General features: G+C 64.1%; 53 protein-coding genes (1 of these 53 only partly in view). 30 read left to right on the forward strand and 23 right to left on the reverse strand.

Going from position 1 to position 56,930, the window contains the following annotated elements; translation table 11 throughout:
* Positions 1-23 precede the first annotated feature (23 nt).
* From KI794_RS07440 to lnt, 7 genes are all read left to right on the forward strand, one after another.
* Entirely contained in the window at positions 24-1,085 is a 1,062-nt protein-coding gene (locus KI794_RS07440; RefSeq protein ID WP_255809747.1) for a tRNA (adenine-N1)-methyltransferase, read from the forward strand.
* Between the two features lie 68 nt (positions 1,086-1,153).
* Positions 1,154-2,092, forward strand: coding sequence for a peptidylprolyl isomerase (locus KI794_RS07445; RefSeq protein WP_119279523.1), 939 nt, complete (start codon positions 1,154-1,156; stop codon positions 2,090-2,092).
* 13 nt (positions 2,093-2,105) lie between these two features.
* Positions 2,106-3,170: a helix-turn-helix transcriptional regulator gene (locus KI794_RS07450; RefSeq protein WP_119279525.1), complete on the forward strand. Its 1,065-nt coding sequence runs from the start codon at positions 2,106-2,108 to the stop codon at positions 3,168-3,170.
* Entirely contained in the window at positions 3,170-4,192 is a 1,023-nt protein-coding gene (locus KI794_RS07455; RefSeq protein WP_119279527.1) for a helix-turn-helix transcriptional regulator, read from the forward strand. Before KI794_RS07450 ends, KI794_RS07455 begins: the two co-directional genes overlap by 1 nt.
* Before the next feature lie 38 nt (positions 4,193-4,230).
* Positions 4,231-5,109 (forward strand): twin-arginine translocase subunit TatC, encoded by an 879-nt coding sequence (gene tatC / locus KI794_RS07460; protein ID WP_255809654.1) that lies wholly within the window; start codon positions 4,231-4,233, stop codon positions 5,107-5,109.
* A 23-nt stretch (positions 5,110-5,132) separates the two neighbouring features.
* Positions 5,133-7,412 carry a DEAD/DEAH box helicase gene (locus KI794_RS07465; protein ID WP_370647885.1) on the forward strand — a complete coding sequence of 760 codons (2,280 nt, stop codon included), beginning with the start codon at positions 5,133-5,135 and terminating at the stop codon, positions 7,410-7,412.
* Positions 7,409-9,070 (forward strand): apolipoprotein N-acyltransferase, encoded by a 1,662-nt coding sequence (gene lnt, locus KI794_RS07470; RefSeq protein WP_255809656.1) that lies wholly within the window; start codon positions 7,409-7,411, stop codon positions 9,068-9,070. Before KI794_RS07465 ends, lnt begins: the two co-directional genes overlap by 4 nt.
* A gap of 10 nt (positions 9,071-9,080) precedes the next feature.
* Here the strand turns inward: lnt and KI794_RS07475 are convergent, their stop codons facing one another.
* Positions 9,081-9,443 (reverse strand): RNA polymerase-binding protein RbpA, encoded by a 363-nt coding sequence (locus KI794_RS07475; protein WP_119279533.1) that lies wholly within the window; start codon positions 9,441-9,443, stop codon positions 9,081-9,083.
* Positions 9,444-9,689: 246 nt separating this feature from the next.
* On the opposite strand from KI794_RS07475, the gene KI794_RS07480 reads away from it, so the two are divergent.
* The 5 genes from KI794_RS07480 (at position 9,690) to KI794_RS07500 (ending at position 19,276) form a co-directional block, all read left to right on the forward strand.
* Positions 9,690-10,466 carry an SDR family oxidoreductase gene (locus KI794_RS07480; protein WP_119279545.1) on the forward strand — a complete coding sequence of 259 codons (777 nt, stop codon included), beginning with the start codon at positions 9,690-9,692 and terminating at the stop codon, positions 10,464-10,466.
* Between the two features lie 382 nt (positions 10,467-10,848).
* A complete protein-coding gene (gltB, locus tag KI794_RS07485; protein WP_255809657.1) occupies positions 10,849-15,468 on the forward strand; it encodes a glutamate synthase large subunit in 4,620 nt (1,539 codons plus the stop codon).
* Positions 15,461-16,924, forward strand: coding sequence for a glutamate synthase subunit beta (locus KI794_RS07490; RefSeq protein WP_119279549.1), 1,464 nt, complete (start codon positions 15,461-15,463; stop codon positions 16,922-16,924). The genes gltB and KI794_RS07490 overlap by 8 nt, the downstream gene beginning before the upstream one ends.
* 86 nt (positions 16,925-17,010) lie before the next feature.
* Positions 17,011-17,655 carry an NAD(P)-dependent oxidoreductase gene (locus KI794_RS07495; RefSeq protein ID WP_119279550.1) on the forward strand — a complete coding sequence of 215 codons (645 nt, stop codon included), beginning with the start codon at positions 17,011-17,013 and terminating at the stop codon, positions 17,653-17,655.
* Positions 17,656-17,683: 28 nt separating this feature from the next.
* A complete protein-coding gene (locus KI794_RS07500) occupies positions 17,684-19,276 on the forward strand; it encodes a DUF7059 domain-containing protein (protein ID WP_255809658.1) in 1,593 nt (530 codons plus the stop codon).
* Positions 19,277-19,289: 13 nt separating this feature from the next.
* On the opposite strand, the gene KI794_RS07505 is transcribed toward KI794_RS07500, so the two are convergent.
* A complete protein-coding gene (locus KI794_RS07505; RefSeq protein ID WP_255809659.1) occupies positions 19,290-20,042 on the reverse strand; it encodes a sulfite exporter TauE/SafE family protein in 753 nt (250 codons plus the stop codon).
* A 189-nt stretch (positions 20,043-20,231) separates the two neighbouring features.
* Here KI794_RS07505 and hisD point away from each other — a divergent pair, with 189 nt between their 5' ends.
* From hisD to KI794_RS07520, 3 genes are read left to right on the forward strand one after another with little or no spacing between them, the layout of a single operon-like run.
* Complete coding sequence (gene hisD, locus KI794_RS07510; protein WP_255809748.1) at positions 20,232-21,545, forward strand: histidinol dehydrogenase; 1,314 nt, start codon at positions 20,232-20,234, stop codon at positions 21,543-21,545.
* Complete coding sequence (gene nrdR, locus KI794_RS07515; protein WP_119279558.1) at positions 21,545-22,045, forward strand: transcriptional regulator NrdR; 501 nt, start codon at positions 21,545-21,547, stop codon at positions 22,043-22,045. The genes hisD and nrdR overlap by 1 nt, the downstream gene beginning before the upstream one ends.
* On the forward strand, positions 22,045-23,130 hold the full coding sequence (locus tag KI794_RS07520; RefSeq protein ID WP_119279561.1) for a quinone-dependent dihydroorotate dehydrogenase: 1,086 nt from the start codon (positions 22,045-22,047) through the stop codon (positions 23,128-23,130). The genes nrdR and KI794_RS07520 overlap by 1 nt, the downstream gene beginning before the upstream one ends.
* A gap of 113 nt (positions 23,131-23,243) precedes the next feature.
* Here the strand turns inward: KI794_RS07520 and KI794_RS07525 are convergent, their stop codons facing one another.
* Entirely contained in the window at positions 23,244-23,819 is a 576-nt protein-coding gene (locus KI794_RS07525) for a DUF3043 domain-containing protein (protein WP_119279563.1), read from the reverse strand.
* Positions 23,820-24,037: 218 nt separating this feature from the next.
* Between KI794_RS07525 and erpA the strand changes: the two genes are divergently transcribed.
* From erpA to KI794_RS07555, 6 genes are all read left to right on the forward strand, one after another.
* Positions 24,038-24,388, forward strand: a complete 351-nt coding sequence (gene erpA, locus KI794_RS07530; protein ID WP_255809660.1) for an iron-sulfur cluster insertion protein ErpA — start codon at positions 24,038-24,040, stop codon at positions 24,386-24,388.
* Positions 24,389-24,528: 140 nt separating this feature from the next.
* Positions 24,529-25,401: an aa3-type cytochrome oxidase subunit II gene (gene ctaC, locus KI794_RS07535; RefSeq protein WP_119279567.1), complete on the forward strand. Its 873-nt coding sequence runs from the start codon at positions 24,529-24,531 to the stop codon at positions 25,399-25,401.
* A 14-nt stretch (positions 25,402-25,415) separates the two neighbouring features.
* The gene (gene ctaD, locus KI794_RS07540) at positions 25,416-27,062 is read left to right on the forward strand and encodes an aa3-type cytochrome oxidase subunit I (RefSeq protein WP_119279569.1); all 1,647 of its coding nucleotides are present in this window, start codon (positions 25,416-25,418) and stop codon (positions 27,060-27,062) included.
* An 18-nt stretch (positions 27,063-27,080) separates the two neighbouring features.
* Complete coding sequence (gene ctaF / locus KI794_RS07545) at positions 27,081-27,503, forward strand: aa3-type cytochrome oxidase subunit IV (RefSeq protein WP_119279572.1); 423 nt, start codon at positions 27,081-27,083, stop codon at positions 27,501-27,503.
* A gap of 9 nt (positions 27,504-27,512) precedes the next feature.
* On the forward strand, positions 27,513-27,956 hold the full coding sequence (locus tag KI794_RS07550; RefSeq protein WP_119279574.1) for a GNAT family N-acetyltransferase: 444 nt from the start codon (positions 27,513-27,515) through the stop codon (positions 27,954-27,956).
* A 78-nt stretch (positions 27,957-28,034) separates the two neighbouring features.
* The gene (locus tag KI794_RS07555) at positions 28,035-28,388 is read left to right on the forward strand and encodes a TetR/AcrR family transcriptional regulator (protein ID WP_255809661.1); all 354 of its coding nucleotides are present in this window, start codon (positions 28,035-28,037) and stop codon (positions 28,386-28,388) included.
* A gap of 1,095 nt (positions 28,389-29,483) precedes the next feature.
* Here KI794_RS07555 and qcrB read toward each other — a convergent pair.
* From qcrB to ctaE, 4 genes are read right to left on the reverse strand one after another with little or no spacing between them, the layout of a single operon-like run.
* Positions 29,484-31,097, reverse strand: a complete 1,614-nt coding sequence (gene qcrB / locus KI794_RS07560) for a cytochrome bc1 complex cytochrome b subunit (protein ID WP_119279578.1) — start codon at positions 31,095-31,097, stop codon at positions 29,484-29,486.
* The gene (gene qcrA, locus KI794_RS07565) at positions 31,094-32,182 is read right to left on the reverse strand and encodes a cytochrome bc1 complex Rieske iron-sulfur subunit (RefSeq protein ID WP_119279581.1); all 1,089 of its coding nucleotides are present in this window, start codon (positions 32,180-32,182) and stop codon (positions 31,094-31,096) included. The genes qcrB and qcrA overlap by 4 nt, the downstream gene beginning before the upstream one ends.
* 45 nt (positions 32,183-32,227) lie before the next feature.
* On the reverse strand, positions 32,228-33,031 hold the full coding sequence (gene qcrC, locus KI794_RS07570) for a cytochrome bc1 complex diheme cytochrome c subunit (protein ID WP_119279583.1): 804 nt from the start codon (positions 33,029-33,031) through the stop codon (positions 32,228-32,230).
* A gap of 20 nt (positions 33,032-33,051) precedes the next feature.
* Positions 33,052-33,666, reverse strand: a complete 615-nt coding sequence (gene ctaE / locus KI794_RS07575) for an aa3-type cytochrome oxidase subunit III (protein ID WP_119279585.1) — start codon at positions 33,664-33,666, stop codon at positions 33,052-33,054.
* Between the two features lie 167 nt (positions 33,667-33,833).
* Between ctaE and trpD the strand changes: the two genes are divergently transcribed.
* A complete protein-coding gene (gene trpD / locus KI794_RS07580; RefSeq protein ID WP_255809662.1) occupies positions 33,834-34,901 on the forward strand; it encodes an anthranilate phosphoribosyltransferase in 1,068 nt (355 codons plus the stop codon).
* 27 nt (positions 34,902-34,928) lie between these two features.
* Here the strand turns inward: trpD and KI794_RS07585 are convergent, their stop codons facing one another.
* Both KI794_RS07585 and KI794_RS07590 read right to left on the reverse strand, forming a co-directional pair.
* Positions 34,929-35,540, reverse strand: a complete 612-nt coding sequence (locus KI794_RS07585) for a phosphoribosylanthranilate isomerase (RefSeq protein ID WP_255809663.1) — start codon at positions 35,538-35,540, stop codon at positions 34,929-34,931.
* 95 nt (positions 35,541-35,635) lie between these two features.
* Positions 35,636-37,600 (reverse strand): BCCT family transporter, encoded by a 1,965-nt coding sequence (locus KI794_RS07590; RefSeq protein ID WP_255809664.1) that lies wholly within the window; start codon positions 37,598-37,600, stop codon positions 35,636-35,638.
* 283 nt (positions 37,601-37,883) lie between these two features.
* Here KI794_RS07590 and chrA point away from each other — a divergent pair, with 283 nt between their 5' ends.
* Positions 37,884-39,194, forward strand: a complete 1,311-nt coding sequence (gene chrA, locus KI794_RS07595; protein WP_255809665.1) for a chromate efflux transporter — start codon at positions 37,884-37,886, stop codon at positions 39,192-39,194.
* Between the two features lie 330 nt (positions 39,195-39,524).
* Here the strand turns inward: chrA and KI794_RS07600 are convergent, their stop codons facing one another.
* The 4 genes from KI794_RS07600 to KI794_RS07615 are packed head-to-tail and all read right to left on the reverse strand — an operon-like array spanning position 39,525 to position 42,660.
* Positions 39,525-40,058 carry a GNAT family N-acetyltransferase gene (locus KI794_RS07600; RefSeq protein ID WP_255809666.1) on the reverse strand — a complete coding sequence of 178 codons (534 nt, stop codon included), beginning with the start codon at positions 40,056-40,058 and terminating at the stop codon, positions 39,525-39,527.
* Positions 40,059-40,076: 18 nt separating this feature from the next.
* Complete coding sequence (locus KI794_RS07605; RefSeq protein WP_255809667.1) at positions 40,077-40,895, reverse strand: phosphatase PAP2 family protein; 819 nt, start codon at positions 40,893-40,895, stop codon at positions 40,077-40,079.
* The gene (locus KI794_RS07610) at positions 40,892-41,776 is read right to left on the reverse strand and encodes a TrmH family RNA methyltransferase (RefSeq protein ID WP_255809668.1); all 885 of its coding nucleotides are present in this window, start codon (positions 41,774-41,776) and stop codon (positions 40,892-40,894) included. The genes KI794_RS07605 and KI794_RS07610 overlap by 4 nt, the downstream gene beginning before the upstream one ends.
* A complete protein-coding gene (locus KI794_RS07615; protein WP_255809669.1) occupies positions 41,773-42,660 on the reverse strand; it encodes an alpha/beta fold hydrolase in 888 nt (295 codons plus the stop codon). The genes KI794_RS07610 and KI794_RS07615 overlap by 4 nt, the downstream gene beginning before the upstream one ends.
* A 148-nt stretch (positions 42,661-42,808) precedes the next feature.
* Between KI794_RS07615 and KI794_RS07620 the strand changes: the two genes are divergently transcribed.
* On the forward strand, positions 42,809-43,507 hold the full coding sequence (locus KI794_RS07620; RefSeq protein WP_119279600.1) for an exonuclease domain-containing protein: 699 nt from the start codon (positions 42,809-42,811) through the stop codon (positions 43,505-43,507).
* Between the two features lie 100 nt (positions 43,508-43,607).
* Here the strand turns inward: KI794_RS07620 and KI794_RS07625 are convergent, their stop codons facing one another.
* Both KI794_RS07625 and KI794_RS07630 read right to left on the reverse strand, forming a co-directional pair.
* The gene (locus KI794_RS07625; RefSeq protein ID WP_121071938.1) at positions 43,608-43,856 is read right to left on the reverse strand and encodes a type B 50S ribosomal protein L31; all 249 of its coding nucleotides are present in this window, start codon (positions 43,854-43,856) and stop codon (positions 43,608-43,610) included.
* 158 nt (positions 43,857-44,014) lie between these two features.
* Positions 44,015-44,809 (reverse strand): ABC transporter ATP-binding protein, encoded by a 795-nt coding sequence (locus KI794_RS07630; protein WP_119283757.1) that lies wholly within the window; start codon positions 44,807-44,809, stop codon positions 44,015-44,017.
* 29 nt (positions 44,810-44,838) lie between these two features.
* On the opposite strand from KI794_RS07630, the gene serB reads away from it, so the two are divergent.
* Positions 44,839-45,477, forward strand: a complete 639-nt coding sequence (serB, locus tag KI794_RS07635) for a phosphoserine phosphatase SerB (RefSeq protein WP_119283758.1) — start codon at positions 44,839-44,841, stop codon at positions 45,475-45,477.
* Between the two features lie 17 nt (positions 45,478-45,494).
* Here the strand turns inward: serB and fabG are convergent, their stop codons facing one another.
* A complete protein-coding gene (gene fabG / locus KI794_RS07640; protein WP_119283759.1) occupies positions 45,495-46,214 on the reverse strand; it encodes a 3-oxoacyl-ACP reductase FabG in 720 nt (239 codons plus the stop codon).
* A gap of 112 nt (positions 46,215-46,326) precedes the next feature.
* On the opposite strand from fabG, the gene KI794_RS07645 reads away from it, so the two are divergent.
* Genes KI794_RS07645 through KI794_RS07660 form a run of 4 tightly spaced genes read left to right on the forward strand, consistent with a single transcriptional unit; the run spans position 46,327 to position 48,766 of the window.
* On the forward strand, positions 46,327-46,737 hold the full coding sequence (locus KI794_RS07645) for a DUF3099 domain-containing protein (RefSeq protein WP_255809670.1): 411 nt from the start codon (positions 46,327-46,329) through the stop codon (positions 46,735-46,737).
* On the forward strand, positions 46,734-46,970 hold the full coding sequence (locus KI794_RS07650; RefSeq protein ID WP_255809671.1) for a hypothetical protein: 237 nt from the start codon (positions 46,734-46,736) through the stop codon (positions 46,968-46,970). Before KI794_RS07645 ends, KI794_RS07650 begins: the two co-directional genes overlap by 4 nt.
* A complete protein-coding gene (locus KI794_RS07655; RefSeq protein WP_255809672.1) occupies positions 46,963-47,820 on the forward strand; it encodes an SURF1 family cytochrome oxidase biogenesis protein in 858 nt (285 codons plus the stop codon). Before KI794_RS07650 ends, KI794_RS07655 begins: the two co-directional genes overlap by 8 nt.
* Entirely contained in the window at positions 47,813-48,766 is a 954-nt protein-coding gene (locus KI794_RS07660; protein ID WP_119283761.1) for a cutinase family protein, read from the forward strand. The genes KI794_RS07655 and KI794_RS07660 overlap by 8 nt, the downstream gene beginning before the upstream one ends.
* On the opposite strand, the gene KI794_RS07665 is transcribed toward KI794_RS07660, so the two are convergent.
* From KI794_RS07665 to sufB, 6 genes are all read right to left on the reverse strand, one after another.
* The gene (locus KI794_RS07665; RefSeq protein WP_304941403.1) at positions 48,763-50,361 is read right to left on the reverse strand and encodes an ABC-F family ATP-binding cassette domain-containing protein; all 1,599 of its coding nucleotides are present in this window, start codon (positions 50,359-50,361) and stop codon (positions 48,763-48,765) included. The genes KI794_RS07660 and KI794_RS07665 overlap by 4 nt on opposite strands.
* A 241-nt stretch (positions 50,362-50,602) precedes the next feature.
* Positions 50,603-50,989 carry a metal-sulfur cluster assembly factor gene (locus KI794_RS07670; protein ID WP_255809673.1) on the reverse strand — a complete coding sequence of 129 codons (387 nt, stop codon included), beginning with the start codon at positions 50,987-50,989 and terminating at the stop codon, positions 50,603-50,605.
* A gap of 23 nt (positions 50,990-51,012) precedes the next feature.
* A complete protein-coding gene (gene sufC, locus KI794_RS07675; protein ID WP_119283763.1) occupies positions 51,013-51,771 on the reverse strand; it encodes a Fe-S cluster assembly ATPase SufC in 759 nt (252 codons plus the stop codon).
* The gene (locus tag KI794_RS07680; RefSeq protein ID WP_119283764.1) at positions 51,768-52,100 is read right to left on the reverse strand and encodes a non-heme iron oxygenase ferredoxin subunit; all 333 of its coding nucleotides are present in this window, start codon (positions 52,098-52,100) and stop codon (positions 51,768-51,770) included. Before KI794_RS07680 ends, sufC begins: the two co-directional genes overlap by 4 nt.
* Positions 52,100-53,278, reverse strand: a complete 1,179-nt coding sequence (gene sufD, locus KI794_RS07685) for a Fe-S cluster assembly protein SufD (protein WP_255809674.1) — start codon at positions 53,276-53,278, stop codon at positions 52,100-52,102. Before sufD ends, KI794_RS07680 begins: the two co-directional genes overlap by 1 nt.
* Before the next feature lie 2 nt (positions 53,279-53,280).
* Positions 53,281-54,699, reverse strand: coding sequence for a Fe-S cluster assembly protein SufB (gene sufB / locus KI794_RS07690; protein WP_119283766.1), 1,419 nt, complete (start codon positions 54,697-54,699; stop codon positions 53,281-53,283).
* 231 nt (positions 54,700-54,930) lie between these two features.
* On the opposite strand from sufB, the gene KI794_RS07695 reads away from it, so the two are divergent.
* A complete protein-coding gene (locus KI794_RS07695) occupies positions 54,931-55,857 on the forward strand; it encodes a COX15/CtaA family protein (RefSeq protein ID WP_255809675.1) in 927 nt (308 codons plus the stop codon).
* A gap of 160 nt (positions 55,858-56,017) precedes the next feature.
* On the opposite strand, the gene KI794_RS07700 is transcribed toward KI794_RS07695, so the two are convergent.
* Positions 56,018-56,930, reverse strand: partial view of a heme o synthase gene (locus tag KI794_RS07700; RefSeq protein ID WP_255809676.1) — the 3' portion only. 20 nt of this gene lie beyond the right edge of the window; only the last 913 of its 933 coding nucleotides appear in the window; its start codon lies beyond the right edge, outside the window — the gene reads right to left on this strand; its stop codon occupies positions 56,018-56,020.

Genomic DNA, 56,930 nt, shown 5'->3' on the forward strand with positions numbered 1-56,930 from the left:
CCGGTGCCGCGGCAACCCCAGCGCTGCGTGGCCCGTTCCAGCTCGGCGATAGGGTGCAGCTCACGGGCCCCAAAGGGCGGATGAACACGATCACGCTGGAAACCGGCGGGGAGTTCCACAGTCACAAGGGCATGATCCGGCACGACGACATCGTCGGCGTACCGGACGCCTCGGTGATTTCCAACAGCAACGGTGAGGAGTACCTCGCGCTCAGGCCGCTGCTTTCCGACTTCGTGATGTCGATGCCCCGTGGGGCGGCGATCGTCTACCCCAAGGACGCTGCGCAGATCATCTCGCTCGCCGACATCTTCCCCGGAGCCCGCGTTGTCGAAGCCGGCGTCGGCTCGGGCGCGCTCTCGCTCCACCTGCTGCGCGCTGTCGGACCGGAGGGCGAAGTGCACTCGTTCGAGCGGCGCGAAGAGTTCGCAGACATCGCCCGCGCGAACGCACGCGCCTACGTAGGGGCGGATCCCGCGAACTGGACTGTGCGCGTCGGCGACCTGCAGGAGGCGCTGCCAAGCGCCCTTGAGCCCGGCTCGGTCGATCGTGTCGTGCTCGACATGCTCGCGCCGTGGGAGTGTGTGGGAGTTACCTCCGAGGCGCTCGCACCAGGCGGTGTCGTCATTTGCTACGTCGCGACGGTCACGCAGCTCTCGCGCACCGTCGAAGAGTTTCGTCGTTCTGGGCTATTCACGCACCCGCAGGCGTCAGAGACGATGGTCCGCGGCTGGCACGTCGAGGGCCTCGCGGTTCGGCCAGACCACCGAATGGTCGGGCACACGGGGTTCCTTGTCACCGCGCGCAAACTCGCCCCCGGCACGAACCTGCCGAGCTTGAAGCGCCGTGCATCAAAGAGTGACTTCACCGACGCCGACATGGCGAGTTGGCTGCCAGACATGGGGGAAGGCGGCGACTCCGAAGCTTGGAGCGAGGAGAACGTCGGCCAGCTCGTGAAGAGCGACAAGATTCTGCGAAAGAAAGCGCGTGAGGCGAAGCGGATTGCAGACCATCGAGTTGGCGCCACCGACCCAGCTGCTGACCAGGCTGAAACCGTCGGCACCGCGCCTGACGCCAACGAGAAGTAAGACCAGACCCCCAGCGCGTACCCGGTAGGATGGCCAGGTTCGCATTCGACGCACTCGAGAGGTGTTCCATGCTTCGTCGCATTGCCCCCGTGGTACTCACCGTTGCTGTTTCAGCAGCAGTTCTGACAGGCTGCAGCTCGGCTGACACAGCCGGCGTTGATCGCGCAGACTGCACCCCGACGCTCGGCGCGGGCGCGCTGAGCGACAGCGTCGTCGTGCTCGGTGGATTCGGCACGGCTCCCGAGGTCTCGATCCCAGCTGACACCACGGCGACTGTTTCGCAGCGCTCGATCGTCGACAGCGCATCCGCGAAGGCGGGCGCCCAGCCCGCGGGGAACAACACGATTGCCTCGGTAAACTTCGCGTTCTACGATCAGGGCACCGGCGAGAAGCTCTTCGAGAGCGCAGGTTTCGGCGGTCAGAACTCCACGAATGAGTTCTTCATGGTCTCGGACGAGTCGATGAACCCGCTCACCGCTGCCATCGAGTGCGCGGTTCCCGGCGAGCGCGTCGTGCTCGCGCTCAGCCCCGAGGACGCCCTGCCGCTGCGCCAGCAGATCGGCGGCACCCCAGAAGCCGCGCTCGTGGCTGTAATGGACGTCGAGGGCGTTTCAGAGCTCCAGGCATCAGGCCGTACGAAGGGGCTACCGAACGGATTCCCCGCGGTCGTTACCGACGAGAACGGCGTCCCCGGCGTCGTGCTTCCCCCGCGCGATGCGCCAGTTGGGATCGAATCTGGCGTGCGAATCGCTGGATCGGGCGAAAAGGTTGAAGCCGAGGGGCGCCTGCTTGTTCAGATGCTCGCAGTGAGCTGGGACGGGTCAGTGCTCTCGAACACCTGGACAGCCGGTGGGCCGCAGCTACTCCCCGGTGAAACAGAGTCAGCGGCGCAGGGCCTTGCCTTCCGTGAGGAGCTCACGGGTAAGAACGTCGGTTCGCAGGTCGTCGTCACCGAGGGCGGGGACAGCGCCCGCGTCATGGTGATCGACATTCTCGCGGTGGGATAACACGGGGTCACGAGTGGCCCGGTCTAAGGTTCCGAGCGAAGAACGCGTATTCAGCCTTGTGCTCGCACTCGTTGCGAGCACAAGCGGTCTGACGAAGCACGAGCTGCTCTCTTCCGTCTACGGCTACTCAGACAGGTACCGAGAGGACGCGCAGCGGGCCTCGCTTGAGCGTCAGTTTGAGCGCGACAAAGAGCAGCTGCGCGAGCTCGGAATTCCAGTCGAGGCGGTCGACTCGCCGGGTGAACCGGGCAACAACCAGCTCACGCGCTATCGCATCTCAAAGGCAGCGCTACAGGTCCCGCCCGGGCTGAGCTTCACCGACCGAGAACTCATGATGCTCCGCATGGCGGTGCTCGCGTGGCGGGAGGGCAGCCTCACCGACGAAGCTCGGCGAGCTGCGATGAAACTCGAATCACTCGGCGGTGGGCGCGACGCGCCAAGCATCGGTGTGAACGCGGGTTTTGGCACAGCGGAACCTTCGGCGCCGGCGCTGCTCGCCGCCGTGGAGGCTGGGCAGCTCGTCGAGTTCGACTACCAACTGCCCGACCGCGACGCACCCCTCGCGCGTCGTGTCTATCCATTGCAGTTGCACCGGTTCGAAGGGCGGTGGCACCTGATCGCGTTCGACGCGCACCGGGCCGCGACGCGCGTGTTCCTCCTCGCGAGGATCTCGGGCACTGTGACTGTGTGCGAGCCAACGGCAACCGATCCTGCCCGGCCGGACGAACCTGCCGCGCTTATCCGGCTCGCGGTTGCCGAGATGCAGGCGTTGCAGCGCGAGACCCGCGCAACTGTGCGCGTGCGGACGCACTCGCGCGCCGACGCGCGGTTCTCCCGGGGCGCCGTGGTGTGTTCTGAGGACGCCGGCTCGCGGGTGCTCGAGTTCGGCACTGTTGACATGCACGAACTCGCCGCGATAGTCGCGAGCTACGGCTCGGATGCCGTCGCCCTCGAGCCACCCGAGCTGCGTGCCAGAGTGATCGAACTCTTGCGCGCGGTGGATTCGAAGCACGGTGGGACGCCGCCTTGCTGGGTCGCGGATCAGTCGCCCGCCGAATCTGACGGGAGAGACCGCTGATGGCGAGACCACTGCTCGCAAGCGACAAGGTGCTGCTGCTCCTGTCGCTTGTGCCGTACCTCAGGGAACACGGCCCGACGCCAATTCCCGAACTTGCGCGGACCTTCGAGGTCGAGCCACGGATGCTGCGGAGCCTCATCGCTTTTCTCGGCACCGCAGGCATCCCAGGGGAGACGCTGTCGTACCAGCACAATGACCTGTTTGACATTGACTGGGACGAGTTCGAGGAGCGTGATACTGTCTCGCTCACGCAGACTGTCGCAATTGACGACACGCCGAGGTTCACTGGCGTCGAGACCGCCGCGCTGCTCGCGGGACTCGCGGCGCTTCAGCCGCTTCTGGAGCCAGCCGACGCCCAGGTCGCGGCGGATCTCGGCGCTCGCCTCGGTGCGGCTATGGGATCGGCGCAGGTGCCGTCTGTGGCGGTCTCACAGACTGACCATGACGGCAACCTTTCGCTCATCGTTCGCGCGATCGAGCGGGGAGACCGCGTACGCTTCAGCTACCGCGACGCGGCTGGCGATGAGAGCTCTCGCACCGTTGTTCCCCAGTCGCTTACTGAACGGGAGGGCGTCTGGTACGTGCACGGTTACAACGTTGAACGCGCAGCCGACAGGACGTTTAGCGTTGCGCAGCTCAGCCAGCTCACTGCCCTGGACAGCGACAGTGCGACTCCGGTTTCCGCCGATGCCGCGGAATCAGATACCTCCGGCAGATCACCGCAATTGCCCGGTGGTGACGCGGCCGATACCCGGCCAACTCGCGCCGGAACCGAGATCCTCGCCGTCGTGCCCACGCGACTACTCGGCGCGATCCGCGGATTCGCGCCTGAGGTTGTGACGAAGCACGAACGCCCGCTACCCGAGGGTGCGTGCCTCGTGCGCATTGACGCCTGGCACCCCGGTGCGGCCGTGCGGCTCGCCCAGCACGGGCCGGGTGAGATTGAGATTGTTGCGCCGCATGCAGCACGTGTTGCTGTGAGCGAGTGGGCCGAGTCAGCCCTCTGGGCATACGGCGAGTAGCGCGGCTTTCAAGAGGCAGAAAACGATACACTGACGCCATGGCGAAAGAGGGACGCGGCCCGCGTAACCGAGAAGGACGAATGAGCCTTGGCGAGCATCTCGTCGAACTCAGAAAGCGCCTGATGTACGCCGCGCTCGGGCTCGTGGTTGGGCTCGTCGGTGGCTTTCTCGCTGTCGACTGGGTGTGGGACATGCTGCGCGAACCGATCAACGCGCTCCAGCTACAGGGCCGCAACGCTACCCTCACGTACGGTGCAATCACGGAAGCGTTCGACCTGCGGATTCAGATCGCGCTCTTCATCGCCGTCGTCATCTCCGCTCCGATCTGGCTGTACCAGGTGTGGGCGTTTCTCGCCCCCGGTCTCAACCGCAAGGAGAAACTGTACGGTGTCGGGTTCCTCGCGGCCGCAGTTCCACTCTTTCTCGCTGGTGTCTACGCTGCCTGGTCGGTGCTGCCGAACATCGTGCGCCTCATGGCGACCTTTCAGCCCTCCGAAGACGCGTTTTTCTTGAGCGCCAGGCTCTACATTGACTTCTCAGTAAAGCTCATGCTCGCTGTCGGGGTCGGCTTCGTCATGCCAGTCGTGCTCGTCATGCTGAACTTCGTCGGCATTATTCGCGGAAAGACCATCCTCAAGGGGTGGCGAGTTGCGATCCTCATCATTGTGCTCTTCGCGGCCCTCACCACGCCCGCCGCCGACCTCTGGAGCATGTTCCTGCTCGCGGTGCCGATGGTGCTGCTCTACTTTATTGCCGTCGGTATTGCGATCTTGCACGACCGCCGCGTCGATAAGCGGCGCGCCGCGGAGTTTGCCGAGTACGGCATCGACATGAGTGACCCCGATCTCAGCGAACTCGACAACGACGCCCCAAATGCCCGGCCCGCCAAGCCCCGAGAGGCAAACACAGACACGTGAACGACACGCCAGCTCAGCCAGTAGTGCCGGTTGACCCGGCCGCAAACACCCCAACTGACTCCGCGCTCGCGCACTTCGAGTCGCGCCTCGAATATCCGCTCGACCCGTTCCAGCGAAACGCATGCGAGCGGCTGGAGGCAGGACGCAGCGTGCTGGTGGCGGCCCCCACGGGCTCGGGCAAGACAACCGTCGCCGAGTTTGCCGTCTATCTTGCCCGGCGTGAACGAGATGCGAAGATCTTCTACACAGCGCCGATCAAGGCGCTGTCGAACCAGAAGTTTCACGAGCTGTGCGCAGAGTACGGCGAAGACGAGGTGGGGCTCCTCACTGGCGACGTCAACATCCGCGGCAGCGCGCCGATCGTCGTGATGACGACGGAGGTGCTCCGCAACATGATCTACGCGGACTCAGACACACTTGACGACCTCGCGTTCGTCGTGCTCGATGAAGTGCATTATCTCGGCGACCGCTTCCGTGGGGCGGTGTGGGAGGAGATCATCCTGCATTTGCCAAAGCGTGTCAGGCTGGTGTCGCTCTCGGCGACGGTCTCAAACGCTGAGGAGTTCGGTGACTGGATGCACGCCGTGCGGGGCGAGACCGACGTGGTGTTGTCGGAGGTGCGGCCTGTTCCCCTGTACCAGCACGTGCTCACGAGCAAGGAATTGCTGCCGCTCTTCGTTGACAAGCAGGGCGAACTCGCGCGCGGCGGCAAGGTCAACCCTGAACTGCGGATGCTTGGAAACCGCGGACGTGGGGGCCGTGGCGGCGACAGACGCAGGTCGCGTGGCGGCCCGCCGCAGCGTCGCACCCGCCGCGTCTCGCGCGCAGACATCGCGCGGGCGCTTGACGAGACGAAACTGCTTCCTGCGATCGTCTTTATCTTCAGCCGCAACGGCTGCGATCAGGCAGTCAGGCAGTGCCTATACGACGGCATCGCCCTGACGAATCGTGAGGAACGCGCCGAGATCAGGCGCGTCGCCCAGCAGCTCATCGATGCGCTCAGCGATGAGGATCGCCGCGTGCTTGAGACGCGTGAGTGGCTTGCCGGGCTCGAGCGCGGCATCGCCGCGCACCACGCCGGGCTGCTGCCAGCCTTCAAAGCGGTCGTCGAACAGCTCTTTCAGCGCAGGCTCGTGAAGCTCGTGTTCGCGACGGAAACACTCGCGCTCGGAATCAACATGCCCGCACGCGCTGTTGTTATCGAGCGCCTTGACAAGTTCAACGGGGAGCAGCGAGTGCCGCTCACCTCGGGTGAATTCACTCAGCTCACGGGGCGTGCTGGTCGACGCGGGATTGACGTGGAAGGCCACTCGGTTGTGGTGTGGAGCGATGCCGTCGACGTCGATGAGCTGAGTCAGCTCGCGGGCACGCGATCGTTCCCGGTCAAGTCAACGTTCCGGCCAACCGCAAACATGGCTGTCAACCTGCTGCAGCGCCTGAGCTACGTGCAGGCCCGCGACACGCTCGAACTCTCGTTCGCGCAGTTTCAGGCAGATCGCGCGGTTGTCGATCAGGCACGCGAACTCCAGTCAGCACAGTCCTCACTCAAGGGCTACGAAGCTGCGGCAGCACGCGCTCAGGGTTCTGACAAGAAGCGCTGGGAGGACAGAGCACGCAAGCTCCGCAGGCAGCTCGAGCGAGGTAGACGGCAGGTCGCCAACCGCACCGGCACGATCGCGCGGACGTTTGAGCGTGTCGTCGAGGAACTCCTTGAGCTTGGCTACCTGGAGGGCGATACGCGCACTGGTGAACTCGAGGTTGCACCCTTTGGCGAGCTTCTGCGGCGAATCTACGGTGAACGCGATCTGCTCGTTGCCGAGTGCATCCGTGATGACCTGTGGCGTGGGCTCGACGCGAACGGGCTCGCTGCGATGTGCTGTGCACTGAGCTACGAGCCGCGCCGCGATGACGAGGGTGGCGAGCGGGGACCGGGCGGCAAGTTCGCGCAGTCCTTCGACCGTGTCATCAACCGGTGGGTGGAGCTCGACGATCTCGCCGACAGGTACAGGCTGCCGCGACCAGATATGCCCCACGCGGGACTCGCCGGCGCAATGTACGACTGGTCGAAGGGCGCGACGCTTGAGCGTGTACTCGAATCCAGTGGGGTTGGTGCTGGCGACTTTGTGCGGTGGGCGAAGCAGACGATTGACATGCTCGATCAGGTCGCCCAGGCGTGCGAGGTGGCGCTGACGCTCGAAGCCCTTGAACACGAGGCTGCACGGTTTGGGCTGCTCGCCGCGCTCGCCCGCGACGCGAAGCGCTCGATCCGCCGGGGCATCGTGGAGACCTCGAGTTCGTCGTGACAGACACATCTGTGAATCAGCAGCCCGGCCGGTTGCCCTGGTGGATCGCGCTGCCAGCCGCGGTCGTAGGTGGCCTACTATTTGACGTCGCGAACCCAGGGGCCGCGATCTGGCCCCTCGTGTTTCCAGCCGTCGCGCTCTTGCTCGCCTCGTGGTGGCAACAGCGAGCTGGCGTGGCAGCGCTCGCCGGGTTGGCAGCAGGCGCAGCGTTCTGGCTGACGCACCTCCATTGGCTGACGCTCTACCTCGGCCCGGTGCCGTGGCTTGGACTCGGGCTCGTGATGACCGCGTGGTTCGTGTTGCAGGGAACGGTGACCGGAGCTGTGACCCGGGCGATCTGGAAGCTCTGGCCATGGCGAGGTGCGACGCAGGGGAAGCGGCGACTGGCCCCGCTCGGGCTGATCGCCGGGCAGGCGGTCGCCGCTGCGGGCATCTGGGTGCTCCGGGAGGGGATCCAGGGGACTTGGCCCTATGGCGGGTTCCCGTGGGGGCGGGTCGCGCATGTGTTTGCCGACGCTTCGTTCGGCGCCCTCGTATCGTGGGTCGGCTTCGCAGGTCTCAGCGGCCTGATGGTGTTCGCTGTCGCGCTCGTCGTCGGCGGATGTTTCGGCGCCGGTCACGGTGCGAGACTGTTCGGCGCGAGCTTCTCTCATCGCGCCCGTTCCGTGGCGGCCAGTGGCGGGCTGCTAGCTGGCGGTGTCGTCCTCGTGCTTGGGATGCTCGCGCTTGTGCCGCCTGCGGCGCTCGAGCAGACTGGCAGCCTTCGTGTCGCTGCCGTGCAGGGCAACTCGAAGTCGGGCATCTTTGATGACCGCGAATCCGGTGACGTCTACGCTGACCACGTGCGCGGCACAGAGGAACTGCTTGACGAGCTCGAGGCGACGGATGACCGCGTCGACGTGATCCTCTGGCCAGAGAACTCCGCTGAGTTTGGCCTCACGGACAACCCGCTCCGGGGACGGGAAGTCGCGCTGCTATCGAAACGCGCAGGAGCGCCGATCGTTGTCGGTTCCGTGCTCGCGAACGAGGACGGAACCTACACCAACAGTTCAGTCGTGTGGGGGGCGGAGGGCCAGTCCGAGTCAGACGCTGGGACTCGCTACGACAAGCGGTTCCCCGTACCGTTCGCCGAGTACATGCCGAACCGCAGCTTCTTTCGGGCGCTCGCACCGGACCTCGTTGACCTTGTACAGCTCGAATACGAGGCGGGGGAGTTTGAGCCCGTGCATGGCTTTGAGGCACTCGGACGCGAGGTCGTCGCCGGCGTCGCGATCTGCTTCGACATTATCTTTGACGACCAGGCTGAGCGCATGGTCTCCAACGGTGCCGAGGTCATCTTTGCACCCACGAACAACGCGGACTTCGGGCGCACGGACGAAAGTGTCCAGCAGCTGCAGATCGCGCGCCTGCGCGCAATCGAAACCGGCAGAGCGCTCGTGAACATTTCGACAGTTGGCACAAGCCGGATCATTGCCCCTGACGGGCACGACCTTGACGGTCTCTTGCCGTTCACGCGGGGTGCGATGGTCGCAACTGTTCCGCTTGTGCAGGGTGAGACGCCGGCGCTCGCGTATGGCGCACTCATTGCGGCTGCCTGGATGACTGCGGGTCTCGCAGGTATGGGACTCTCGGTGTACTGCAGGTTGCGTCGGGGGTAACTCGGCGAAGCTACTGGTCGCTCGTGCCGCGGCGCGCTCGTAGGAGTTTCAGCCGCTCGGCGAGCAACTCCTCGAGCTCCTCGCGACTGCGCCGCTCAATGAGCATGTCCCAAGGCGTGCGCTGGGAGTTCTCCTTGGCCTCGAGCTCAGCGCGGGCGGTGCGCCCGGCCTCGTCGTCGAGAAACCCGATCTCGCCGCTGCGCTGGTCAACCCATTCTGGCGGTGGTTCGGCGTCGGCGTCGAAGACGACTGCGAAGACCACACCCTTGTCAGTGACGTACTCGACTTTGCGGCGCGGCGAGAGTTCAACGCCGGTTTCGCCCTGCAAGCTTGTCGAACCGATTCGTGAGCCTTTAAGTGTTCGATCGGCCATGAAGCCTCCCTCGCCATCGGCGGCGATGGGGGTGAGCCGCGGGGGTAGGGCTCTGCCGCCGAGTTCTTCGCAGCGTATCGCGATTTGAGCCCCGAGTACACCCCTTTTTCGCGGTCAGCGTCATCGCGCGCGGTGTGCGGCGTGCGGACAGGTCCGGCCGTGAGGCATACTCCAGCTCGCCCGGTTGTGGACTACGCTTGGACACGATCAAACGTCAACCTACTTGCACGCTGAGGAATTCATACTGTGACTGAGACCGTAGCCACCCCGCCGCTTGAAGCTAAGAGCCTGGAAGGCCGTCGGGCGCTCGTGACGGGCTCCTCTCGAGGGGTGGGCGCAGACACCGTCCGCTATTTCGCTGAGGCAGGCGCAGATGTCGTCGTGAACTTCCGCAATAAGGCGCCGCGTGCTGAGAAGCTCGGCACCCAGCTCCGCGAACTCGGCGTCCGGGCGCTCGTGCAGGGAGCTGACCTCACAGACGAACAGTCTGTCACCGAGATGATGGAAGCCATTCGCGCCGAGTTTGGCGGCCTCGACATCCTTGTGCTGAACGCCTCTGGTGGCATGGAAGGCGGCATGGCCGAGGACTACGCCCTCCAGCTCAACCGCGACGCGCAGTTGCGAGTGCTCGACGCTGCGCTGCCGCTTATGGGGGAGGGGTCGCGTGTCGTCTTCGTGACGAGCCACCAGGCGCACTTTATCCGTACGACTCCAACGATGCCCGAGTACGAGGCTGTCGCACTCTCGAAGCGTGCCGGTGAGGACGCGCTCCGCGAGCGGATCGCTGAGCTCGCTGAGCGCGGCATCGGGTTTGTCGTAGTGTCGGGCGACATGATTGAGGGCACCGTGACGGCGACGTTGCTCAACCGCATGAACCCTGGCGCAATCGAGGCGCGCCGCGAGCAGGCAGGCAAGCTGTACAACGTCGCCGAGTTCGCTGCTGAAGTCGCTCGCGCCGCGGTTGAAGAGGTTCCCGCTGACAACACCCGTCTCGTCGGTGACGTGTCGAGCTTCGGCGCCTAGCCCGACCGCAGCGGCCGCGTAGCTGGCGGCTTGAACTCCTGCGATCTGCCGTAGGTCTGTCCAAAGATCATATTTTGGCCAGAGACCTACGGCAGATCGCTTTTTGTGCCTGCTGAGGACTCGCGGGCGGGGGCGTCGGCCGAGCTCGACGGTGTGATGTTCGACCAAGCGTCAAGATTCTCGAATAATCTGCGGCACCATTGCGCTTTCGTCTGCGTAGAGCGCAGAAAGCGCACTTGTCGATTCGGTTTGCCGAATAAACGAGTGCTAGATTCATAGCCCCGCAGTTTCTGCGTCAGTGCTCGTGCTCTCAAGCTGAGCCCGTCGGCGCAGGTTCTGCTCCGACCGGGTCGCCGACGTCCCGCCGAGAGAGAGGACGTCGATGCGCACATCGATGGACCCCGCACGCATCACTAGCCATCAGCTTCCCCCTGCGATCGGACTCTACGATCCAGCGGAGGAGCATGACGCCTGCGGCCTCGCCTCGGTCATTTCGCTGACGGGCGGTCCATCTCACGAGATCGTCACGCTCGCGCTCTCGGCACTCGAGAACCTCGAGCATCGAGGCGCTGTCGGGTCGGATGCAGGAACAGGCGATGGCGCCGGCATCCTCAGCGAGCTTCCGCACAGGCTGATTCGGGAGCGCTGTGGCGCCGCCGGTGTCACCGAGCCAGAACCGGGGGAGTATGCGGCAGGGCTCGTGTTTCTGCCGAACTCCTCGACAGAGCGTCGCTCGGTGAAATACCGTATTGCGAGTATCGCTGCCGACGAGGGGCTCGGTGTAGTCGCCTGGCTTCCGGTCCCTGTGACTGCGGAGGTGCTGGGGCAGAGCGCGCTCGACGCGGCGCCCCAGATCGAACAGCTCGTGCTCGCCTCGTCAGACGGGCCCGCCGACACTCAGCTCCTCGAGCGCCGCGCGTTTCGAGCGCGCAAGCGCATTCAGCACGAGACCGGCTGCTACCTGCCGTCCTTGTCGGCCCGGACTATCGTCTACAAGGGAATGGTGACCACACTCCAGCTCCCCGGGTTCTACGACGATCTGAGTGACCCGCGGTTTGAGACCCGATTCGCTATCGTGCACTCGCGCTACTCGACGAACACATTTCCATCGTGGCACCTCGCGCAGCCGCTGCGCCTCGTCGCGCACAACGGCGAGATCAACACTGTGCGCGGCAACCGCAACTGGATGCGGGCGCGCGAAGCGCAGCTCGAGTCCGAGGCGCTCGGCAACCTTGGCCCACTCCTTCCTATCTGCACGCCCGGAGGGAGCGACTCTGCAAGCTTTGACGAGGTGCTCGAGCTGCTCGTGATGAGCGGCAGGTCGTTGCCGCACGCGCTTGCAATGATGGTGCCCGAGGCTTGGGAGTCCAACACGGCGCTCGACCCCCAGCTCGAGAACTTCCTCGAGTACCACTCGCTCGTCATGGAGCCGTGGGACGGGCCTGCGGCGATGATCGCCACTGACGGCACCGAGATCGTTGCGCTGCTCGACCGCAACGGCCTCCGGCCAGGGAGATACCTCGTCACGAGTGACGGCCTGCTCGTGATCGCGAGCGAGGCAGGCGTGCTCGACATTGCGCCGGAGCGTGTTGCGCGTCGCGGCAGGCTCCGTCCTGGCCGGATGCTCGCGGTGAACGTGGAGACCGGCGAGGTGCGCGGCGACAGCGCGGTGAAGCGTGAACTTGCGGGGCTCGCACCCTGGGGCGACTGGCTCGACGCTGGGCGCATCAGACTCGCTGACGAGCCCGAGCGCGAGGCTCTCGTGCACCCGCCTGCCTCGATTGTGAGGCGCCAGCGGACGTTCGGGTATACGGAGGAAGAGCTCCGGCTGATCCTCACTCCGATGGCGCTCACCGGTGGCGAACCCCTCTCTGCTATGGGCTCCGACACGCCGATTGCGGTGCTTGCCGAGCGCCCGCGCCATGTGCACGACTACTTCGTGCAACAGTTCGCGCAAGTGACGAATCCTCCGCTCGACGCCCTGCGAGAGGAGCTTGTGACGAGCCTTCGCACGGGCATTGGTCCGCAGCAGAACCTGCTCGGCCAGTCCGCCGAGCACGCACGCCAGGTGATCCTCGACTTCCCTGTCATTGACAATGACGCGCTCGCGCGGATTCAACATTTCGGCACTGACCCCGAGCGTGAGCGATCAGTCACGATTCGCGGACTCTACCCGGTCGACTATGGTGCGCGCGGGCTCGCCGACAGGCTCGACGCGATGTGCCGCGAGGCGAGCGCCGCCATCGCAGCAGGGGCAGAGTTTCTCATTCTGTCCGACCGCGACTCGAACAAGGACCTTGCCCCGGTGCCGAGCCTGCTTGCCGTATCGGCGGTGCATCACCATCTCATTCGTGAGGGGGAACGGATGCGTGTCGCCCTGATCGCCGAGGCAGGCGATGTTCGCGAGGTGCACCACGTGGCGACACTCGTGGGTTACGGGGCCGCGGCCGTGAACCCGTACCTCGCTATGGAGAGCGTGAGCCTCCTGGTGCGTGACGGCTCGATAACAGGGGTGACTGAAGAAGAAGCAACGTCGAAGCTTATCCTCGCGCTCGGAAAAGGGCTGCTGAAGGTCATGAGCAAGATGGGCATCTCGACGGTGTCTTCATACTGCGGCGCGCAGACGTTCGAAGCGATCGGGCTCGCCCCGGACCTCGTGGAGCGCTACTTCACCGGGACCACATCGAAGCTTGGAGGCGTCGGTCTCGACGTGCTCGCGGCAGAAGTCGCCGAGCGGCACCGTGCCGCATACCCCGACGATTCGGCCCCACTCGCGCACGAGCGGCTTGAGACTGGTGGCGAGTACCGCTGGCGCCGCGGCGAGGAACCACACCTGTTCGACCCCGAGACGATCTTCAAGCTGCAGCACGCGACACGCACTGGCAAGCGCGAGATCTTCGCCGAGTACACGTCGCGCGTGAACGAGCAGCAGGAGCGACTCATGACGCTTCGTGGGCTCTTCAAGTTCTCGCCGCAGCGCGAGCCGGTTCCGCTCGAGAGCGTTGAGCCAGTGTCAGAGATTGTGAAGCGCTTCGCGACGGGGGCGATGAGCTACGGTTCAATCTCGCCTGAGGCACATGAGACGCTCGCGATTGCGATGAACAGGCTTGGCGGACGTTCAAACACCGGCGAGGGCGGAGAAGCAGAGGAGCGCCTGCTCGACCCCGAGCGCCGCTCTGCGATCAAGCAGGTTGCGTCAGGGCGGTTCGGCGTGACGAGCATGTATCTGACGCACGCCGACGAGATCCAGATCAAGCTCGCTCAGGGTGCAAAGCCCGGTGAGGGCGGTCAGCTTCCGCCAGGGAAGATGTACCCGTGGATCGCGCGTACGCGGCACGCGACGCCGGGGGTCGGGCTCATCTCGCCGCCGCCGCACCACGATATCTATTCGATTGAGGATCTCAAGCAGCTCATCTTCGACCTCAAGCGTGCGAACCCGGTCGCGCGAATCTCAACCAAGCTTGTGGCCCAGAGCGGGATCGGGCCTGTCGCGGCTGGTGTGGCCAAGGCTCTCTCCGACGTCATCCTCGTGTCTGGCCACGACGGAGGTACTGGGGCGAGCCCAATGAACTCGCTCAAGCACGCTGGATCACCGTGGGAGCTTGGGCTCGCCGAGGTGCAGCAGACACTGATGTTGAACGGGCTGCGAGAGCGGGTCGTCGTGCAGGCTGACGGACAGTTGAAGACTGGGCGCGATGTCGTGATCGCTGCCCTCCTCGGCGCAGAGGAATTCGGCTTTGCGACGGCCCCGCTCGTCGTGTCGGGTTGCATCATGATGCGCGTATGCCACCTCGACACCTGCCCTGTCGGCGTGGCGACGCAAAACCCAGAGCTGCGAGAGCGGTTCACAGGCCAGGCAGAGCACATCGTGAACTTCTTCACGTTCATCGCGGAGGAGGTACGCGAGATACTCGCGAGCCTCGGCTACAGCTCGCTCGACGAGGCTGTCGGTGACACGGCGGCGCTCGACGTCGACGAGGCGGTGCAGCACTGGAAGGCCGAGGGTCTCGACCTGTCGGGCGTGCTTCGCGGCCCGGTATTCTCGGCGGCTGAGCCGCGGCGTAACGGCACGACACAGGATCACGAGCTTGATGCGCACTTTGACGCGCGGCTCATCGAGTTGTCAGATGACGCGCTTGTGCGCAGTGAGCCCGTCGTCATCGACCTGCCAGTTGGCAACGGCGATCGCGCTGTCGGCACAATGCTTGGACACGAGGTGACGCGGCGGTTCGGTGCGCAGGGGCTCGCACCCGAGACGATCGACGTGACCCTCACGGGTTCGGCGGGTCAATCGCTCGGGGCGTTCTTGCCTGCAGGAATCACGCTGCGACTTGTTGGCGAAGCAAACGATTATGTTGGCAAGGGTCTTTCCGGTGGGGAGGTGACAATTCGCCCGCACCTCGCCGGCGCCCGAGCGGTACACACCGACGAGAGCGTGCTCGCCGGGAACGTCATCGGGTACGGGGCGACGAGCGGTTCGATCTGGATCGCCGGCTCCGTGGGAGAACGGTTCCTCGTTCGCGGCTCAGGTGCGACGGCGGTCGTCGAGGGAGTTGGCGACCACGCGCTCGAGTACTTTACCGGCGGCTTCGCCCTGATCCTCGGGGAGACCGGTCGGAACCTCGGTGCAGGAATGTCGGGTGGCGAGGCCGTCATACTCGACCTTGATCCGAGCACTGTGAACTCCGCCGAGCTCGCAGCTGGCGCCCTCCAGCTGCAGCGTTTCAGTGAGCCTGAGCTCGCCGGCGAGGCGGGCGCTGAGCTCGCCGACCGCATCCGAGCGCTCCTCGCTCGACACCTCGAGCAGACAGGGTCGCCCCTTGCCGCCTCGCTGCTCGAACAGTTCGAATCGGACAGCGACGCGACGCTCGCCCGCTTCACCAGGCTCATTCCACGCGGCTACTCCCGCGTTCTCGATATCCGATCCCGCGCCGCTGCGGCAGGCGTCGACCCCGACGGCGGCGCCGTCTGGACCGAAATTCTGGAGGCAACTCATGGCTGATTCACGCGGATTTCTGCAGGTTCGAGAACGCGAGCTTGCCGCAAAGCGCCCGGTCGCGCTCCGGCTGCTCGACTGGAAAGAGGTTGTCGAGCTGGGCGACAAGAACGTCGTCGGCAGACAGGCGTCTCGCTGTATGGACTGCGGCGTCGCGTTCTGCCACCAGGGCTGCCCACTTGGCAACCTCATCCCCGAATGGAACGACCTCGTGCACCGCGATCGTGGGCGCGAGGCGATCGAGCGCCTTCACGCGACAAACAATTTCCCGGAGTTCACCGGCAGGGCATGCCCCGCGCCGTGCGAGTCGGCCTGCGTGCTCGGTATCAACCAACCTGCCGTCACGATCAAACAGATTGAAAACCACATCATCGACGAGGCGTTCGCAGCGGGGTGGGTGACACCTCAGCCGCCGTCGCGCCTCACCGGGAAGACCGTGGCAGTTGTCGGGTCAGGTCCTGCGGGTCTCGCGGCGGCCCAGCAACTCACCCGAGCCGGGCACACCGTCGCCGTATACGAGCGCGACGAAGAGCCTGGCGGACTGCTCAGATTCGGCATTCCGGACTTCAAACTCGAGAAGGCACTGGTGGCGCGCCGCGTCGAGCAGCTGAGAGCTGAGGGCACGAGGTTCAGGTGCGGCATTGAGATCGGAAAGGACATGTCGTGGAGCGAATTGCGCCGCCGTTTCGACGCGGTCGTCATCGCGACTGGGGCTACAGTGCCGCGTGAGCTCGTGCTGCCCGGAAGGCATCACGCGGGGATCCTGCCCGCGATGGAATACTTGGCCGCGGCAAACCGTGCGGTGTCGGCAACCGACGCGGCAGGGGCGCTCGACAGCATCGGCGAAACTGCAGCGGGAAAGCATGTGGTTGTCATCGGCGGCGGCGATACCGGGGCCGACTGCGTTGGCACCGCGCACAGGCAGGGCGCCCTCTCGGTAACGAGCCTCGCGATTGGCAAACGACCCGGCGCGCTCAGGCCGACGGGCCAGCCGTGGCCCATGCATCCGACGGTGTTTGAGGTATCGAGCTCCCACGAGGAGGGTGGCGAGCGGGCCTACCTCGCATCGACAGTCGAGTTCCTCGGGGAGGACGGGCGGCTCACGGGATTGCGGGTCGCCGAGACCGGATTCTCGGAGAGTGGTCGAGGCCCAATCCCGGGAACCGAGCGAGATATTCCGGCGGACCTCGTTCTCATCGCTATGGGGTTCACTGGCCCAGAAGCGATCTCAGATCCTGGTCTCGAACTGGCGCTGGACTCGAGCGGGGCGTTCTCACGTGCCGCCGACTTCTCGACGCCCCAGCCCGGGGTGTTTGTCGCTGGCGACGCGGGGCGCGGCCAGTCGCTTATCGTCTGGGCGATCGCAGAGGGCCGCGCGGCTGCAGCTGCGGTCGACAGCTACCTCACAGGATCGACGGTATTGCCGAGCCCTGTGACAGCCAAAAGCATGGCGTTTGCTTAGAGCGGAAGGTGAGGGCGTAGGGCCGCACGGGGCACGGGGATATCCTTGGGAACAGCAACGCTGTTTCGTGAGGAAGGGATCCGTAGATGACTTCGACCGTAGTGTTTGGTGGCTCTGGGTATGCGGGTTCGCACATTGTCGAGGCTGCCGCAGTGCGCGGGCTGCCCGTCACGAGCGTCACGCGAAGGGAATCGGCGACACAGATCGCCGGAGCGAGCTACAAGCTCGGCTCGCTGCTTGACCCGGCTGACCGGGCGGCAGCGCTCGCCGACGCCGACGTCGTTGTCGTCGCCGTCGCCCCGCGCGGCGACATGGCAGGCAAACTGCGCGCGGCGATCGCTGAGCTCGCGGCTGAGGCTGAGGCCGCAGGCGTTCGTCTTGGCGTCATCGGTGGCGCAGGTTCGTTGCAGCAGACCGCGGGTGGGCCGCGGCTTGCAGAATTGCCTGAGTTCGGGGACGAGTATCGCCCAGAGGCGCTCGAAATGGGCGGAGTGCTCGACGACCTTCTCGCGCGAGGCGGCGAGCTCGACTGGTTCTTTGTGAGCCCGCCAGGGGACTTCGGCCCGTGGGCCGCGGGGGAGTACCGCGGCGAGTACAGAGTCGGAGGCGACGTCGTCTTGACCGACGAGAACGGGGTCTCGGCTATCGGTGGAGCCGACTTTGGCGTAGCGATCGTTGACGAGATTGAAGATCCTGCGCACCGGCGAGAGCGGTTCACTGTCGCCTACTGAGCATGATGGGAGCCGGTACGCTGGGCAGGTGAATATTGCTCTCGTTGTCAAACTCCGCGAAGACCTCGCGGGCGCTCAGTACTCACTCACCGGCCTCACTGCCCTCTGGGGCGCCGCGGCAGAGGGCGCGCGCAGGCGCGGCGTATTCGCCCCTGCACGCAGGGTGCTTGCCGGGCGTGAACGGACTCCGTTAACGACACTCGGCCGACTCTTCCTGCTCGGCGAAGAGGTGAGCGCTGAGGAGCTGGACGCCGCTCTTCCGACCCTCGGATCGGCGGGAGCAGCGGAGCTTGGGCTCGTGGCCCACGGAGCCAACTCGGTGTTTCATGCTGTGTTGTCTGTGAACCCCGTCACCCTCGTCGGCAAGGCCGGGGAACAGACCCTTCAGCGTGGAGGTGCCACCGAGTGGTGGATCATCTCCGACCTCGACGATGAACTACGCGGGGGTCCAGCGGGGCCGGACCATGTGATGGGTGTCGGGGGCGCAACGCGGACGCTCATCTCACAGCTGCCACCGGTCACCGGCGGCGCGGCGCTCGACCTCGGCACAGGGTGTGGCATCGTCGCGATGCACCTCGCCGAGCTCGGGGCGGAACGCGTTGTCGCGACTGACATTTCGGAACGCGCTCTGAAGCTCGCCGCCGCAAACGCGGAGCTGAACGGGTTTGCCGGGCGGATCGAGTTTCGGCTCGGCAGCCTCTTCGAGCCAGTCGCTGGCGAAGACTTCTCGCTCATCGTCTCGAACCCTCCGTTCGTCATCACCCCTCGCTCGGCGAGCGAGGGTGCCCGCTACGAGTACCGAGACGGAGGTATGACTGGGGACGAGCTCGCCGCAACCGTGGTTCGCGAGGCACCCGGCTTTCTGGCGCCAGCGGGCGCATTTGTGTGCCTCGCGAACTGGGAGACCGAATGGGGCGGCAGGGGGCTCGAGCGAGTTCGCGGCTGGATCCTCGACGCCGCCGAACGCAACGGATCTGCCCTCGATGCATGGGTGATTGAGCGCGACAGGGTCGACACCGTGCAGTACGCAGAGACCTGGGCGCGCGATGGTGGGGCCCGGCCAGGCCAGCCCGAATTTGACACGTTACTCGAGGCATGGCTCGAAGATTTCGGCGCTCGTCATGTGGTCACTATCGGGCTCGGCGCGATCCACATTCGGCGCGCCGCGGTCGCGGGTACTCAGGATGGCCGGTCGGCCTCCGTGATCCACGTCGACCAGGCAACGGGCGGGCTCGCTGCGACCGAGCTCGGTGCTGCGCTCAACGCGACGTTCACGGCTGGCGTCGCGGCCGAGCGTGCGTCAGACGCCGAGGTACTCGCCACCAGATGGGTGCGTGCGCGCGATGTTCGCGAGGAACGAATCCACACTCCCGGCGAGGAGTCGCCGAACGCAATTGCACTCATCACTGACCGTCCAATTGAGCGCCGCGTTGCGGCAGACACACTCCTTGCAGCCGCGCTTGGCGCCTGCGATGGGGACCTCACGCTACAGCAAATCGCTGATGCGCTCGCAACGCTACTTGAGGTCGATGCAACGGCAGCGAGAGAGGCCCTCGTCGCGGGAGTTCGCGAACTCGCGTGGCTCGGAATGGTTGCGGCCGAGAGGGCTGGACAGCTCTAGCCGGTACCCGAGCCTAGGAGAGCAGGCCGACGAGTCCACGGACAAGTGTTGCGATCGCTCCGGCGCAGGCGAGCGCGATCACGACTCGCCGGACTTGATTGGGAGTCACGAGACGCAGCAGTCGCTCCCCGATGAAAATGCCGATAAGGATCGCGGCGAGTACGATCAGCCAGAACCACCACATGGTTTCAGGGAAACCACTCGGGTCCAGCGCGAGCTTCGCGAATGCAGACCCGAGGCCGGTGACTGCAAAATAGGGCTGAAGCGTCGCAGCGAACGAGGTTTGTGGCCAGCGGGTGAGCACCGCGTAGGCGCTCACCGCGGGGCCACCAACACCAGCGAGCGCGTTCGTGAGGCCGGAGATGAACCCGGCGACAGCGCGCGGTGAACGAGGCTCGGTCGAGAAACGCTCACTCGTGAGGAGCATTGAGAGCACGAGTGCCAGCAGCACGATTGCGCCGACTGCGACGCCCATGACATCGGGGGAGAGCTCGCCAGCGAGCACGGCTCCGAGACCCGCGCCGATGATCGCGAATGCTGCGAGCCAGCGAAACATAGACCAATCGATCCTGCGCCACACTCGGGGCAGAATCAGCACACTTGAGATCACCCCGAGGATATTCACGAGCAGCACCCCTGCGTGACCGCCGAGGAGAAGCGTCATGATCGGAGAAACCAGGAGCGCGAATCCGAGGCCCGCCATTCGCTGGGCGACAGCTCCGACGGTCGTGACAAGAACGACGAGCAGACCGAGGGTCAGTGTCATTGGACGCGCCCGGCAGTCGCAAGGAGACGCTTCGCGGAAGCGGTCTCCGTTCGGATTCGACAGGGCACCAACATGTTCACCATTCTCACAGAGTGTCGGTGCTGGGAGACGGCCCCGCGCCGGCTTTGGGCTGGCCCGCTGGCTGGGCCGTGCGGCCGCCGCCGACGGGCTCGGTAGGATAGTGGGGTGATGCGTACCACTGATCTCCGCGGCCGCGAGCTCTCCCGTGGCGAACTGCTTGCTCTCGTTCCGCGCGCAGCGCTCGGCGCCGACGTCGCCGTCGAGCGGGTAAGACCGCTCGTCGACGCTGTTGCTCGGAGAGGCGAGGCTGCTCTCCGTGAGCAAGCCCTGCAGTTTGACCGCGTCGAAGGCCATGCGCTGCGAGTGCCTACTGAGGCCGTCGCAGCGTCGCTCGACAACTGCCCGGCCGATGTGCGCGCAGCGCTCACCGAGCTCATCTCGCGCCTTCGGCTCGGATCGGCGGCTCAGGTGCCTCCAAACACAGTGACCCAGATCGGCGAGGGAGCCCGCATCACGCAGCGCTGGCAGCCCGTCTCTCGGGTCGGCCTCTACGCTCCGGGCGGGAAAGCAGCGTACCCATCATCAGTCATCATGAACGCAGTCGCTGCTCAGACGGCGGGCGTTCCAAGCCTCGCGCTCGCCTCGCCTGCGCAGCAGGACAACGCTGGGCTTCCGCACCAGGCGGTGCTGTGGGCGGCAGCGCTCTGCGGTATCGATGAGGTCTACGCGATTGGGGGAGCCGGCGCAATCGCCGCCTTCGCACATGGAGTCCCAACGATCGGTCTTGAGCCCGTCGACGTCGTCACCGGGCCCGGCAACGTGTTCGTCGCCGCGGCCAAGCGGGTCGTGAGCGGCACAGTCGGGATCGACTCTGAGGCTGGAACGACTGAGATTCTCGTCATCGCTGACGCGTCCGCGGATCCGCGCTTCGTTGCAGCAGACCTCATTAGTCAGGCAGAGCACGACGAAGCTGCGGCATCGGTGCTCGTCACTGACTCTGTTGAGTTCGCCGGGCGAGTGAACGAGGAGATCTCCACGCGTGTGTCGCTGACGACGCACGCCGACCGAGTGCGCACGGCGCTCCAGGGGCCGCAGTCCGCGGTGATCCTCGTCGACGACCTGGAAACCGCAGTGCGAGTCTCGAACGCGTACGGCCCCGAGCACCTTGAGATTCAGACACGCGATGACGACGCCGTTCTTGCAGGCATCACGGACGCAGGCGCGATCTTCGTCGGGAGTTACACCCCTGTGAGCCTAGGGGACTACCTCGCAGGCTCAAACCACGTGCTTCCGACTGGTGGCACAGCGCGGTTCGCCGCGGGCCTCGGGGCCCACACATTCCTCAGGCCCCAGCAGATCATCCACTATGGGCGCGACGCGCTCGCGGCGACCGAGGAGCCGCTCCTCGCTCTCGCCGCCGCCGAGGGCTTGCCAGCTCACGGTGAGGCCGTCAGCGCACGCTTCGAACAGGAAGGCATCTGATGCACTGCCCCTTCTGCCGTCACTCAGACAGCCGCGTTATTGACTCGCGCACCGCAGATGACGGCATGTCGATCCGACGCCGCCGACAGTGCCCTGAATGCGGCAAGCGGTTCACGACGACTGAGACCGCGAGCCTGACGGTGATCAAGCGTTCGGGAGTCGTCGAGCCGTTCAGCCGCGAGAAGGTCATGGTCGGTGTGAGGAAAGCGTGCCAGGGCCGTCCGGTAACCGAGGCGGATCTCGCGCTTCTCGCGCAACGAGTAGAGGAGTCCCTCAGGCTCACTGGTGTCGCGCAGTTCGAAACAAACGATATCGGCGTCGCGATCCTGCCACACCTGCGCGAGCTCGATGAGGTCGCCTACCTGCGCTTCGCAAGTGTCTACCAGTCCTTTGATTCCCTCGATGACTTTGAGAACGCCGTGCGCGACCTTCGTCTCAAGCAGGGCCAAACCGCTGCGTCGCGCGAGGCCGCTAGTCCGAGCGTCGCAGCGGGAGAGTGATGACCACATTGACAGAGAACCAGAATCCGCGAACTCTCACCCCGTACAAGTTGCTGTTCGCAACAGTGCTGAAGCGAATGGACCCTGAACAGGCGCACCACCTCGCCTTCAACGTGATCCGCGCGCTGCCGTTCCTCGGTGGCATTGCGCACCGGTTCTGCAAGCCGCACCCCTCGCTCCGTGTGCAGACACTCGGGCTTTCGTTCCCGAGCCCGTTCGGACTCGCCGCAGGTTTCGACAAGAATGCAGCTGGGATCGCGGGTCTCGGCGAGCTCGGTTACGGCCACGTTGAGGTCGGCACGGTTACACGCCACGCCCAAGACGGCAACCCCAAGCCGCGCATGTTTAGGCTTGTCGACGATCGCGGACTCATCAACCGAATGGGGTTCAACAACGGCGGTTCTGCCGCGGCAGTGCCACGCATCGAGCGAGCCCGACTCCGGAAGAACCGGCCAATCATCGGTGCGAATATTGGCAAGAGCCGTGTGACTGCCGTCGAAGACGCGACGGCGGACTACGTCTGGAGCGCCGAGCGGCTCGCGCCCATCTCTGACTACCTCGCGGTGAACGTCAGCTCACCGAACACCCCCGGCCTTCGGGGCCTACAGGAACTCGAGCTACTCGAGCCCCTGCTCGCAGCAGTCAAGACAGCAGCCGGCGCAACACCGCTCCTCGTCAAGATTGCGCCAGATATGGGCGACGAGCAGATCGACGGTATTGTCGAGCTCGCGGTTCGGCTCGGTCTCGACGGAATTATCGCGACCAACACTACGGTGTCACGAACAGGGCTCACGGCGTCCGACGAGCGCGTCGAAGAGATGGGTGCCGGCGGACTGTCGGGCGCCCCTCTGAAGGATCGTTCGCTTGCGGTGCTGAAGCGCATCAGGCAAACTGCGCCCGCAGAGTTTTGCGTGATCTCTGTCGGGGGCGTGACGACAGCGGCAGACGTATTGGAGCGGCTCCGGGCGGGAGCGACCCTCGTGCAGGGGTTTACGGCATTCATCTACGAGGGCCCGCTTTGGGCGCGCGATATTAATCGGGGGCTTCGGCAAGCCGGTTGGCGTCAGGATCTCGCCGAACGGTAGCTCTTCAGAGTCGCGTGATCGCGTGGTCGATAACGATAAAGCTGGGGCCCGGACAGATGTCCGGGCCCCAGCTTTATGTCTGCAGTTGTGTGCAGGTCAGACGATCCTGAATGCTACTTCGGGAATTCGCGGCGCTTGACCTGCGGCTTTGGCATCCGGAGCATGCGGAACTGCATAGCGCGCATTGCGCCGTACCACTTGAAGCCCGGCTGCACGTTGCCCTCGCCAAACTTCTCGGTGAGCTTCTTCTTCAGAATGAAGGTCAGTGCAAATGCATCGACAATCGCGAAGAGCAGGAACGCCCAGACGAAGAAGACACCATAGACCTGCACCCATCCGGGGAACATAGCGACGACCAGGAAGATCACCATGACCGGGATGAGAAGTTCGCCTGCGCTCCAGCGCGCGTCAACATAGTCGCGAACGAAGCGGCGCTGCGGCCCGCGATCGCGCTGCGTGAGGTAGCGCTCGTCGCCGGCCATCATTCCGGCACGGGCACGCTCGCGAGCCTCGTTCTGTTGCTGGCGCTGCTGCTTGCGCAGCTCTTTGTCCTGCGAGCCCACAATCGGGCGGGCGTTCGCGGCCTGGGCGGCCTTACGGGAGGGCGTAGGGCGGCCTTTGCCCTGCAGCTCCTCTGCCGCTTCCCCGTGGCTCGAACCTGCGGAATCGTCTCGCTTGGCAGCGCTCATGATCGCTTGTGTGTTCCTCTCGTCTGACGGTCGAAAGTTGCCGTCTGTCTCTCACTCAAGCGTAGCGCCTCAAACGGGCGTAGACTGATGGCGTCCGGTCTCGTCACCGCTATTTGTTTTGCCTACCGCCAGTTGAGCGGCGGGAAGCAAGCAGTCTTCGGGGCGGCCGGTGGCCCAAGGAGTATCCGGAGAGTGGCCGAGAAAGCGGAGGAGAACGCATGAGTAACGACACTGCAGTACGCGAACACGGGGTCGCGCTGAGCTCAGCAGCACAGGAGAAGGTTCGAAGCCTGCTGAACCAGGAGGGGCGCGACGACCTGCGGCTCCGCATCGCCGTGCAGCCAGGCGGCTGCTCTGGCCTGATTTATCAGCTCTATTTCGACGAGCGCTCGCTCGAGAACGATGCCGTTGTCGACTTAGATGGCGTCGCGGTCGTTGTCGACCAGATGAGCATCCCGTATTTGTCTGGCGCGACCATCGACTTCGAAGACACGATCCAAAAGCAGGGGTTCACGATCGACAACCCCAACGCGCAGGGCTCCTGCGCGTGCGGCGACAGCTTCGCCTAAGTCCAGAATGTTCTGCCCACTTGGTCGCGACACCCCCGTTTGCGTTCGGGGAACGCTCAGGTTCGCGCTAAGCTAACAGGTAGTCATCAGTTTCGCCTGCCTGCGTGGGCAATGACCGGTAAGAATTCGAAAGGTATGCGGTGCGTTCCAATCGTGTAAACAAATGGGTTGCGGCCCCTGTCGCCATCGGTGCGGCTCTTCTGCTCGCTGGCTGCACTCCTGAGCAGCAGCGCGGCTTCCTCCCCGAGGGATCCACTCACGCCACGAATCACACTGAGGGCATCACCGCGCTCTGGGTGAACTCGTGGATCGTGCTGCTGGGTGTGGGTGTCATCACCTGGGGCCTCATTATCTGGGCAACCATCGCGTACCGTCGCCGTAAGGGCCAGACCGGCCTTCCCGTGCAGCTGCGCTACAACATGCCCATTGAGACGTTCTTCACGGTTGTCCCCGTGATCCTCGTGCTCGGCTTCTTCGCGTTCACCGCGCAGGAGCAGGCAAAGATCGAGGCTCGCTACGACAACCCCGAGAACGTCGTCGAGGTGTTCGGCAAGCGCTGGGCGTGGGACTTCAACTACATCAGTGACGACGTCTACTTCCAGGGCGTTCAGGTGAAGACCGACGAGAAGGGTTCAGCTCTTCCCGAGACGATGCCCGTGCTCATGCTGCCCGTGGACAAGACGACGGAGATTCGCCTGGAGACGCGTGACGTCATCCACTCCTTCTGGGTCGTTGAGTACCTGTACAAGAAGGACATGATCCCCGGCCAGACCAACTACATGAGCTTCACGCCGACTGAAACCGGCACGTTCATGGGTAAGTGTGCTGAGCTCTGCGGCCAGGATCACTCGATGATGCTCTTCGAGCTCAAGGTCGTCGAGCAGGACGAGTACGACGCATACGTCGACTCGCTCCGCGCAGAGGGCAACACTGGCCGCGTCGGTGAGGAAGCGAACGCCAATATCGAGTCGTTCCACGGCGATGAGGCTCAGGCCCAGAACGAGAAGAAGTAACGAGGGATAGAGAGATGAAGAAGGGTAACATCATCGTTTCGTGGATGACATCCACGGATCACAAGGTGATTGGGTACATGTACCTGATCAGCTCCTTCGTGTGGTTCTTGGTCGGGGGCCTTATGGCCCTGCTGATCCGCGCGCAGCTGTTCGCACCCGGGCTCGAGGTCATTGCGACCAAGGAACAGTACAACCAGCTGTTCACGATGCACGGCACCATCATGCTGCTCATGTTCGCAACGCCGTTGTTTGCTGGCTTCGCGAACGTCATGATGCCGCTGCAGATCGGCGCACCTGACGTCGCGTTCCCGAGGCTCAACGCGTTCGCGTTCTGGCTCTACACGTTTGGCTCGCTCATCGCGGTCGGTGGCTTCCTCACCCCTCAGGGCGCAGCCTCCTTCGGTTGGTTCGCGTACGCACCGCTCTCTGACGTCACGTACTCTCCCGGCGTAGGCGGAAACCTCTGGGTTCTTGGCCTCGGTATTGCCGGCTTCGGCACCATCATGGGCGGCGTTAACTTCATCACGACGATCATCACGATGCGCGCACCCGGCATGACCATGTGGCGTATGTCGGTGTTCACCTGGAACACGCTCGTCACGTCGCTGCTCGTAATCCTGGTCTTCCCGGTGCTCGCGGCCGCGTTCTTCGGGCTTGCTGCAGACCGTATCTTCGGTGCCCAGATCTACAGCGGTGAGGGCGGAGCAATTCTCTGGCAGCACCTCTTCTGGTTCTTTGGTCACCCCGAGGTGTACATCATCGCGCTGCCGTTCTTCGGCATCGTCTCCGAGATCTTCCCGGTATTCAGCCGCAAGCCGATCTTCGGGTACAAGACACTGATCTACGCGACAATCGCCATCGCCGCGCTCTCGATGACCGTGTGGGCACACCACATGTACGTCACCGGCTCGGTCCTCCTTCCGTTCTTCGCACTCATGACGATGCTGATCGCGGTTCCCACTGGCGTGAAGATCTTCAACTGGCTTGGTACGATGTGGCGTGGCTCGATCACCTTCGAGACCCCGATGCTCTGGTCACTCGGCTTCCTCGTGACCTTCGTGTTCGGCGGCCTCACAGGTGTCATCCTCGCGTCGCCCGCACTCGACTTCCACCTCTCGGACACCTACTTCGTCGTGGCGCACTTCCACTACGTCGTGTTCGGCACTGTCGTCTTCGCGATGTTCGCAGGGTTCTACTTCTGGTGGCCCAAGTGGACAGGCAAGATGCTCAACGAACGCCTCGGTAAGATCCATTTCTGGGTGCTGTTCATCGGGTTCCACACGACCTTCCTCGTGCAGCACTGGCTCGGCGTCATGGCGATGCCTCGCCGGTACTACACCTACTTGCCCGAGGACGGAATCACCTGGGGCAACCAGCTGTCGACCATCGGCGCAGTAATTCTCGGCGCCTCGATGATCCCCTTCCTGCTCAACGTGTACATCACGTCACGTCGCGCACCGAAGGTGACTGTCAACGACCCGTGGGGCTATGGCCGCTCGCTCGAGTGGGCCACGTCGTGCCCGCCGCCGCGCCACAACTTCACCTCGATTCCGCGTATTCGCACCGAGTCGCCGGCGTTCGATCTTAATCACCCTGAGGTGAGCGGTATCGAGCAACCGAAGCCCGCCTCGGTACCCGAGTTCGTCGAGCCGACGAAGTAACCTGAGGAGTCATTCGCTATGAAATCGAACATCGTTATCCTCTGGATCCTCACTGCCTACTTTGCGGTGCTCGGTGTGGTGTACACTCTCTGGAACCTGATTGAGCACGGCTACGTAGAGTGGTCAGGCAGCGCTACGATCATCGGCGCGGCTTTCCTCGGCGGGTTCATCGCGGTGTACCTCATGCTGACCCAGCGAAAGCAGGGTGGCGTGCTCATCGAGGACCGTGAGGACTCGGACATTGACGACGGGGACCCAGAGCTCGGCGAGTTCAGCCCCTGGAGCTGGTGGCCGTTCTTCCTCTCACTCGCGATCTCGCTCGTTGTGCTCGGACTATGCCTGGGATTCAACTTCTGGATCTCGTTCCTGTCGCTGCCGCTCGTGATCGTCGGCATCGTCGGCTGGGTGTACGAGTACTACCGTGGACACTTCGCGAGGTAACTAGGCATCGTGGCAATTTCAATTCGCCGGGGCCAGGCCGAGGACGCGGAAGCGCTCCTCGGCCTGGCCCGTCAGTTCACGACTGGCCGCGAGCCGATTGGGCGTGACGACTTCCAGGTCGCCTACGACAATGTGCTTCGTCGCCGTGACCAAGAGACGAACGTGCTCTTCGTGGCCGAGTCCGATGGCGTCATCGCCGGCTACTCACTGATGACCGTCTCGCGGCTGCTTCATGCTCCGGGACTCACCGCTCACCTGCAAGAGATCGTCGTCGATGCGGCCTCACGAGGCCTTGGTATTGGCGACAGGCTGATGTCAGCAAATGAGCACTACTGCATGGGGCGAGGCGTGCGTCAGCTGTCTGCCTCGACAGCACGCATCGGCTCGTTCTACAACCACCGCGGCTTCGAAGCCGTAGGTGAGCACTACCGCAAGCTTCTCGAGCTGGAATAAGCGTTGAGTGGCGCCTCGCTTCGAGCTGCCACCGGAGCGCGCCGACCCCGTCGGCGTCCGGGGGAGAACCGAGCAGGCTTGATTATCGCCGGAACCATCGAGTTCGGGCTGCACGGGTACGCCGGCGCGCAAACCTCCGCAATCGCGGAGCGCGCCGGCGTTTCTCAACCCAACGTCTACGCGAACTTCAGGTCCAAGCGCGAGCTGTTCCTTGCGTGTGTGGGCGAGCTCCCATTGGCGGTTGAGCAACTGGGGCCGAACGGGCAGTTGGACGAGTCGCAGGCGCTGCTATTGTTTCAGGCGGTCGCCGCCGCACGCGAGCCTGTGCTTTCTCCCCAGCTTTGCGAGCTCCTGAGTAAACTGCACGCACGTCTCGGGGCGGACTCCTTCTCCGCTGCGCTCACAGGGGCGGCAGCGATTCTGCTCCGCTGAGACATGAGAGCCACAGCGCGCTACGCCCTGTGAGACCCGCTCTGGCTCCACCATTTCCGGGGACCGGCCGCGCCCTCCACGATTTTGGCCAGCGCTGTGTCCCAGCTGATTCTCTCGGGCTCGATAGTTCTATTCCACTCAACGCAGCCGGACTACTTGGTGATGAAACGAGAATGGGAGACGCTGTCATCGTGCTGCAGAGTCCAAGTACCTCACCGCAGGCTGGGACGCGACGATAGACGATGCGCGTAGAGCGCCGCGCCGTTGGAGTCGCCAGGGTCGCGCTGCTCGCACCAGTCATGGAATCTGCGCGTGGGGTATGGGGCGTTGAGGACGCCTCCACTGGATGAGAGCCACTTGGGGCACCTGGAGCTCAGAGGGATGTTGCAATGCGCTATGTGGCACCGGAACTCTAGGGGCTTGTCGAACCGTCGAAGGAGTAGGTGATGCGCGCGTCGGGCAGAAGCACCCTTGGCTTTCACATGGTGTGAGCAAACACGACGGCGCCTCTTCTCGGCCGTCCTCGCGGTGCCGGGAGGACGCATACGAATTTCTCGGAAGGAATGGGCATGTTCTGAGATGCCAGCGCGGGTTGATGTGGGCTGGTGCCGCGACACCACACTTGGCTGTAGGTTGGGTCTCATTTGCGATCTCAGTCGCCCAGAACATCAAGTGCAGACATGTAGCCTCGCTGAGTTCACGCTCCCACTCGCCAGACCTCACATAGCCGCCTATGCCTCACCGAGCACAGGGCGGCGCCTACGCCTCTCAGGATATGGGTGTAGCCGGGCACTACACGATGGGCGCGATGTGGGAGCGGCGTTGGACAACGAGGCAGTACTATCCTGCGGGGAACGGGATGTAAGCGGGGTCTCCGGCTCTGCCGGGGAGCAGAGCGCTGTGGGCGAGGGACGCTGGCGAAGACGAGCTGCGTGGCGCTTGGTACATAGCCCACCCTCTTGGTGCGTATGATCTGCGCTCGACGCACGATTGCCTGGCTCCGGGCTGGAGCAATCTGTCATGAATCTCATACACGAGAAAACCCCCATCGAGTGAAAGCTCGGTGGGGGTTTTCTCGGCAGATTGGCGCGCGACCTAGTGGCCGTGGTCCTTGCTGGACTCGATCTCGCCCTGCGTCGGCGGCACGATCCGGTCCTCGAAGAACCAGCGAGTGAAGCCTGCGCGGAGGCGCTTACCGAAGGGGATGCGTCCGTCGTCGTTCGGACGGAGCATGACCGGCGCGTAATCGTGGTAGCTGACAAGCTCCCAGCGCTCGTAGTCGCTGACGGGCTTGTGAACCTCGACGAACTCGCCGCCGGGGAGGCGCACGATGCGACCCGACTCGTACCCGTGAAGGGCGATCGAGCGATCCTTCTTCTGCAGTGCGAGGCAGATGCGCTTCGTCACGATGTAGGCGACGATCGGGCCGAGGATGAGCAGAGCCTGCAGCGCGTGGATGACACCCTCGATGGAGAGCTGGAAGTGCGTCGCCATGAGGTCGGAGCTTGCAGCCGCCCACATGACCGCGTAGAACGTGACACCTGCTGCACCGATTGCGGTACGGGTAGGTGCGTTGCGCGGACGGTCAAGGATGTGGTGCTCACGCTTGTCGCCGGTGACCCACGCCTCAACGAAGGGGTAGATCGCAACGACAACGATGAAGCCGCCCATGATGATCACAGGGATGAGCATGTTCCACGACCAGGTGTAGCCGAACCACTCGGTCTCGAGCCCCGGTGGGATCAGTCGGAGCATGCCGTCAGCGAAGCCGATGTACCAGTCAGGCTGGGTGCCCGCCGAGACAGGGGAGGGGTCGTAGGGGCCATACATCCACACGGCATTGATGCTGAAGAAGGTGGCAATGAGAACGATGACACCGAACACGATGAAGAAGAAGCCGCCTGCCTTCGCCGCGTATGCGGGGAGGACCGGGTATCCGACGACGTTGCCCTGGGTCTTGCCCGGGCCGGGGTACTGCGTGTGCTTGTGGATGACCACGAACATGAGGTGCAGCGCGACGAAGAGGATGACCAAGGCCGGGAGCACCATGATGTGGAGCATGTACAGGCGGCCAACGATGTCGACACCAGGGAACTCGCCACCGAAGAACAGGAACGAGAGCCACGTGCCCACGACGGGGAAGGACTTCAGGAGGCCGTCGATGATGCGGAGGCCGTTGCCCGAGAGAACATCGTCGGGGAGCGAGTAACCGGTGAAGCCCTCAGCCATCGCGAGGATGAAGAGGACGAAGCCGATAACCCAGTTGAGCTCGCGCGGCTTGCGGAATGCGCCCGTGAAGAAGATGCGAAGCATGTGCAGGCCGATCGAGGCGACGAACAGCAGTGCTGCCCAGTGGTGCACCTGACGCATCAGGAGGCCGCCGCGAACCGAGAACGACAGATCGACAGTCGACGCCATTGCGGCCGACATCTCGAGACCCTTCATCGGGACGAAAGGCCCGTCGTACACAACCTCAGCCATAGTGGCTTGGAAGAACAGCGTCAGGAACGTGCCCGAGAGCAGAATCACAACGAAGCTGTACAGTGCGACCTCGCCAAGGAGGAATGACCAGTGATCTGGGAAGATCTTTCGGCCGAATTCCTTGACCGCGACGCCAACCTTGGTGCGCTCGTCAATGTAGTTCGCCGCCTTAGCGGTGAAGGTGCTTGAGCCGCTCTGCTGCGTCGGCTTTTCAGTTACGGTGCTCACTTGAGGCGCTCCCAGTAGCTCGGACCAACAGGTTCAGTGAAGTCGCTGCGCGCGATGAGGTAGCCATCAGCGTCGACAGTGATGGGCAGCTGGGGAAGCGGGCGCTTTGCTGGGCCGAAGATGACCTTGGCCTCATCAGCGACGTCGAACTGCGACTGGTGGCAGGGGCACAGTAGGTGGTGCGTGTGCTGCTCGTTCAGAGCAACAGGGCAACCGACGTGGGTGCAGACCTTCGAATACGCGACGATTCCGTTGTACGACCAGTCCTTGCGCTCTGGACGCTCCTTGAGGTCCTTCTCGTCGAGACGGATGAGCAGGACAATTGCCTTGGCCTTCTCGTTGAGCACGTCCTTCGCAGTGCCGAGGTTCTCGGGCACGACGTGGAACACTGAACCGACAGTGACGTCTGCTGCGCGAATTGCCTCGCCAACCTTGTGGCCGCCGTTGTCGCGGGCAAGGCGAATTCCCTTGTCCCACATCGTGTGCTTGAGCACCTCAACGGGGTCGATGTCCTGCGGAGCCAGGCTGCGCAGGAGCGTGATACCCGGAAGCGGGAACGCGATGAGCGCGCCGAGGAGGCTGTTGCGCACGAGGGTGCGGCGTGAGAAGCCAGACTCTTCGTCAGCGACAGCGAAGATTTCAGCTGCGGCTTCGCGGGTCTCTTCATCGCTCGGCGCGGGGTGGCGGTGGTCGATGCCCTCAACGTCCGACATGAGCGACTTGCCCCAGTGGACGGCGCCGATTCCGAGCGCGAGGAGCGCCAGGGCCATGCCCGAGCCGACGAAGATCGTGTGCAGGCGGATAGCCGCCGGGTCACCAGTCTCGATCGGGAAGAACATGTAGGCGAGCACCGAACCGAGGCTGCCAACGATTGAGAGATAGAAGAGGGAGTAGACGGCGCGTTCTGCGCTCTTCTCCTTCTTAGGATCCAGCTCCGTCACACGCTTGCGGTGCGGGGGAAGGCCCGGGTTCTGCACGGCGTCAGTCGAAATGACCGCGGCACCAGCCGAAGACAAATCCGCGCCGAGGCTCTGGGCGGCAACAACGGCGTTATCGCCGCCGCTGCTCTTCGCTTCCTCTGCCATTATGCTCCTTGATTCCTGAAAAATTGAGATGCTGTGCGATGCCGACTAGTTCGACTTCGCGGTGACCCAAACGGTGAGGGCGACGATCGAACCGAGTCCGATAATCCAGATGAACAGACCCTCAGCAACCGGGCCGATCGAACCGAGCGAGAAACCGCCGATCGAAGGCTTGTCCTCAATGTACTTGAGGTAGGTGATGATGTCGGCCTTCTGCTCAGGCGTGATATTCGCGTCACTGAAGACGGGCATGTTCTGCGGGCCAGTCACCATCGCGTTGTAGATGTGAGTCGGCTCGACACCGGTGAGCGGGGGAGCCCACTTGCCCTGGGTGAGTGCTCCACCCGCGCCGGCCACGTTGTGGCACATCGCGCAGTTGATGCGGAACAGCTCTCCGCCGCGTGCTGCGTCGCTGTCGGCAGTGAGGAACTTCGCATCGGGAAGCTCGGGTCCCGGAGCCAGCGAAGCGACGTAGGCAGCCATCTGGAGCGTCTGCTCCTCGGTGAACTGCTTGGGCTTCACCATGCCCTGCGGGCCCTGGAAAGCGAGCGGCATGCGGCCGGTGCCAACCTGGAAGTGAACTGAAGCCGCACCCACGCCGATGAGCGAGGGGCCATCTTCGCCTGAGCCCTGTGCGCCCATGCCGTGGCACGTTGCACAGTTCGCTGCGAAGAGCTTCTCACCCTCCTTGATGACGGCGGGCGATGAAAGATCTACCTCAGCAGTAGCAGACGTGGTGCTGATGCCAGCGTATGCAGCACCTGTGACAACCAGGCCGACTGCGAGCAGTGCGGCGGTCGCGAGTGGGTGACGACGACCCGACTTTGCTGGGTTCTTCTTGGCGCGAGCCATGATGTCAATTGCTCCTGACTCTACTTGATGACGTAGATGATGTAGAAGAGGATGATCCAGACGATGTCGACGAAGTGCCAGTAGTACGACACGACGACGGCCGTCGTCTCCTCCTTGTGCGTGAAGTTCTTGACTGCGTAGATGCGGCCGATCACGAGGAGGAAGGCGAAGAGACCCAGGGCAACGTGGATGCCGTGGAAGCCCGTTGCCAGGTAGAACGCCGAGCCGTAGGGATCGCTCGCGAGCGTCACGCCCTCGGAAACGAAGACTGCGTACTCGTACGACTGTCCGGCGACGAAGGTGGCGCCCATGAAGAACGTGAGGTAGAACCACTCAACGGTTCCCCACTTGGCCGGGCTCCAACCCGTGCGTCGCGGCTGCATCCGCTCAGCGGCGAACACGCCTGCCTGAGCGGTGAAGGACGAGAGCACCAGGATGGACGTGTTGATAAGCGCAAAGGTGAAGTTGTGCTTCGAGGTCTGTTCCGCCCACAACTCGGGGTTCATTGCCCGGAGTGTGAAGTAAATCGCGAACAGGCCAGCGAAGAACATGACCTCGCTGCCGAGCCACACGATCGTGCCTACGGCGACGCCGTTCGGTCGCTTCACCGCGGGCACGGCTGACTTGGTATTCATAGTGGTCGTTGTCACCCTTCCATTATGGCTGAAAGTTTGGTGTGGATTTTCACTGATCCTCGGCGCGCCGAATAATCTGTGGCAAATACCGTTACAGCCTACCCCGCTTGCTCACGTTGATGGACCACTTCGCCCGGGGCGCGGCGTGTCGTCACTAGGATTGTCTCATGACTGATGATCGGACCTGGCCTGCAATCCTGTCGACCCTTCTCGCTGGAGAAGACCTCAGCGTCTCTCAAGCGGAGTGGGCGATGGCCCGGTTCATGCGGGGAGAAGCGACCGATGCGCAGGTCGGCGGTTTCCTTGTCGCACTGCAGTCAAAGGGTGCCACCGTCGAGGAGGTCATCGGATTCCGAGACGCGATTCTCGATGAAGCGCTCCCGATAAATCTGCCCATTATGTCCCTTGACATTGTGGGAACCGGGGGAGACCGCTTCGGCACGGTCAATATTTCTTCAATGGCTTCGATCGTCGCGGCTGCCGCCGGCACCCCAGTCGTGAAGCACGGCAACAAGGCCTCGAGCAGCCTGTCGGGCTCGTCCGATGTGTTCACTTCGCTCGGGGTCAACCTACAGCTCGACCCCGACCAGCTCACACGTGCGTTCAATGATTCAGGCATTGCCTTTGTGCACGCGGCTCGTTTTCTACAGGGGTTTAAGCACGTCGCAGCGCCTCGAGCCGAGCTCGGCATCCCCACGGTGTTTAATTTCCTGGGGCCGCTGTGCAACCCTGTGCGCCCCGAGGCTTCAGCGCTTGGCGTCGCCGACCTTGATCGCGTGCCGACGTTTGTCGGTGTGTTCCGTCTTCGCGGGGCTTCGGCGCTTGTGTTCCGCGGCGATGATGGACTCGATGAGCTCACGACGACAGGGCATTCACGCATCTGGGAAGTCAGCCGCGGTGGTCTGACTGAGCACGATCTCGAACCGCGTGATCTTGGAATCCCGCGTGCCGAGATTTCTTCGCTCATCGGCGGCACTCCCGAAGAAAATGCGGATGTGGTTCGCCGTGTCCTTGGGGGAGAGAAGGGACCAGTGCGCGATATTGTGCTGCTCAACGCCGCTGCAGGGCTCGTTGCGTTCGACATTGCTTCTCAGCCCGAGTCGATTGAAGTTCCGCTGCTGAAGCGGCTTCGCGAAAAGTTCGAGCTCGCGGAATCTGTCATCGATTCAGGAGCGGCCGAGGCAAAACTTGGTGCTTGGGTCACTGCGACCCAGAAGGCTGCCGCAACAGCGTAGCCACCTGTTGGATCGCCGTCGCCGTGCCTATACAGACCGCGCGGCGGCGATGAAACGTTCGATCAGCTCTGGGCTCTTCTCTCCCGGAGCAATCTCTATGCCGCTTGACACATCGACCCCGCCCGGCCGAGCTGAGCGGATCGCGTCGGCCACGTTGTCGGGATTGAGGCCCCCGGCGAGGAGCCACGACAGGCCGAGTTCAGCCCCATTGATGAGATTCAGGTCCCAGCTTTCGCCCGAGCCAGCGACTGCGCTGTCTACGAGCAGTCGCTCCTCGTCGTAGGTGCCTGCGCGAAGCCCCGGGGTCGTCGCGAGGCTTGCCGCACGCCAAATACGTGGGTGGAGCGCTCTGGCCTTCGCGAACTCGGGGGCAGAATAGCCGCCATGGAGCTGCAACACATCAAACCCGAGGTTGTTCGCCATCGCGGCGGCGTCTACGGCGGCCATTTCGCGGACCACGAGTACCGTGTCGATGGCCGGGTTCTCGGTCCGGGCGGCAGCGATGACCGCCGACGCTTCCTCGGGGGTTGCGTGCCGTGGGCTGGGTTCGCTCATGACAACGCCGATAGCGTCGGCGCCGTGTGAGGCGGCGAGCATCGCATGCTCGGGGGAGCGGAGGCCGCAGATCTTCACGTACATTCGGCAATTCTAGCTGCCGGCCGTGCGAGTGTGCGGGCGGGTCGCAGGGCACCCCGAGGGGAACCCCGCTCGCTCGCGCGAACTTATGTGCGCCCCTAGTCTGCATTTCGAGGCTGTGGCTCGTCAGGCTCAGGCGGGTCCGGCTGCTTCTCGCCAACAACAAGGGATGCATCGCCCGAAGCAGTGTGTGCTGGCCTCTCGGGCCCTTTCGCCTGAATGCGGCCCGGCTCGAGGGTGCGCTGCACGTCCTCAGGAGTCACGCGTTCAATCGGACCTGTGGTCGCATCGACATACCAGTCGGTGAGTGCTGGGTCACTACTATCGAAGCCGGCTCCGGCGCCCTCATCGGCGGGAACCTCGCTCGTGCCGAACACGAAATCGTCTCCATACTCGTCGATCCCGCGGCGCACGCCCTGAGCGATCGCTGCCCGAGCGTACTTGCGGCGAATGATGTACGGATCCGTCTTGAGGTCGCGTGCCCAGGCGACCATGATCCCCATCACGATGAAAGCGAATGGGAGCGCCGACACCACCATGAGCGATTGCAGCCCGGAGAGCGCGTTGCGGCCGCCCGCCAAGAGCAGCGAGATGGCGATCAGGCTGAGCAGGAGGCCCCACAGGATCGTCACCCACTTGGACGGCTCCGGCCGCCCTCCTTGCGACATTGACGCCATGACGATTGATGCCGAGTCTGCCGCCGTGACAAAGAACACGACAACCGCGACCATGGCGATCACGGCGGTGACCATGGCGAAGGGGAGCCGTTCGAGCACCCTGAACAACACCTCCTCGCCCGAGCCGCCGGTCTGCAAATCCTCGCCAGCGAGCGTCATTGAGATTGCAGTGCCGCCGTAGACGACGAACCAGGCGACGACGATCGCTGAAGGCACGAGCACCACCGTCGTCACAAACTCCCTGAGCGTGCGACCGCGCGAAATCTTCGCGATGAACATCCCAACGAACGGAGTCCACGAGACCCACCATGCCCAATAGTAGGTGGTCCAGCTCGCGAGAAATTCTGCTGTCTCCGGGCCCTGGTTCGGGTTGCGCGAGAGCATCGTGGGAAGTTGGCCGAGGAACTCGACGAGCGAAGCGGGAAGAAAATTCAGGATGAAGATTGTCGGGCCGGCGACGAGCACGAACAGTCCGAGCGTGCCGGTGAGGACCATGTTGAGGTTCGAGAGTCGCCGAATGCCCTTCTTCACGCCCGACACCGCCGACGCGATGAAGAGTGAGGTGAGGATCGCGATAGCGCCGACGAGGAAAGCGTTCCCCATCGGGCCGAGCCCAGTGACCATACGGAAACCGCTCTCAATTTGCAGCGCGCCGATACCGAGCGAGACCGCAGTGCCAAACAAGGTCACAATGATCGCGAACACGTCGATCACGCGGCCCAGCGCCCGGTGGCTGCTCCCCGGAAATACGGGCTCGAAGAGGGCTGAGATGAGTGGCGCGCGTCCGCGGCGATACGCCGAGTAGGCAATAGCGCCGCCGACCAGTGCATAGAACGCCCAAGCGATCGGTCCCCAGTGAAGCACGGTCTGGGCTAGTGCGGGAAGCGCCGCGTCGGCCGAACCTGGGGGCGCGTCGATGCCCGGCGCGGGAGTGAGGAAATAGGTGAGTGGCTCGAGGGGACCGTAGAAGAGCAGGCCGATTCCCAGACCTGCTGCGAACAGCATCGACACCCAAGATGCCGTGGAGAACTCCGGCTCTTCATCGTCTGCACCGAGCCGAATCCCGCCGGTGCGCCCGTAGCCAACGACGAGCATGAAGAGTGCGACGGCGACGGCGAGAGCCCCAAACATCCAGCTGAAGTGCTCGGTGACCCACGCGAGTGATGCAGCCCCAACATCAGCGAGGGTCTCCGGCGCTACGAACGCCCAGGCGATCACCGCGACCGTGAGTGTGAATGTCGTGCCGAGGACAACTTTGTTCGTCGGGAACCCGAGGCCAGTCTGTTCGACGCCGATGCCTGGGAGCAGGCCTGGGTGGGGAAGTGGTGGTGGCGTGGGTTCCACAATCTTGCGCGAGCGGGAGCCTGGGTGTTGCGAGTCTGGCATGCTCTGAGTGTCTCCTTTGCTCCGCCGATGTGGCGGCCGTGGGGTTACATCCCTAAAGCTACTGTTCACCGGCCTCGTTGGATAGGGGCAATCAGTGGATCGCTACCTGTGTCACATGTGCTGCAGGGCAGGGGTGAATGTGAACAGCAGATGGCTCGTGCGCGTCGGGGCCAGTGCGCCGCGGCGCCCGTGCGAAACTGTGTGCACGTTGGGTGCAATGTCCTGGAGGCCTGGACAGGCGCTTCGCGTGTGCCCGGGTAGAAAACGGATGGGGAGCTGAGCCATGGCTAAAGCGAGTCGAGCGGTTATCGGTGGACGCCTTCTTTCGTCGGCAGAGGTATTCGCGGTATTCCTTCGGCTCGGCCTCGTCTCGTTTGGTGGCCCCACCGCACACATCGGCTACTTTCACACGGAGTTCGTCGAGCGGAGAAGGTGGCTCTCAGCTCACGCGTTTGGCGAGCTCGTCGCGTTGTGTCAAGCGCTGCCGGGCCCGGCCTCGAGTCAGCTCGGCTTCGCGATCGGACTTCGCAGAGCTGGCGGTGTAGGTGCGTTGGCCGCGTTCGCGGGATTCACGCTGCCCTCGGCCGCGGTGATGATTGTCTTCGCGTATGGTGTGCAAGTCCTGGAAGGGACGATCTCAGGAGGAATCGTCTCGGGGCTCATGGCTGTATCCGTCGCCGTCGTTGCACATGCAGTTTTGGGTATGGGGCGGAGTTTGATTGTTGGGTGGGTGGCCGCGGGACTCGCCAGTGTGGTCGCGCTCGTCGCGCTTGTGTGTGGCGGCCTGCTCGGCGAAGGTGGTGCGCTGATCCAGCCGGCGCTCATTGCCCTAGGCGCGATCGTCGGGACGTTTCTCTTTCGGGGGGTTACGGCGCGGGAAATCGCTCTGTCTGCTGTCGCAGCAGGGCCTGACGAGGAAGTGGCGACGCGTCAAAAACTGGGTTCGAGTCGTCGACCTATTCGCGGTGTGGTTTCAGTGGGGGCGGGGATTACCACGCTTATGCTCCTGCTGGTGTTGCTCCTCGCGGCGCCGGCACTCCATGGAGCCCAGGGGAGCGGGGCGGCGGCCCTCGTCGACACGTTCTCGCGCGCGGGCGCGTTCGTCTTCGGTGGTGGGCACGCCGTACTTCCGCTCCTCGAGGCGGGGACCGTCCAGTCGGGCTGGCTCTCGCCCGAGGACTTCCTCGCAGGCTACAGCTTGGCGCAAGCGGTTCCCGGGCCGATGTTTAGCGTTGCAGCGTACCTGGGGGTACTCGCGGAAGCTGGGCCGGGGGGAGTGGCCGGCGGAGTCATTGCCGTTCTTGCAATTTTCACGCCAGGCTTCCTGCTGCTTGTTGGCGTACTGCCGTTCTGGGAAGCGCTTCAGCGGCGCCAGCACTTCAGCGCCGCGGTGCGGGGCGCGAGTGTCGCTGTGGTCGGGATCCTTGCGGCGGCACTCGTTCATCCAGTCGCGACGGGAGGGCTCACGAGTACCTGGACAGTTCTCCTGGCGGTGTTGGCATTTGTGATGCTGTGTGCCAAGGCTCCGCCATGGAGCGTCGTGCTGCTTGGGGCTGCGGTGGGGCTTGTGACTGCGCTTGGCGGCTTGGTGTGACGGGCGTCAGTTGTGAATGCGCGGGCGTTCGCCCACAGGCACGTTGGAGGGTGGAGATCGACGGAGAGGGCACCCCTCGAATGCATGAGCTGACATAATATAGATTATCGCGGATTATGCGGAGTGGCGTCGACGCAGAGCTTTAAGATCCACATTGTGAATGCCGGATCTGCGTCCTCCAGTGATTGATATTGCAGATCTCAGGCCGTGGGCTCGTAGTTTCGGATCCTCGCTGCACTCAGTCCGCGTACACGAAGTCTCGCGCGCTCACTGTGCCTAGGCTTGCGCGGGCGTGCGTTCGAGCTCACCCATGAGCGCTGTGCGCACACCTCATGCAGGATCTTGAGCCTGCTCTGCATGCCTGTCCAGCCGCGCGGTCCACGAGGGTACGGGTTCACCGGCCCGGCCAGGAATCGCGCCGATCGCCTCGCCCGTCAGCGTGAAGCCGCTCCGCGCTATCGTGCGAAGCGAGCCAAAGTTTCCGACCCTCGCCTCCCACAGCACCGCTTCCACGTCGGTTCTCGCAAAGGTGGCGGCTACGACGAGATCCACACAAGCTGACATAATCCCGCGCCCGCGATGCGGTTCCCCCAGCCAGTAACCGAGCATGCCGCTCGGCAACCGTATCCCGATCACCCCCAAAACCGGGCCCTCAGGCGTCGTGCGAATCGCCCACGTCCACTCCGAGTTGCTCGCCCAGGCCGCTGGCGCGTACTCGGTGATGAACGACTCGGCATCGGCGAGCGTGTACGGCCACGGTGTGGCCATGAACTCTTCAAAGATGGGATCTGCGCAGTACCGCGCGACGTCAGGCGCATCGGCTGGTCTCAGCTCGTTCAGGGTGAGTCCACTCCCCTGCAACACGAAAGGCTCCACGGGTGGCTATCCCCCTTTCGGTGAGTGTGCGAGCACCGCGAGCCGCAGCAGCGAGTGAGCGGCAAGCAGCGACAGGCCAATGCACCCGGACTGGCCGGCGTTGAGCATCATGTCTGTACTGCCAGACTGCCAGGCGAGCAGCGTGAGCACAATGGCGACACCCGCGGCAAGCCAGCCGGCGAGGGCGAGCCCAACAGACGCGGTGCGAAGCAGCCACACCCCCGGTGGGCGTTGCAGCGGAGTGAGCAAGGTGACAGCTGCGAAGCCTGCCCCGGCAAGGGCGAGTGCACCGAGCACGTCGCTTGGGCGGTGCCAGCCGAATGCAAGCAGCTGCCAGCTCACAACGCTGAGTAGCACCGCTCCCCCGACGGCTGCAATCGCCTGGATACGCCGAGGCAGTGCGAAGACCGCCGCCCCAACTACCGTTGCAAACACTGTCATGTGCCCACTTGGGAATGTGTTTTCAGCTGCCAGCGTGAGGAAGTCGGGCCTGCCGAGTACCTCTGATTTCAGGAGCTGCGATGCAACGATCGCGACTGCCGGCACCAGTGTGACCGTGAGGGCACGCGCGATGCCATGGACCCACAGCGCGACAAGCCCAAGGGCCACGAGCGCGACGCCGATCGAGAACGGTGACACGAGGCTCAGGGGTGCCGGCGGATGGGTGTTGAACTCAGAACCGGCGAGCACGTGATCCTCGACCGCTTGACCCGTCGAACTCAGCACGCCGAAGATGTAGGCAGCGGCTCCGACGGTGAGCCAGAACAGCAGGATCCACACGACCCGGAGCCGCCTATGGGCGTTCGACGCAATCGGGATGCTCACGCGGTGGCTCCGTGATGGAGCCTCGCAGGGGTGGCGACCTCGGCCCCTGCGGCCGGCCTGCGTCGGGCACGCTGGTCCCCCGTGCGTACCGCCCACATAGCTAGCGCAGCGGCGGTCGCGACGTTCAGCGAATCGACTCCGTGTTCCATGGGAATGAGAACAGTTCGAGCGGACGACGCGAGCGCACGTCGTGAAAGCCCTGGGCCCTCGGTGCCGAACATGATTGCGAGGCGGTCAGGGAGATCCTCAACGAACTCAGCGAGATCCTCGGCGTCGTCCCGCAGGGCGAATGCAGTCAGGTCGTAGCCGAGCTCGCGAAACAGTGGGCCCGCCTCGCGCCAGTCTGGGAGACGCGCCCACGGAACCTGCAGCACGGCCCCCATGCTCACGCGAACGGCGCGCCTGTAGAGCGGGTCGGCACATCCGGGCGTGAGCAAGACCGCATCTGCGCCGAGTGCAGCTGCCGACCTGAAGACAGCACCAACGTTTGTATGATCGGCGAGGTCTTCGAGCACGACGACCCGGGACGAAGCGCGCAGTAGCTCGGCCGGGTCGAGCGGCGCTGGGCGATGCATTGATGCAATTGCCCCACGGTGCATATTGAAGCCTGTGAGCTGTTCGAGCTGTTCGGGTTTGCCGACGTAGACGGGCACGTCAGGGTAGGCCTCGAGCAGCGGTCCAACCCGCTCGAGCCACTCGGCGACCATGAGAAGCGCGCGGGGTCGATGCCCGACCCGCACCGCTCGCTCGATTACTTTCGGCGACTCGGCAAGGTAGAGGCCTTCAGCAGGTTCGCGGACGCGCCGGAGCGCGACGTCAGTGAGCTGAGTGAAATCGGCGAGTTCGGGGGCAGCAATGTCGTCGATATGAACGATTCTCACGCGGTAGTCTCCGGGGCTGTAGCAGGGGCGGCCTGCAGGAACTGTGCGATTCGCGCGACTGTGTCGGCGACCGCCTCGTAGTGCACGAGATGGCCAGTGCCCGGCAAGATGAGGAGCTCTGCGCCAGGAATCATCCTCTGGAGGTCGAGCTGTTTTGAAAGCGGGGTGATGTCGTCCTTCTCCCCTGCAATGATGAGTGTGGGCATCGCGTACGCTTCGGCGTGTTCAGGCACCGTGTGCGAGACGGAGGCGCGGAACGCCTCGAGAAGCGTGCGCGAGTCTGAGAACGACGAGAAGTACATGTCATGCTGGTTGTGAATCCAGGCGCGTAGCTCACGGTCGCGAGTCTTCGCCATGACCTCGCTCATCCCGCGAACGATCAGTTTGTTGCCGAGCAGACTCTTCGCCGCGCGCTCGGGCAGCGCGCTAGCGGCGCGGTAATACGCGATCGCGAGCTGGGTCAGGGCGGCCTGAGGCCCCTCAAGCGCCGGTGATGAGATCGGATTGATCAGGATCGTGCGGGCTGAGTCAGCGCCCCGAGCGAGCGCTGAACTCACCACGAGCGAACCGAAAGAGTGTCCGAGAATGATCGCGCCTGCCGGTGCGACTTCTTGACTGAACGCGACGAGCCAATCGCCAAACGCGGCGAGGTCGTGTGTGCGACCCGGGAGCGCCGGTGTCTCGCCGAAGCCGGGCAGGTCTGGAACATGGAAGGCGAACTGCGGAGCCAAGGCGGCAAGTCCCTCAGCGATGCCTTGGAGGCCGTGGTGGTCACCGCGAAACCCATGTACGAGGATGACTGGTTGTCCTGCGGGGTCGCCAAATATCCAGTCTCGGGTATCGACGCCGAGAGTAGGTATGAGATGGGGCGGGTGTTCTGGCACAGAGTCGATGCTACCGGGCGCCGGCTGGCACTCTTCTGCACACGCCGAAGGAGCGCGCGCAGCGTCACCCGCCTCTCCCGGGGGCGCGTGCGGCTGTCGCGCACGGGGCAAGCCTCGCTACTATCGGTACACAGGCGAAAGGATCACAGTGAACGACTCACTCCCCCTCTGGGCGGCGCAGCTTGCGGTCTTCGATACCGAGACGACGGGTGTCGAGACCGACACTTCACGTATCGTCAGCGCGACGCTCGCGATCCTCGGCGAGAACGGCGAGATTTCGGAGCGCTATGACTGGCTTTTGAACCCGGGCGTCGAGATTCCGGACTCCGCGGTGCGCGTGCACGGCATCACCACCGACGTTGCGCGATCGAGTGGAATCGACGCGGGTGTTGGGATCGCCCAGATCACTGAGCGCATCGCGCAGTTCATCGAGCGCGGCCTCCCTCTCGTCGTCTACAACGCGCCATACGACCTGTCGTTGCTCGCTGCCGAGCAGCGGCGCTACGGCGTGCCTGGAGCCGTGGTTTCACCCGTGCTCGATCCACTCATCATTGATAAGCAGCTCGACCGCTTTCGAAAGGGCAAGCGCACGCTCGTTGCCGTGGCTGAGCACTACGGCGTTGAGCTCGGTAACGCCCACGACGCTGGCGAAGACGCGATCGCGTCAGGGAAAGTCATGCAGCAGCTCGCTCGCAAGTACGCGACGACGCTTCCTGATGACCTCGAGGCGCTCCATGCCGCCCAGGCAACCTGGGCACGGGCGCAGGCTGAGAACTTTCAGGAGTACATGCGCCGCGTTCGCGATCCGAACTTCGTTGCCGACGGGGCGTGGCCGGTTCGGGGGTAGCTGGTGAGGCGGCGCAGACAATGCCAACGCCGCCTCACGCATAGCGAAAGGGCGGGCGATCCATAAGAGGATCGCCCGCCCTTTCGCGGATTCTGGCTGCTTACGCGCCGAACGCCTTGAAGCGCTGGTTGAACTTCTCGACACGGCCGGCCGAGTCCATGATGCGCTGCTTGCCCGTGTAGAACGGGTGCGAGGCGCTCGAGATTTCAACGTCGAGCACCGGGTAGGTAGCGCCGTCGAGCTCGATGGTCTTGTCGCTCGTGAGGGTCGAACGCGTGAGGAAGGTCTCCCCCGACGCAAGGTCGCGGAACACGATGGCGTTGTACTCGGGGTGAATCTCGGTCTTCATGACTGTCCTTCGATAATGTTGCGTCTCGCTGTTTCGGCGGAATGGCCGAACGCTGAAGTCTTGCGGCGTCACCGCACCAAGGATCAATATTAGCAGATCGAACTGGCTGGTGCCGACCTTGGAGGGTGTTCGTTCCCGCGTGTCGGGAGAAAAAGTGGCTAGCTACCTGCGGCGCGAGCCTTGGCTGAGTACCGGCCTGCGGACTCTGTGAGCTCAAACTCCATGCCAAACGTGGCTTCGAGGTTCGCTGCTGTCAGGGTCTCGCCGATCGGACCGGCTGCCTGTACCTTGCCGTCGTTCACGAGCATGACGTGGGTGAACCCGGGCGGGATCTCCTCGACGTGATGCGTCACCATTACCATTGCCGGAGAGTACGGCGACTGCGCGAAGCCAGAAAGCATCTGCAGCAGGCGCTCGCGGGCGCCGAGGTCGAGGCTCGCGCTCGGCTCGTCGAGCAGCAGCAGTTCAGGATCGGTCATCACGGCGCGCGCAATAAGGGTGCGCTTCCGCTCACCATCAGAGAGCGTCCCGAACGGCTGATCGGCGAGTTCAAGCAGATCCCACTCCGCGAGCACGCGATCCGCCTGGCGCACGTCGATCGCGTCGTACTCTTCGTTCCAGCGCCCCTCGACCGAGTACGCGGCAGTGAGTACGACGTCGCGCACAATCTCGTTCGGGGGGATGCGCCTCGCGGTCGCGCTCGACACGAATCCCAGGCGGGCGCGCAACTCGAAGATGTCGACCTTGCCGAGGCGATGCCCGAGCACGTCGACGGTGCCTGTCGTCGGGAAATCGTTCGCGGTGACGAGCTTCAAGATCGTCGTCTTGCCTGCGCCGTTCGGGCCAAGGATGACCCACCGCTCACTGTCGTCGACCTGCCAGTTCACACTGTCAAGAATCGGTCGGCGATTGCGGATGTAGCTCGCGTCGGTGAGGCTCAGCACGGTCGTCATGACCCCAAGCCTATCTCTAGACTGGTGCCATGAGCGTTACCCCACTCGTCGTTCTCGACTGCGATTCCACGACCATTCAAGACGAGGTCATTGAGCTCCTCGCCGACGCGGCAGGCACACGCGAACTCGTCGCAGAGGTGACTGAGCGCGCGATGCGCGGCGAGCTTGACTTCGCCGAGAGCCTCGCTGAGCGCGTGGCGACACTGAGCGGAACGCCTGAGACAGTGTTTGCTCAGGCGTACGCGCGGGTGCGCCTCTCCCCTGGGATCCGGGAGCTCATCGCGGCGGTGCACGAGCGTGGCGGCAAGGTTGGTGTGGTGTCTGGCGGTTTCCACGAGGTGCTCGACCCGCTTGCTGAGGATCTCGGTCTCGACTTCTGGCGGGCAAACCGGCTTGAGGTCGCAGACGGTAAGCTCACCGGTCGAACTGTTGGGCCCGTCATCGATGCGGAGGCAAAGGCAGTTGCGCTTGCGGAATGGGCGGAGACGAGCGGGATCCCGCTCTCGGCAACAGTCGCGATCGGCGACGGCGCGAATGATTTGCGGATGATGGCTGTCGCCGAGGTCGGTGTCGGCTACAACGCGAAGCCGATTGTTTCGCAGCAGGCCGATGTCTCGATTGAGGGCGACCTGAGTCAGGCGATCCAACTGCTGGACCGCCTGACGTAGGCAACGCGAGCCCGGAGCTAGTGGCCCATTCCGAGGCCGCCGTCGACGGGGATGACCGCACCCGAAATGTAGGCAGCGTCATCGCCGGCGAGGAACGAGGCTGCCCCAGCGATCTCGGCGACCTGGCCGAACCGCGCAGCCGGAATCGACGCGAGGTACTGCTGCTGCTGGGCCTCGGGAAGCACAGCAGTCATGTCGGTGTCAATGAATCCGGGTGCGATGACGTTCGCGGTGATGCCGCGACCACCGAGTTCGCGGGTCAGCGAGCGGGCGAAGCCGACGAGCGCTGCCTTCGACGAGGAGTAATTGATCTGGCCGGCGGAGCCGTAGAGGCCGACGACAGAGGAGATCAGGATCACGCGGCCGAAACGCTGCTTGAGAAGGCCCTTCGAGGCGCGCTTCACCACGCGGAAGGTTCCGGTGAGATTCGTGTCGATGACCTCGGTGAAGTCCTCCTCAGACATGCGCAGGAGCAGCGTGTCACGGGTGATGCCAGCGTTCGCGACGACGACCTCGACGGCACCAAGCTTCTCCTCGACCTCGGTGAATGCCTTGTCGATCGAGGCCGAATCCGTCATCTCTGCGCGCACGGTGAGCGCGCCCTCCGGGCCCTCCCCTGAGCGAGAGGTGACTGCCACGCGATGGCCGTCTGCGATCATCCGCTCAGCGATAGCGAAGCCAATGCCTCGGTTGCCACCGGTGATGAGGACGGTACGTGGAGTGATGCTTGCGTTCATGAGGATCAGCCTAGCGAATTGCGCATTCTCCGCGGTCTCGAGACTCCGGCGATCCTCAGGCAGCACACGCGCCGACGACGTAAACTGAACGATGTCGTGAATGAGGGAGTCGATGCCAAGAAAGAGCGGCGAAACGCCGAGCTACAGGGTGACTTCGGCCGGGGTGAACCCGACCGAGGATCGAGCTCACCGCATGAAGATGTACTTTATTGCGATGACGCTCAGGCTTGCGTGCGTGCTCTCGCTCTTCTGGGTAACAGGCTGGTGGCTCGTCTTTCCTGTCGTCGGTGCGATAGTGCTCCCCTGGTTCGCGGTGATGGTTGGCAACGCGGTCGCGCATGGCGGGGAAGAAACTGTCGCCGCGCCAGACCCGCTCCCACTGTCCTCGCTCAATGTCGAAGAAACCCCACAAGCGCCGACGCAGGCGGCAAGCGAACTCTTGATCGTCGACGTCGACCCCGTTCGGCGGTCGTCACCTCGCCCGGCCAACGCCCAACACCTCTCCGAGGAGGAGACAGCGTGACACTCTCTGGCCTGAGCCTCGGGGCGCCCCTCGAGCACAAACACACGTGCTCTCGGGCGGGTTGCCGCGACGAGGCGACGTGGGCACTCATCTGGCGCAACCCGAAGATTCACACCCAGGATCGCCGGAAGACTTGGCTCGCGTGCGACGAACACCGAGAGGTCCTTGCCGCATTTCTCACTGACCGGAGCTTCCCGCTGCAGGTCTTGACCGTAGGAGAGCTCGATGACTGAGGCCCGCGTTGGCTGGTCCTTCCTGCATTCGAAGCGTTGGATCGGGTACTTTGCGCTGCTCGTTGCCTTCGCCATCGCGTGCGTGTACCTTGGCAACTGGCAGTTTGATCGCCGGGCGCAGGCCCGCGACGAGATCTCGCGGATCGACCGCAACTACGGCGCCGATCCCGTCCCGATCGCCGAAGCCCTGCCCAACCCGTCAGGTTTCGACATCGACGAGCACAAGTGGCTGACCGTCATGCTCGAAGGCAGCTACGAGGACTCGGCGGTGCTTTCACGTAACCGTCCGGGCCCCGAGGGCGTAGGGGCCGACATCATCGTTCCGTTCCGCACGACCGACGGGAAGGTCTTCTTCGTCGATCGCGGCTGGGTCCCCGCAAGCGGTACCGACATCGACGACGCGTTCGCGACGCTGCCGCAGCCCCCGGCTGGCACCGTCGAGGTCGTGACCCGGCTCCGCGCGAGCGAACCCGAAGTTGACGGCCGCAGCTCGGCCGGCCGGACGGTCGCAAGCATCAACGTCCCGGAGATCGCCGAGGTGACCGAAGTGCAGGGTGAGGTGTACTCAGGCGCGTACGGCATGCTCGTGTCCGAGACGCCCGCCGCTGAGCACGGCGTCCTCCCGCCGAAGCCGGAACGCGACGAGGGCCCGCATCTGTCATACGCGCTCCAGTGGTATGTGTTCATCATCATCGCCGCCATCGGTGTCGCCTATGCCGCCCGGCAGGAGTACAAGGGACTCAACGCGGGCAGCGACGAGGTGCGCGAGATGGAAGAGAAGTCGCACGCACGCAAGCGGCGGCGCGGCCCGAGCGACGCGGACGTGGAGGATGCGCTGCTCGATGCCTAGCGAGCACAGGTCTCCGAGCAGTGGCGTCGCCCGTTCGCGTCGTCGCAGAGTTGGCGCCGGCGTCGCCGCAGGCGTCGCGCTCGCCTCCCTCACCCTGCTTGTCGGTTGCGCGCCCGAGCCCGATCCGGCAGCAACGCGCGACGCCCTCACCGAAGTCACTTCGGAGCCCGTCGCCCCCGACGTCGTCGACGAGTACAGCGCGAGCGAACACCCAGACCCGATTGTCGAGCCCCTCGACTGCACGCCTTACCTCATCGTCACGGCCCGCGGCACGGGCGAGCCAAGCCGCAAGCAACTCCTCGGTCCCGTGGCGCGGGCCATTGAGGAGGCGCGCCCCGACGAGACGCTGCGGCTCGATCTCGACTATCCCGCGGATACCGAGATCAACGCCGGGGCGACGCTCGGCGCCCGGACGCTCATTGATACCCTGAATGTGCAGGCGAAGGCGTGTCCGGAGCAGCGAACGATCCTGCTCGGCTACTCGCAGGGAGCGCTCGTGATTGGGGACGCACTCGCGGCCCCCGACGCACGGCTCGTCGGCGCAACCGTGGGCGAGGTGACCGAAGCCGCCGCCGACCGTGTGCTCGCAATTGTGCTTTACGGAAATCCTCGGTTTGTCGGCGCCGACCCAACGGGTTACGGCAGTTTCTCCCCCGACGTGAACGGGCTGCTCCCGCGCCCGCCCGGCAGTTTTTCGCAGTATGAGGGGCGCATGCGTGACTACTGTGTCGACGACGACTTCATCTGTCAGTCGACGCTGTCGGTCGAGGAAGCCGGCCACGTCGCCTACTATGACAACGGCATGCAGGCCGACGGGGCAGCGTACGTTATCACCCGACTCGGGCCGATCCCGAAGGCCGACGCCGAGAAGCGGGGCGATGAGGAGAACCGGGGCGATGCGCCCGGCGAGCCGCGAGAGCGCGCGGCCGCCGACGGCGAAGCTTAAGCGAGCTCGATGAGCTCGAGGTACTCCTTCGACCAGTGATCTTCGGTGCCCTCGGGCATGATGAGCACGCGCTCAGGATTGAGGGCCTCGACAGCGCCAGGGTCGTGCGACACGAGTACGACCGCGCCGGTGAAGTGCGCGAGCGCGTCGAGGATCTCGAGGCGGCTGGCCGGGTCGAGGTTGTTCGTCGGCTCGTCGAGCAGCAGCACGTTCGCGCTCGACACGACGAGCTTCGCGAGCGCGAGGCGGGTCTTCTCGCCACCTGAGAGAACTCCAGCAGGCTTCAGCACATCATCGCCTGTGAACAGGAACGAACCGAGCACCTTGCGGGCCTCCGTCTCGGTGAGATGCTGCGACACGGACACCATGTTCTGCAGCACGCTCGCCTTCACGTCGAGCGTCTCGTGCTCCTGCGCGTAGTACCCGACTTTGAGGCCGTGACCCGCGACGATCGTGCCAGTATCAGGCTCATCGACCTGCGCGAGGATGCGCAACAGCGTCGTCTTGCCCGCGCCGTTGAGGCCGAGGATGACGACCTTCGATCCCCTGTCGATCGCGAGGTCGACGCCTGCGAAGATCTCGAGCGATCCGAACGACTTCGAGAGTCCCTCTGCCATGATCGGTGTCTTGCCGCACGGCGCGGGGTCCGGGAAGCGGAGCTTCGCGACCCGATCAACCTGGCGCTCCTCCTCGAGGCCCGCGAGCATCTTGTCTGCGCGCGCGACCATCTGGTGCGCGGCCGCGGCCTTAGATGCCTTCGCGCCGAAGCGCGCGGCCTGATCCTTCAGGGCGGACGCCTTCTTCTCGACGTTCGCACGCTCCTTGCGGCGGCGCTCCTCGTCTGCTGCGCGCTGCCGCTGGTACAGTTTCCAGCCCATGTTGTAGACGTCGATGACCTGCCGGTTCGCGTCGAGGTAGAAGACGCGGTTGACGGTCTCCCCCACGAGGTCGATATCGTGCGAGATGATGATGAGGCCGCCCTTGTAGTTCTTCAGGAACTCGCGGAGCCACACGATCGAGTCGGCGTCGAGGTGGTTCGTCGGCTCGTCAAGAATCATGGTGTCGGCGTCCGAGAACAGGATCCGCGCGAGCTCGATTCGGCGGCGCTGGCCGCCCGAGAGCGTCTTCAGGGGCTGGTCGAGGATCCGGTCGGGCAGGCCGAGGTTGTGGGAGATCGACGCAGCCTCAGCCTCGGCGGCGTAGCCGCCAAGTGCCTGGAACCTATCAGTGAGGTTGCCAAAGCGCTTCATCGCCTTCTCGGCGATCTTGGGGTCGGCTGACCCCATCTCCTCAGAGGCCTTCGCAATATTCTTGTTCAGCGTGCCGAGGCCGCGAGCATCAAGGATCCGGTGCCGCGCGAGCTGCTCGGGATCGCCGGTGCGCGGATCCTGCGGGAGGAATCCGAGCTCCCCCGTGATCTTCACTGAGCCCTCAGCGGGCTGCAGCTCCCCCGACAGCGTTCGCGTCAGCGTCGTCTTGCCAGCGCCGTTGCGCCCGACGAGGCCGATCTTGTCGCCCGGGTGTACGCGGAATGAGACCTCGCCCATAAGGCGGCGCGCGCCAACGTCGATGGCGAGGTCTTCTACAACAATCACGGGGTACGCTCCTGAACTGAGTCAGCCCGGCGTTCGCAGGGCAACCTATCCAGTCTACCCGAGTCGGTAACGCCGCATCTCTGCGGGCGAAACCCGTGCCGGAGCAGCGCTCCGATATGACGAAAGCGGGTGCCGCCAGAACCGCGAAGGTCTAGCAGCACCCGCTTCACGCACGGAGCATCAGATGTTGAATCCGAGCCGCCGCTCGGCGGGGCGCTCGGAACAACGCCCCACTGGGGCGTTATATGTTGAATCCGAGCGCCCGCATCATCTCACGGCCGTCATCCGTGATACGCGCCGGCGTCCACGGCGGCATCCACACCCAGTTGATGCGGAACGCAGCAACGAGGCCGTCAAGCGACTCGGCGATATCGTTCTCAATCACGTCGGTGAGAGGGCAGCCCGCGCTCGTGAGGGTCATCGAAATGACGAGCGCGTCGTTCTCCTCGTCGTACGCAAGATCGTAGATGAGGCCGAGGTCGACGATGTTGACACCGAGCTCAGGGTCGGAGACGTTCTTCAACGCCTCGACAGCCTGCTCCCGGAAATCAGGATCGATCGATACGGGAGCCGAGGCGACGGCAGTCGCCGCCTCCGTACCCGCGTCTGTAGTGGTCTCTTCACTCATACGAGTAGCCTACGCCCTTTGACTTAGGCGTCAACGAGGAAGCGGTCGTAACCCTCTGCCTCAAGACGGTCTGCGAGCTCGGGGCCACCCTGCTCTGCAACGCGGCCATTGACGAACACGTGAACGAAGTCGGGCTTGATGTAACGAAGGATGCGCGTGTAGTGCGTGATGAGCATGACACCGAGACCGGTGGCATCCTTGGCGCGGTTCACGCCCTCCGAGACGATCTTCAGTGCGTCAACATCGAGACCCGAGTCGGTCTCGTCGAGCACTGCGAACTTCGGCTTCAGGAGCTCGAGCTGCAGGATCTCGTTGCGCTTCTTCTCGCCGCCCGAGAAGCCCTCGTTGACGTTACGCGCCGCGAATGACTCGTCCATGCGCAGGTTCTTCATAGCGTCGCGGACCTCACCCATCCAGCTGCGGATGGCCGGCGCCTCGCCGTCGATCGCGGTCTTCGCTGTGCGGAGGAAGTTCGCGTTGGTCACGCCGGGGATCTCGACGGGGTACTGCATCGCGAGGAACAGACCTGCCTGCGCGCGCTCGTCGACCTCCATCTCGGTGACCTCGACGCCGTCGAGCAGGATCGAGCCGCTGGTGACCTCGTAGCGCGGGTGGCCGGCAATCGCGTAGGCGAGGGTTGACTTGCCCGAGCCGTTGGGGCCCATGATTGCGTGGGTCTCGCCCTGCTTCAGGGTGAGGTTCACACCCTTGAGGATTTCCTTAGCGCCCTGGTCAGTCTCAACGCTGACGTGCAGGTCCTTGATCTCGAGAACGGAGCTCATAGTTCAATCTCTTTCGTAACAGTGGGGTCAATAAAGATGTCGCCGTCTTCAATCTCGACGACGTAAACGGGAACCGGCTCGTACGCCGGAAGGTTCAGTGGCTTGCCTGTGCACAGCGAGAACGCTGAGCCATGCGCCCAGCACTCGAGAGTGTCACCGTCAACGAAGCCCTCGGAGAGGCTGATCTCTCCGTGGGTGCAGGTGTCACCAATTGCGTGCACCTTGCCTTCGCCGTCGAGCACGACCGCCATCGGCACCCCGTCAAGGACGACCCTGGTGGCCTGATCCTGGACGAGGTCCGAGAGCGCAATCGCCTTCTGTCGCGCCATTACGCAAGCACGCTCTGCTCGAGCTCGGACTCGATCGCCGCCTGGAGGCGCTCCTCGATCTGCTCGTTGCCGATGCGCTGGATGACGTCGATAAGGAACCCGCGCACGACAAGCTTGCGAGCCTCGTCCTCGGAGATGCCGCGGCTCTGGAGGTAGAAGATGTGCTCCTCGTCGAATCGGCCGGTCGTCGACGCGTGGCCGGCGCCCTCGATGTCGCCGGTCTCGATCTCGAGGTTCGGGATCGAGTCCGCGCGCGTGCCCTCGGTGAGGGTCAGGTTGCGGTTCTCCTCGTAGCTGTCGGTGCCCGTCGCGACGCGGCGGATCAGCACGTCGCCGATCCAGACTGCGCGCGCGCCCTCGCCCTGCAGCGCACCCTTGTAGGCGACGCGGCTGCGAGTGTGCGGGGCGTTGTGGTCGATGTACACCTGATGCTCGAGGTGCTGGCCCGAGTCGGCGAAGTACGCGCCGTAGGCCTCGCCGTTCGCGCCCTGGCCGTCGAGGTGAATCGACGGGTTCACGCGAACGATCTTTCCGCCGAGCGAGACAACGATGTGCTGTAGGTTGCCGTCGCGCCCGACTGTCGCGTTATGCGTCGCGACGTGGATCGCGTCGTCGTTCCACTCCTGGATCGAGACGACCTTCAGGGTCGCGCCGTCACCGACGACGATCTCGACGGTTTCCGTGAGGTTTGCGTCGCCCGAGTTCTCGAGGATCACCACGGTGTCGGACTGCGGGGCAGCTTCGATGATGGTGTGCGCGGCGGCAGGCTCACTCGTGAGCGCGCTGCGCTTCACGGTGACGGTCTGGTGCTCCTGGCTCGTGAGCAGGATGCGCTGTGCGGTGCCAACCTGACCCCAGGCGTTGGCGGCGGCCTGATCCTCGGGGAGGCCTGCGCGGCCGACGAACTCCGAGTCCATCGCGACGCTCGTGACCTCCACGCCGTCCGCCTTGGCGACCTCGAGCTTCGAGTTTGAGTTCGCGAGATCGCCACCGGTAAGGGCCACGATCTCGGCGACAGGGGTGAACTTCCAGTTGACCTCGCGGCCGGTGATCGCCGGGAAATCGGCAAGGTTTGCGGACTTCAGGCGGTCCGAACGGGTCTGCACAGGCGCGCGGTTGTCCCAGTCACCATCGCTGTGTGCTTTCGCACCGTGCTGTTCAGTTTGCAGCGTAGTCATCGTTAACCGACGGATCCTTCCATGCTCATCTCGATGAGTTTGTTCAGTTCGAGCGCGTACTCCATCGGGAGCTCGCGAGCGATGGGCTCAATGAAGCCGCGGACGATCATCGCCATCGACTCCTCCTCTGACAGGCCACGGCTCATGAGGTAGAACAGCTGTTCTTCGCTCACGCGGGTGACCGTCGCCTCGTGGGCAAGGGTCGCGTCGTCGGTGCGGATGTCGATCGCCGGGTACGTGTCCGAGCGAGAGATCGTGTCGACGAGCAGTGCGTCACACACAACCGAGTTCGCGGCGTGATGTGCATTCGCCTCGATGCGGACCTCGCCGCGGTATCCCGAACGGCCGCCGCCGCGAGCGATCGACTTCGCAAGGATCGATGACTTCGTGTGCGGCGCGAGGTGAATCATCTTCGCGCCGGTGTCCTGGTGCTGGCCGGGGCCAGCGAACGCGACAGACAGCGTCTCGCCCTTTGCGTGCTCGCCCGTGAGGAAGATCGACGGGTACTTCATTGTGTACTTCGAGCCGATGTTGCCGTCGACCCATTCCATCGTCGCGCCCGCCTCAGCGATTGCTCGCTTCGTGACGAGGTTGTATACGTTGCTCGACCAGTTCTGGATCGTCGTGTAGCGAACGCGGGCGTTCTTCTTCACGATGATCTCGACAACGGCCGAGTGCAGCGAGTCCGACTTGTAGATCGGGGCGGTGCAACCCTCGATGTAGTGGACGTAGCTGTCTTCGTCAGCGATGATGAGCGTGCGCTCGAACTGGCCCATGTTCTCCGTGTTGATACGGAAGTAGGCCTGGAGCGGGATCTCGACGTGCACGCCCTTCGGGACGTAGACGAACGACCCGCCCGACCATACGGCGGTGTTCAGCGCGGCGAACTTGTTGTCGCCCGACGGGATGACGGTGCCGAAGTACTCCTTGAAGATCTCCGGGTGCTCCTTGAGCGCGGTGTCCGTGTCAAGGAAGAGCACGCCCTGCTCCTCGAGATCCTCACGGATCTGGTGGTAGACGACCTCCGACTCGTACTGCGCTGCGACGCCCGCGACGAGGCGCTGACGCTCAGCCTCGGGGATGCCGAGACGTTCGTAGGTCTCCTTGATTTCGTCGGGCAGCTCTTCCCAGGTTGTCGCCTGCTTCTCGGTCGAGCGGACGAAGTACTTGATGTTGTCGAAGTCGATCTCAGTGAGGTCTGCACCCCATGTGGGCATCGGCTTGCGATCAAAGATTTGCAGCGCTTTCAGACGGCGTTCGAGCATCCACTCGGGCTCGTTTTTCAGCGCCGAGATGTTGCGAACCACCTCTTCACTCAGTCCACGCTTCGCCGTTTCGCCGGCCTCGTCGCTGTCGTGCCAGCCGAACTCGTATTGGCCAAGGCCTTCGAGCTCGGGGCGGTCGATCAGTACCTCAGGCATGATCTCTCCCTCTCTCATTTCGCGCTACCGAGAACCAAGTCCCCAAGTGCTCTCGGATGGTTCCCTGCGATGGTGCAGTAGTCTGGGCGTCGGACAAACGAGACGAGCTGACGAATCGTCAGACGTTTCACATAGCCGCACTAAACCACAGCTTCTAAGTCTACAGGCTTTCGCATGAAAACGGGCGAGACTGGCGTGTTTCACTGGGAGCTTAAAAGTTAAGGAGACCCCGTGTCAGGCGCAACCAGCGTGACCGTCACCCGTCCCGCTCGCACCCAGCTGCCACGATTCCTGCCCTTCGCTGCTTGGGCTTCATTTGTGCTCAACGTGCTCATCATTGGAACTGGCGGAGCCGTTCGGCTCACCGGCTCCGGTCTGGGCTGTAGCGAGTGGCCCCTCTGCACCCCCGGTTCGCTTGTTCCCACGGAGGAGCTGACCTACCACGCGCTCATTGAGTTCGGGAACCGGACTATCAGCGGCCCCCTCTTGCTTGCGGGGCTTGCCGTCGTGATCCTCACTTGGCGTATCCGCGCGGAACGCAAGGACCTGTTCGTGCTGTCGTGGCTCGTCCTAAGCCTTGTGATCGTGCAGGCTGTGGTTGGCGGCTTCATCGTGTGGGAGGAGCTCGCTGCGGTTCTCGTTGGCTTCCACTACACGGTGTCACTGATCATCGTGTGCATCGCTGCCGCATACCTTGCACGCATGTATGAAGTGGGCGGAACCCGCGAGCGCGCGGTTCCCGCGGGCTTCGCGATCCTCACGCACGTCACCACCCTCGCGATGGCTGTCGTGATCATCATGGGGGTCATCACTACCGCGAATGGCCCGCACTCGGGCGACGAGAACGTGGTGCGAAACGGCTTTGACGCGACATTCCTGAGCCACCTGCACTCGGTGCCTGGCTATGTGACACTGGCGCTCGTGGTCGCGCTTGTCGCCTGGGCGTACTCGAAGAAGCTCCGTCCGCTCAGCTGGACGCTCACGCTGCTTGCAGCGCTTGTCGTGCAGATCCTGGTTGGGGTCTACCAGGCTCGCACTGGGCTTCCGCCAGTCTTCGTTGGGATCCACATGGTGCTCGCGGCGCTCACCGCTGCCACCATGACCGTGACGGTGTTGCGCCTCAAGCGCCCCGTTGCCGAAGGGGCTGTCGCAGAGTAGGCGCCAACCCCGGCACTCTTGCGGTTCCCCGCACGGCAGGCGCCGGCAACAACACATCAACCTCTCGAGCACACATCTTGAAACGTTCACCCAAGATGTGGCCGCGAGAGGTTGATGTGTTCTCGGCCCGCGGGAGCGGGACTAGAGGGGAAACGCGCGGCTAGAACGGGAGCAGCGGGTCGACAGCGATAAGGATCGACAGCACTGACAAGTAGGCGATCGACCCGTGGAACACGCGCATCGGCTTGCCCTCCAGGCCGCGAATTGCGCTTGAGTACAGGCTGTGGGCCTCAACAATGAAGTACCCGCCAACGATAAGCGCTCCAATCGAGTACGTCCACCCCATCTCGGCCGCCGGAATGAGGAGCAGGCTGGACACGACTGTCGCCCAGGCATACAAGATCACCTGCAGGCCGACGGTGGTGCGCCCCCGAACCACCCCAAGCATCGGCACCCCTGCCTCCGCGTAGTCGTCGCGGTAGCGCATTGACAGTGGCCAGTAATGCGCTGGGGTCCAAAGGAAAATGACGAGGAAGAAGATCCACGCCGGCCAGTCGAGCGAGCCAGTCACTGCGGCCCAGCCGATGAGCACCGGGAAACACCCCGCGATGCCGCCCCAGATGATGTTCTGCTCGCTGTGCCGCTTGAGCACCAGCGTGTAGATCACGACGTAGAAGAAGATCGCCGCGACCGAGAGCGCTGCAGCAAGCCAGTTCGTCGTGAGATAGAGCCACCCGACAGACAACACGCCGAGCACCCACGCGAACACGAGCGCCCCACGGTCTGAGATCTCGCCGGTCACGAGGGGCCGTCCCTGGGTGCGTTTCATCTTGCGATCCATGTCGCGGTCGATGTAGCAGTTAAAGGCCCCGGCTGAGCCTGCGCTCATCGCACCACCCACGAGCGTCGCGATGACGAGCCACAGATTGGGAAGGCCGCGCTCGGCGAGGATCATCGCCGGAACTGTCACGACGAGCAGGAGTTCCATCACACGCGGCTTTGTCAGCGACACGTACGCCTTCACCGTGCGAGAGAACGAGCGCCCCTGGCGCTGGTCCGAAGCCTGAGCAGGA

The organism is Leucobacter aridicollis (assembly GCF_024399335.1).
Classification (GTDB): Bacteria; Actinomycetota; Actinomycetes; order Actinomycetales; family Microbacteriaceae; genus Leucobacter; species Leucobacter aridicollis_A.

What these genes read in the sequence shown, in the direction of transcription:
- KI794_RS07445 (WP_119279523.1), top strand. Translation starts at nt 1,154, where the DNA reads ATGCTTCGTCGCATTGCCCCCGTGGTACTCACCGTTGCTGTTTCAGCA.
- KI794_RS07455 (WP_119279527.1), top strand. Translation starts at nt 3,170, where the DNA reads ATGGCGAGACCACTGCTCGCAAGCGACAAGGTGCTGCTGCTCCTGTCG.
- tatC (WP_255809654.1), top strand. Translation starts at nt 4,231, where the DNA reads ATGGCGAAAGAGGGACGCGGCCCGCGTAACCGAGAAGGACGAATGAGC.
- KI794_RS07475 (WP_119279533.1), bottom strand. Translation starts at nt 9,443, where the DNA reads ATGGCCGATCGAACACTTAAAGGCTCACGAATCGGTTCGACAAGCTTG.
- gltB (WP_255809657.1), top strand. Translation starts at nt 10,849, where the DNA reads ATGCGCACATCGATGGACCCCGCACGCATCACTAGCCATCAGCTTCCC.
- KI794_RS07490 (WP_119279549.1), top strand. Translation starts at nt 15,461, where the DNA reads ATGGCTGATTCACGCGGATTTCTGCAGGTTCGAGAACGCGAGCTTGCC.
- KI794_RS07495 (WP_119279550.1), top strand. Translation starts at nt 17,011, where the DNA reads ATGACTTCGACCGTAGTGTTTGGTGGCTCTGGGTATGCGGGTTCGCAC.
- KI794_RS07505 (WP_255809659.1), bottom strand. Translation starts at nt 20,042, where the DNA reads ATGACACTGACCCTCGGTCTGCTCGTCGTTCTTGTCACGACCGTCGGA.
- hisD (WP_255809748.1), top strand. Translation starts at nt 20,232, where the DNA reads ATGCGTACCACTGATCTCCGCGGCCGCGAGCTCTCCCGTGGCGAACTG.
- nrdR (WP_119279558.1), top strand. Translation starts at nt 21,545, where the DNA reads ATGCACTGCCCCTTCTGCCGTCACTCAGACAGCCGCGTTATTGACTCG.
- KI794_RS07520 (WP_119279561.1), top strand. Translation starts at nt 22,045, where the DNA reads ATGACCACATTGACAGAGAACCAGAATCCGCGAACTCTCACCCCGTAC.
- KI794_RS07525 (WP_119279563.1), bottom strand. Translation starts at nt 23,819, where the DNA reads ATGAGCGCTGCCAAGCGAGACGATTCCGCAGGTTCGAGCCACGGGGAA.
- erpA (WP_255809660.1), top strand. Translation starts at nt 24,038, where the DNA reads ATGAGTAACGACACTGCAGTACGCGAACACGGGGTCGCGCTGAGCTCA.
- ctaD (WP_119279569.1), top strand. Translation starts at nt 25,416, where the DNA reads ATGAAGAAGGGTAACATCATCGTTTCGTGGATGACATCCACGGATCAC.
- ctaF (WP_119279572.1), top strand. Translation starts at nt 27,081, where the DNA reads ATGAAATCGAACATCGTTATCCTCTGGATCCTCACTGCCTACTTTGCG.
- qcrA (WP_119279581.1), bottom strand. Translation starts at nt 32,182, where the DNA reads ATGGCAGAGGAAGCGAAGAGCAGCGGCGGCGATAACGCCGTTGTTGCC.
- qcrC (WP_119279583.1), bottom strand. Translation starts at nt 33,031, where the DNA reads ATGGCTCGCGCCAAGAAGAACCCAGCAAAGTCGGGTCGTCGTCACCCA.
- ctaE (WP_119279585.1), bottom strand. Translation starts at nt 33,666, where the DNA reads ATGAATACCAAGTCAGCCGTGCCCGCGGTGAAGCGACCGAACGGCGTC.
- trpD (WP_255809662.1), top strand. Translation starts at nt 33,834, where the DNA reads ATGACTGATGATCGGACCTGGCCTGCAATCCTGTCGACCCTTCTCGCT.
- KI794_RS07585 (WP_255809663.1), bottom strand. Translation starts at nt 35,540, where the DNA reads ATGTACGTGAAGATCTGCGGCCTCCGCTCCCCCGAGCATGCGATGCTC.
- KI794_RS07590 (WP_255809664.1), bottom strand. Translation starts at nt 37,600, where the DNA reads ATGCCAGACTCGCAACACCCAGGCTCCCGCTCGCGCAAGATTGTGGAA.
- chrA (WP_255809665.1), top strand. Translation starts at nt 37,884, where the DNA reads ATGGCTAAAGCGAGTCGAGCGGTTATCGGTGGACGCCTTCTTTCGTCG.
- KI794_RS07625 (WP_121071938.1), bottom strand. Translation starts at nt 43,856, where the DNA reads ATGAAGACCGAGATTCACCCCGAGTACAACGCCATCGTGTTCCGCGAC.
- KI794_RS07630 (WP_119283757.1), bottom strand. Translation starts at nt 44,809, where the DNA reads ATGACGACCGTGCTGAGCCTCACCGACGCGAGCTACATCCGCAATCGC.
- serB (WP_119283758.1), top strand. Translation starts at nt 44,839, where the DNA reads ATGAGCGTTACCCCACTCGTCGTTCTCGACTGCGATTCCACGACCATT.
- fabG (WP_119283759.1), bottom strand. Translation starts at nt 46,214, where the DNA reads ATGAACGCAAGCATCACTCCACGTACCGTCCTCATCACCGGTGGCAAC.
- KI794_RS07645 (WP_255809670.1), top strand. Translation starts at nt 46,327, where the DNA reads ATGCCAAGAAAGAGCGGCGAAACGCCGAGCTACAGGGTGACTTCGGCC.
- KI794_RS07655 (WP_255809672.1), top strand. Translation starts at nt 46,963, where the DNA reads ATGACTGAGGCCCGCGTTGGCTGGTCCTTCCTGCATTCGAAGCGTTGG.
- KI794_RS07660 (WP_119283761.1), top strand. Translation starts at nt 47,813, where the DNA reads ATGCCTAGCGAGCACAGGTCTCCGAGCAGTGGCGTCGCCCGTTCGCGT.
- KI794_RS07670 (WP_255809673.1), bottom strand. Translation starts at nt 50,989, where the DNA reads ATGAGTGAAGAGACCACTACAGACGCGGGTACGGAGGCGGCGACTGCC.
- sufC (WP_119283763.1), bottom strand. Translation starts at nt 51,771, where the DNA reads ATGAGCTCCGTTCTCGAGATCAAGGACCTGCACGTCAGCGTTGAGACT.
- KI794_RS07680 (WP_119283764.1), bottom strand. Translation starts at nt 52,100, where the DNA reads ATGGCGCGACAGAAGGCGATTGCGCTCTCGGACCTCGTCCAGGATCAG.
- sufD (WP_255809674.1), bottom strand. Translation starts at nt 53,278, where the DNA reads ATGACTACGCTGCAAACTGAACAGCACGGTGCGAAAGCACACAGCGAT.
- sufB (WP_119283766.1), bottom strand. Translation starts at nt 54,699, where the DNA reads ATGCCTGAGGTACTGATCGACCGCCCCGAGCTCGAAGGCCTTGGCCAA.